Origin of the sequence: Acidovorax radicis N35 (assembly GCF_000204195.1) — a bacterium.
GTDB lineage: Bacteria > Pseudomonadota > Gammaproteobacteria > Burkholderiales > Burkholderiaceae_C > Acidovorax > Acidovorax radicis.
In genome coordinates, this window is record NZ_AFBG01000020.1 from 1 (window position 1) to 55618 (window position 55618).

51 protein-coding genes and 2 pseudogenes (1 of these 53 cut by a window edge) are annotated in these 55618 nt (G+C 65.2%); 29 read left to right on the forward strand and 24 right to left on the reverse strand.

Annotated elements, in window-relative coordinates:
• The 3 genes from ARADN35_RS0113820 to ARADN35_RS28800 all read left to right on the forward strand — a co-directional run.
• Nucleotides 1-362, forward strand: a 362-nt coding sequence (locus ARADN35_RS0113820; RefSeq protein ID WP_010463103.1) for an ATP-binding protein, incomplete at its 5' end; no start/stop codon positions are given.
• 660 nt (nt 363-1022) lie between these two features.
• Nucleotides 1023-1316: a hypothetical protein gene (locus tag ARADN35_RS0113825; protein WP_139019197.1), complete on the forward strand. Its 294-nt coding sequence runs from the start codon at nt 1023-1025 to the stop codon at nt 1314-1316.
• A gap of 567 nt (nt 1317-1883) precedes the next feature.
• On the forward strand, nt 1884-2063 hold the full coding sequence (locus ARADN35_RS28800; RefSeq protein ID WP_482746710.1) for a ubiquitination-like system serine protease family protein: 180 nt from the start codon (nt 1884-1886) through the stop codon (nt 2061-2063).
• On the opposite strand, the gene ARADN35_RS0113830 is transcribed toward ARADN35_RS28800, so the two are convergent.
• Nucleotides 2047-3414 carry a ThiF family adenylyltransferase gene (locus ARADN35_RS0113830; RefSeq protein ID WP_010463108.1) on the reverse strand — a complete coding sequence of 456 codons (1368 nt, stop codon included), beginning with the start codon at nt 3412-3414 and terminating at the stop codon, nt 2047-2049. The two genes, ARADN35_RS28800 and ARADN35_RS0113830, sit on opposite strands and share 17 nt — an antisense overlap.
• A complete protein-coding gene (locus ARADN35_RS28805) occupies nt 3411-3800 on the reverse strand; it encodes an E2/UBC family protein (protein ID WP_081474636.1) in 390 nt (129 codons plus the stop codon). The genes ARADN35_RS0113830 and ARADN35_RS28805 overlap by 4 nt, the downstream gene beginning before the upstream one ends.
• A gap of 294 nt (nt 3801-4094) precedes the next feature.
• Between ARADN35_RS28805 and ARADN35_RS0113835 the strand changes: the two genes are divergently transcribed.
• From ARADN35_RS0113835 to cutA, 5 genes are all read left to right on the forward strand, one after another.
• Nucleotides 4095-4403: a hypothetical protein gene (locus ARADN35_RS0113835; RefSeq protein ID WP_010463109.1), complete on the forward strand. Its 309-nt coding sequence runs from the start codon at nt 4095-4097 to the stop codon at nt 4401-4403.
• Nucleotides 4400-5020 carry a GNAT family N-acetyltransferase gene (locus ARADN35_RS0113840; protein WP_010463111.1) on the forward strand — a complete coding sequence of 207 codons (621 nt, stop codon included), beginning with the start codon at nt 4400-4402 and terminating at the stop codon, nt 5018-5020. Before ARADN35_RS0113835 ends, ARADN35_RS0113840 begins: the two co-directional genes overlap by 4 nt.
• Entirely contained in the window at nt 5017-5511 is a 495-nt protein-coding gene (locus ARADN35_RS27355; RefSeq protein WP_035197867.1) for a helix-turn-helix domain-containing protein, read from the forward strand. The genes ARADN35_RS0113840 and ARADN35_RS27355 overlap by 4 nt, the downstream gene beginning before the upstream one ends.
• Nucleotides 5508-6458 (forward strand): ImmA/IrrE family metallo-endopeptidase, encoded by a 951-nt coding sequence (locus ARADN35_RS0113850; RefSeq protein WP_010463114.1) that lies wholly within the window; start codon nt 5508-5510, stop codon nt 6456-6458. The genes ARADN35_RS27355 and ARADN35_RS0113850 overlap by 4 nt, the downstream gene beginning before the upstream one ends.
• A gap of 1324 nt (nt 6459-7782) precedes the next feature.
• Entirely contained in the window at nt 7783-8130 is a 348-nt protein-coding gene (gene cutA, locus ARADN35_RS0113855) for a divalent-cation tolerance protein CutA (protein WP_010463116.1), read from the forward strand.
• A gap of 73 nt (nt 8131-8203) precedes the next feature.
• Here the strand turns inward: cutA and ARADN35_RS0113860 are convergent, their stop codons facing one another.
• From ARADN35_RS0113860 to ftsY, 3 genes are all read right to left on the reverse strand, one after another.
• Nucleotides 8204-9268, reverse strand: a complete 1065-nt coding sequence (locus tag ARADN35_RS0113860; protein ID WP_010463118.1) for a hypothetical protein — start codon at nt 9266-9268, stop codon at nt 8204-8206.
• 112 nt (nt 9269-9380) lie between these two features.
• Complete coding sequence (locus ARADN35_RS0113865; protein WP_010463120.1) at nt 9381-12053, reverse strand: EAL domain-containing protein; 2673 nt, start codon at nt 12051-12053, stop codon at nt 9381-9383.
• A 127-nt stretch (nt 12054-12180) separates the two neighbouring features.
• A complete protein-coding gene (ftsY, locus tag ARADN35_RS0113870) occupies nt 12181-13620 on the reverse strand; it encodes a signal recognition particle-docking protein FtsY (protein ID WP_373404746.1) in 1440 nt (479 codons plus the stop codon).
• 27 nt (nt 13621-13647) lie between these two features.
• On the opposite strand from ftsY, the gene ARADN35_RS0113875 reads away from it, so the two are divergent.
• Genes ARADN35_RS0113875 through rsmD form a run of 3 tightly spaced genes read left to right on the forward strand, consistent with a single transcriptional unit; the run spans nt 13648 to nt 17160 of the window.
• A complete protein-coding gene (locus tag ARADN35_RS0113875; RefSeq protein ID WP_010463123.1) occupies nt 13648-15093 on the forward strand; it encodes a M16 family metallopeptidase in 1446 nt (481 codons plus the stop codon).
• Nucleotides 15094-15115: 22 nt separating this feature from the next.
• The gene (locus ARADN35_RS0113880; protein WP_029414016.1) at nt 15116-16462 is read left to right on the forward strand and encodes a M16 family metallopeptidase; all 1347 of its coding nucleotides are present in this window, start codon (nt 15116-15118) and stop codon (nt 16460-16462) included.
• Entirely contained in the window at nt 16459-17160 is a 702-nt protein-coding gene (rsmD, locus tag ARADN35_RS0113885; protein ID WP_010463128.1) for a 16S rRNA (guanine(966)-N(2))-methyltransferase RsmD, read from the forward strand. Before ARADN35_RS0113880 ends, rsmD begins: the two co-directional genes overlap by 4 nt.
• A gap of 33 nt (nt 17161-17193) precedes the next feature.
• Here the strand turns inward: rsmD and ARADN35_RS0113890 are convergent, their stop codons facing one another.
• The 8 genes from ARADN35_RS0113890 to ARADN35_RS0113925 form a co-directional block, all read right to left on the reverse strand.
• A complete protein-coding gene (locus ARADN35_RS0113890; RefSeq protein WP_139019199.1) occupies nt 17194-18915 on the reverse strand; it encodes a DUF4832 domain-containing protein in 1722 nt (573 codons plus the stop codon).
• 57 nt (nt 18916-18972) lie between these two features.
• Nucleotides 18973-19386, reverse strand: a complete 414-nt coding sequence (locus ARADN35_RS0113895) for a hypothetical protein (protein WP_010463131.1) — start codon at nt 19384-19386, stop codon at nt 18973-18975.
• Complete coding sequence (locus ARADN35_RS26985; RefSeq protein ID WP_010463134.1) at nt 19386-19856, reverse strand: lysozyme inhibitor LprI family protein; 471 nt, start codon at nt 19854-19856, stop codon at nt 19386-19388. Before ARADN35_RS26985 ends, ARADN35_RS0113895 begins: the two co-directional genes overlap by 1 nt.
• Nucleotides 19857-19909: 53 nt before the next feature.
• A complete protein-coding gene (locus ARADN35_RS0113905) occupies nt 19910-20230 on the reverse strand; it encodes a hypothetical protein (RefSeq protein ID WP_010463137.1) in 321 nt (106 codons plus the stop codon).
• A gap of 16 nt (nt 20231-20246) precedes the next feature.
• A complete protein-coding gene (locus ARADN35_RS26990) occupies nt 20247-21953 on the reverse strand; it encodes a TPM domain-containing protein (RefSeq protein ID WP_010463138.1) in 1707 nt (568 codons plus the stop codon).
• A gap of 202 nt (nt 21954-22155) precedes the next feature.
• Complete coding sequence (locus tag ARADN35_RS0113915; RefSeq protein ID WP_010463140.1) at nt 22156-23337, reverse strand: helix-turn-helix transcriptional regulator; 1182 nt, start codon at nt 23335-23337, stop codon at nt 22156-22158.
• A gap of 125 nt (nt 23338-23462) precedes the next feature.
• The gene (locus tag ARADN35_RS0113920) at nt 23463-24263 is read right to left on the reverse strand and encodes a DUF3667 domain-containing protein (RefSeq protein WP_010463141.1); all 801 of its coding nucleotides are present in this window, start codon (nt 24261-24263) and stop codon (nt 23463-23465) included.
• A gap of 220 nt (nt 24264-24483) precedes the next feature.
• Nucleotides 24484-25284, reverse strand: coding sequence for an IPTL-CTERM sorting domain-containing protein (locus ARADN35_RS0113925; RefSeq protein ID WP_081474638.1), 801 nt, complete (start codon nt 25282-25284; stop codon nt 24484-24486).
• A gap of 384 nt (nt 25285-25668) precedes the next feature.
• Between ARADN35_RS0113925 and ARADN35_RS0113930 the strand changes: the two genes are divergently transcribed.
• Together ARADN35_RS0113930 and coaD are read left to right on the forward strand one after the other, a co-directional pair.
• Nucleotides 25669-26898 (forward strand): helix-turn-helix transcriptional regulator, encoded by a 1230-nt coding sequence (locus ARADN35_RS0113930; RefSeq protein WP_244265905.1) that lies wholly within the window; start codon nt 25669-25671, stop codon nt 26896-26898.
• Nucleotides 26899-27044: 146 nt separating this feature from the next.
• Nucleotides 27045-27545, forward strand: coding sequence for a pantetheine-phosphate adenylyltransferase (coaD, locus tag ARADN35_RS0113935; RefSeq protein ID WP_010463145.1), 501 nt, complete (start codon nt 27045-27047; stop codon nt 27543-27545).
• Between the two features lie 87 nt (nt 27546-27632).
• On the opposite strand, the gene ARADN35_RS0113940 is transcribed toward coaD, so the two are convergent.
• Nucleotides 27633-28571, reverse strand: coding sequence for a LysR family transcriptional regulator (locus ARADN35_RS0113940; protein ID WP_010463148.1), 939 nt, complete (start codon nt 28569-28571; stop codon nt 27633-27635).
• Between the two features lie 111 nt (nt 28572-28682).
• Between ARADN35_RS0113940 and lysA the strand changes: the two genes are divergently transcribed.
• Together lysA and ARADN35_RS0113955 are read left to right on the forward strand one after the other, a co-directional pair.
• On the forward strand, nt 28683-29927 hold the full coding sequence (gene lysA / locus ARADN35_RS0113945) for a diaminopimelate decarboxylase (RefSeq protein WP_010463150.1): 1245 nt from the start codon (nt 28683-28685) through the stop codon (nt 29925-29927).
• Between the two features lie 490 nt (nt 29928-30417).
• The gene (locus tag ARADN35_RS0113955) at nt 30418-31104 is read left to right on the forward strand and encodes an N-acyl amino acid synthase FeeM domain-containing protein (protein WP_010463152.1); all 687 of its coding nucleotides are present in this window, start codon (nt 30418-30420) and stop codon (nt 31102-31104) included.
• 39 nt (nt 31105-31143) lie between these two features.
• On the opposite strand, the gene ARADN35_RS0113960 is transcribed toward ARADN35_RS0113955, so the two are convergent.
• The 4 genes from ARADN35_RS0113960 to ARADN35_RS0113975 form a co-directional block, all read right to left on the reverse strand.
• The gene (locus tag ARADN35_RS0113960) at nt 31144-32157 is read right to left on the reverse strand and encodes an NAD(P)H-dependent glycerol-3-phosphate dehydrogenase (protein ID WP_010463154.1); all 1014 of its coding nucleotides are present in this window, start codon (nt 32155-32157) and stop codon (nt 31144-31146) included.
• A gap of 58 nt (nt 32158-32215) precedes the next feature.
• A complete protein-coding gene (secB, locus tag ARADN35_RS0113965) occupies nt 32216-32674 on the reverse strand; it encodes a protein-export chaperone SecB (protein WP_010463156.1) in 459 nt (152 codons plus the stop codon).
• 105 nt (nt 32675-32779) lie between these two features.
• Nucleotides 32780-33040: a glutaredoxin 3 gene (gene grxC, locus ARADN35_RS0113970; protein ID WP_010463158.1), complete on the reverse strand. Its 261-nt coding sequence runs from the start codon at nt 33038-33040 to the stop codon at nt 32780-32782.
• 68 nt (nt 33041-33108) lie between these two features.
• On the reverse strand, nt 33109-33516 hold the full coding sequence (locus tag ARADN35_RS0113975; protein ID WP_010463160.1) for a rhodanese-like domain-containing protein: 408 nt from the start codon (nt 33514-33516) through the stop codon (nt 33109-33111).
• A gap of 87 nt (nt 33517-33603) precedes the next feature.
• On the opposite strand from ARADN35_RS0113975, the gene gpmA reads away from it, so the two are divergent.
• The 4 genes from gpmA (at nt 33604) to ARADN35_RS26395 (ending at nt 37278) form a co-directional block, all read left to right on the forward strand.
• Entirely contained in the window at nt 33604-34347 is a 744-nt protein-coding gene (gene gpmA / locus ARADN35_RS0113980) for a 2,3-diphosphoglycerate-dependent phosphoglycerate mutase (protein WP_010463162.1), read from the forward strand.
• Nucleotides 34348-34469: 122 nt separating this feature from the next.
• Nucleotides 34470-35906 (forward strand): S41 family peptidase, encoded by a 1437-nt coding sequence (locus ARADN35_RS0113985; protein WP_010463164.1) that lies wholly within the window; start codon nt 34470-34472, stop codon nt 35904-35906.
• 80 nt (nt 35907-35986) lie between these two features.
• Entirely contained in the window at nt 35987-36736 is a 750-nt protein-coding gene (locus tag ARADN35_RS0113990) for a HesA/MoeB/ThiF family protein (protein ID WP_010463166.1), read from the forward strand.
• Nucleotides 36737-36849: 113 nt separating this feature from the next.
• Nucleotides 36850-37278, forward strand: coding sequence for a response regulator (locus ARADN35_RS26395; protein WP_035197925.1), 429 nt, complete (start codon nt 36850-36852; stop codon nt 37276-37278).
• A gap of 105 nt (nt 37279-37383) precedes the next feature.
• On the opposite strand, the gene ARADN35_RS0114000 is transcribed toward ARADN35_RS26395, so the two are convergent.
• A complete protein-coding gene (locus ARADN35_RS0114000) occupies nt 37384-38016 on the reverse strand; it encodes a response regulator (RefSeq protein WP_010463169.1) in 633 nt (210 codons plus the stop codon).
• A 124-nt stretch (nt 38017-38140) separates the two neighbouring features.
• Between ARADN35_RS0114000 and ARADN35_RS0114005 the strand changes: the two genes are divergently transcribed.
• The 7 genes and pseudogenes from ARADN35_RS0114005 (at nt 38141) to ARADN35_RS0114030 (ending at nt 43555) form a co-directional block, all read left to right on the forward strand.
• Complete coding sequence (locus ARADN35_RS0114005) at nt 38141-39544, forward strand: sensor histidine kinase (RefSeq protein WP_010463171.1); 1404 nt, start codon at nt 38141-38143, stop codon at nt 39542-39544.
• Nucleotides 39545-39731: 187 nt separating this feature from the next.
• Nucleotides 39732-39896: a DUF1328 domain-containing protein gene (locus tag ARADN35_RS27360; RefSeq protein WP_010463174.1), complete on the forward strand. Its 165-nt coding sequence runs from the start codon at nt 39732-39734 to the stop codon at nt 39894-39896.
• 54 nt (nt 39897-39950) lie between these two features.
• Nucleotides 39951-40343 carry a hypothetical protein gene (locus tag ARADN35_RS0114015; RefSeq protein ID WP_010463177.1) on the forward strand — a complete coding sequence of 131 codons (393 nt, stop codon included), beginning with the start codon at nt 39951-39953 and terminating at the stop codon, nt 40341-40343.
• Between the two features lie 109 nt (nt 40344-40452).
• Nucleotides 40453-40770: a BON domain-containing protein gene (locus ARADN35_RS0114020; RefSeq protein WP_010463178.1), complete on the forward strand. Its 318-nt coding sequence runs from the start codon at nt 40453-40455 to the stop codon at nt 40768-40770.
• 174 nt (nt 40771-40944) lie between these two features.
• Nucleotides 40945-42126, forward strand: a complete 1182-nt coding sequence (locus tag ARADN35_RS0114025; RefSeq protein ID WP_010463180.1) for a zinc-binding metallopeptidase family protein — start codon at nt 40945-40947, stop codon at nt 42124-42126.
• Nucleotides 42127-42446: 320 nt separating this feature from the next.
• Nucleotides 42447-42506: pseudogene (locus ARADN35_RS28840) on the forward strand (alpha-E domain-containing protein); the annotation flags it as partial.
• An 89-nt stretch (nt 42507-42595) separates the two neighbouring features.
• The gene (locus tag ARADN35_RS0114030) at nt 42596-43555 is read left to right on the forward strand and encodes an alpha-E domain-containing protein (protein WP_010463183.1); all 960 of its coding nucleotides are present in this window, start codon (nt 42596-42598) and stop codon (nt 43553-43555) included.
• Here the strand turns inward: ARADN35_RS0114030 and ARADN35_RS0114035 are convergent.
• The 3 genes from ARADN35_RS0114035 to ARADN35_RS0114045 form a co-directional block, all read right to left on the reverse strand.
• Complete coding sequence (locus ARADN35_RS0114035) at nt 43521-44489, reverse strand: transglutaminase family protein (protein WP_035197853.1); 969 nt, start codon at nt 44487-44489, stop codon at nt 43521-43523. The two genes, ARADN35_RS0114030 and ARADN35_RS0114035, sit on opposite strands and share 35 nt — an antisense overlap.
• A 2-nt stretch (nt 44490-44491) precedes the next feature.
• Nucleotides 44492-47131 (reverse strand): circularly permuted type 2 ATP-grasp protein, encoded by a 2640-nt coding sequence (locus ARADN35_RS0114040; protein ID WP_010463188.1) that lies wholly within the window; start codon nt 47129-47131, stop codon nt 44492-44494.
• A 159-nt stretch (nt 47132-47290) separates the two neighbouring features.
• Nucleotides 47291-50797, reverse strand: a complete 3507-nt coding sequence (locus ARADN35_RS0114045; protein ID WP_010463190.1) for a transglutaminase family protein — start codon at nt 50795-50797, stop codon at nt 47291-47293.
• 187 nt (nt 50798-50984) lie between these two features.
• Between ARADN35_RS0114045 and ARADN35_RS0114050 the strand changes: the two genes are divergently transcribed.
• Nucleotides 50985-51707 carry an alpha/beta fold hydrolase gene (locus ARADN35_RS0114050; RefSeq protein WP_029414019.1) on the forward strand — a complete coding sequence of 241 codons (723 nt, stop codon included), beginning with the start codon at nt 50985-50987 and terminating at the stop codon, nt 51705-51707.
• A 72-nt stretch (nt 51708-51779) separates the two neighbouring features.
• Here the strand turns inward: ARADN35_RS0114050 and panC are convergent, their stop codons facing one another.
• A complete protein-coding gene (gene panC / locus ARADN35_RS0114055) occupies nt 51780-52625 on the reverse strand; it encodes a pantoate--beta-alanine ligase (protein WP_010463194.1) in 846 nt (281 codons plus the stop codon).
• A gap of 41 nt (nt 52626-52666) precedes the next feature.
• Nucleotides 52667-53548 carry a 3-methyl-2-oxobutanoate hydroxymethyltransferase gene (gene panB, locus ARADN35_RS0114060; protein ID WP_010463196.1) on the reverse strand — a complete coding sequence of 294 codons (882 nt, stop codon included), beginning with the start codon at nt 53546-53548 and terminating at the stop codon, nt 52667-52669.
• Between the two features lie 165 nt (nt 53549-53713).
• Here panB and nadC point away from each other — a divergent pair, with 165 nt between their 5' ends.
• Both nadC and nadA read left to right on the forward strand, forming a co-directional pair.
• Complete coding sequence (gene nadC, locus ARADN35_RS0114065) at nt 53714-54562, forward strand: carboxylating nicotinate-nucleotide diphosphorylase (protein WP_010463198.1); 849 nt, start codon at nt 53714-53716, stop codon at nt 54560-54562.
• A pseudogene (nadA, locus tag ARADN35_RS26400) lies at nt 54559-55618 on the forward strand (quinolinate synthase NadA); it runs 78 nt beyond the window's last position. The gene nadC and the pseudogene nadA overlap by 4 nt, the downstream one beginning before the upstream one ends.

Sequence of the window (55618 nt, forward strand, 5' to 3'; positions counted from 1 at the left end):
AGGCCGGTGGCGCCTTGTTGTTCCACCTGCTGTCCAAGCTGTACGAGCACACCAGCGTGATGATCACCACCAACCTGACGTTCGCGGAGTGGTCCACGGTGTTCGGCGATGCCAAGATGACCACTGCGTTGCTGGATCGCTTGACCCATCACTGCCACATCATCGAGACGGGCAACGAGTCCTACCGCTTCCGCCACAGCACGCACGAAGCCAAGGGGCGCATCAAGGCCCGTGAGCAGACCAAGAAGGCAGCAGCGGCCCAGGTTAGCGAGACCGCGGAGGAAAGGGCCTCGCCTGATGGCTCGGCCATACTGACCACGACTTCAAAGAAAGGAGGACCTACCGAAGCATCCACCCTATAGTTATCCACAGCTGGCTTCAAATGGAACCAGCTCTAGCCCCTGGTCAATGTTCGACTGGCACTGCTGATCACGATTGCACTGGCGCTAACAAGCGCTACGCTGGTTTTGCACTGGATACTGAGCAGACTTCCATCTGAGAGTTGAACTTCGATGTCATCGAGATTCCGGCCCGTCTCGAACTGAAGACGCTCTGCTACGGCGTCTCTTCTCTGCCCGAACCGAGTACCGATGGGTGTCCGGCTGAGCAGATGAGCAGCGAACCATACGCTAACACCGGCCTGAAAACTCATTCCAGCCTGGGTAGCGCGCCCACCAGCGACTGGCGATAAAGACGACATCTCTTAGTCCCCCCTTGACGCGGTCAGGCCACTACCTCGATGCCGCGCTTCCTCACCAAGTGCAGGAGCTTGAGCGCAGTACCCGTGGCTTCTTCTGACCAATATCCTACTTATGCCCTGTTGGGCGATGTCCCGCAGTCTGTTGAACGCGTGAGCTAAAGGTGGCTGTTCCTTTCGCCTGGATGAGCGCATCCAGGGCCTAGCAAGCAAAGAAGAGCGCCACCGAGATGAAGTCTCGCACGAAGCCCGCACTGCGGGCGCCGCCGACTGCTGAAGTGTATATCTCGTTGCCTGATGGCCTCTGCAGGGCGTGCTGCGCAACGTGCGCCATTCCTTGCTGGGCCTGTGCACCGAGGCGGGCCAGAAGGTGCTGGCCGCCTTGATGCAGGCTGACCGTGTTGCGCTGTGCGGCCTCAAGGGCGTGCCGGATGCCGGGCGGCGTGCGGTGCCCGGCGGTAGCACCGCCAGCCAGATCGTGCTGGGCGGCCGGCGCATCGCTGTGCGCCGACTGTGGGAGCGCTTGAGAGGAATGGCGAATTGGCCTTGCCCAGCTTCGAGTGGGCAGCCAGCTGCGATCCGCTGGATGCCGCCACGCTTGAACCAGCACGCCTTCTAACCCGGCGAACGACAGCTTGGAAGCCAAGCAGCCCTTTGGAGAAGCGAACTCGAATGTCCTCGACCAGCCTTAAGCGGGTGCTCTCTTCGCTGTCATCGGCAGGTCTGCAGCGGTTGCGGTCGATCATCCCGTGTCGCCTGAAGACCCCCAGACAGTCAGAAGCGGACGTTTGATTGCAACCATGATCCTACTCAAAATCGATGTAGCTATTGGCGATTTGCACCTTTCGGGGGCGGAATGCACTTCATTGCTGGAGATTGCAGAGGTGCTTCAATCTGTCATCGGATGCGGCTTGTTCCGTGGGGTTGTCGTTCCTCACTACATCATTTGATGTCAGTGTTTCAATACGCCTATCGATAACCTAATGGACGGCAAATGTTGAGACGCATACTGCAAATCGTTGCTGGATGGTTTGGGTTGGGCAGCGGATCAGAGGCTGCCAAGAGACCTGAAGAGCAAGCGTTTGTCCTTCAAACTTTTGAAGACCGCCGCTCAGCGACGGCCGCAGCTTCACGTCCAGGAGTTGCAGCTCTGGTCCAAAGCGGAGAGCGAGCGAAGTGGCTTCTGATGCTGTGTCCCTGTGGCTGTGGGCAACAGATCGCCCTAAACCTAATGTCGAGCCACTCGCCGAGGTGGGAAGTGAAGATCCTTTCTAAAACCAGCTTCTCTGTCCATCCGTCCGTCGATGCAACAAGTTGCGGTGCTCACTTCTGGCTCCGAAATGGTCGGGTCATTTGGTGTCAGTAGGCCATACCATTTCGAGAAATGGCTCAGTATCACCTCGGCCCCAGAATGAGTGGTCATCGCAAACGCAGCCATCTCGCGGTTTAATCCGATTGGTGCGCAATCGAGACTGGTCAAGTGCAAGCAATACTTCAGAAGATTGTCGTTCGCTTCCCATGAAGCCAGTCAAGCGGTGCAGAAGCTCCATCACGGCGGCGCTTGCTGTCGCGGAAGTAAAAGCGATCACGGCAGGCGCGGGTTCGTCAAGTTCAGGCGCGTAGCCATCCCGCACTTGGCGCTGCCGATCTTCGTCCGAAAGCGCTTCAATACGGATGGCTTCTGCTGTGATACGCCCTCGACAAAAGAGACAGGCCTCACCAGGCAACAATGTCGTAACGCGGCCGTGGACACCAGAAATGCACCCATCTTTAGAGTCGACAAGAACTCCAAGGTCGAAGACAGGGGTGGAGTACCGATTTGCTAGCTGCACTAGGATTGCTCTTGGCAATTCCTTATCAGTGCATCCAAACACAACGTCACACTCTCTTAAACGCCGCGCTGTTTTTTCATGGCTGATGTGCCTTGGAATCGCTTCCACAATGGTGTTGAGCCCGATCTTGTCGAGGTGCTCCTTGAGCATCTCAACCTTCAACCTCCCGTCGTCTTGCAAGGACGAACCATAGACCCGGTTGACATTGGTCTCCGCAAATCTATCTCCGTCGAAAAGCCATAGGCTCCCAACACCGAGGCGGTAGAGTTGCTCAGCAACAGGAGACCCCGTGCCGCCCACTCCGACAATACCGATTCGGAGTCGTCCTAAAAGACGCTGAATATCTGGCCCGAAGGCCCTCACCTGCCGGTCAAAGAACGGCTCTACGGCGTCCCCAGCGTTGGGCGTCCAACTTCGAATGCGGTCACCAACAACAATGACCTCGTCGACCGCCACCTGATCCGGCATGTACATACGCCCTTGAATATGGTGTTCCGTCAGGACTAGAGTGCCATGAATTCGCCCTGGGACGCGCGCCTGAAGAAAAGGCAGCAGTCGTGCTTCTTCTCGATCATCTTGCTCCGAAAAATCAGACACTCCCTCGGGGTGCGAGTGCGCGAAAACGACGCTTAGTTCTTCGTATCGGGCGAGCTTAGCAACGCGCGTTAGCGCTGGCGATGCGATAGTTAAACCATACCGCTCTCGCCGTAGGTAGTCCTCGTCGGCGACTGGAAGCACCGCATGAACGATGAGCTTCACAGTGCCTTGGGAAACGGATTGCCCACACAAGAGAAAGGCGGCACCTTCAACGCCTGGCCGGTCGAAGAGCTTTTGTCGCAACTCTTCGAGCTGAGATTCAAGCATCACGATTCGCGTTGCAGTCATGATCTTGCGGCTCCTTGCAACTCGCGTTGAATAAGCGTGAAGTAGGACCGTAGGCTATCGACTCCAGGTCGCCATCCACCATTGAGGTGTCGAGAGAAGCGTTGCCAGGACCGCGCGAGATGGGACTCCATCACTTCCGATGCAGGCGCAAACTGACCGCTTGCTACCAAGCGAATTGGTGGATCGCAGTACCACATGTCCAGCGGTGTCATGGGGTACTGAGGAGGGATCCTAATCATGAGTTCGGTAGCCGCTGGCGTGAAGCCACCTGCTGCTACGCTGAAATTCTTCACGATGAGGCATGCAGCACCCTGAGGATCGGGTAGCAGCTCCCAATCCAAGCCCCGCTCATTCAGAAACTTCACATCGCGCGCAGGCAGTTCCATGTCACTTCCCCCCTGGGTTGATAGTGCTCGGTGCTGTGTAGAAATGCGAGCCAGGCTTGACTTCGTAGGTTGCCTCTGGATGGATCAGCTCGTCATCCCTGGGGCCAGGGACCTCTAGCCAAAGGTCCCGATCTGCCGGAACAGGAACCAAGGCACGTAGTTGTGCCCCGGTGCACGGGCTTGCAGGCAAGTCGTACTTAACGTCATCAATAAAGATTGGAATGACGCGAGGACGCTTCTCCGACGAGTCATGTGTGGTGGATTCCATAGGTCTCATCCTTTCAAGAAGATGGGATGAAATATAGCTATAAATTAGCCAAAAAGCAATTGTTTTTGCATTGTCCACTAGCTAAAAAGGCGGTATCATTTCTGCAACATCTGGAGATCCCTGTGAATGCCAAGCGAACGATGACCCTCAACTTGACTGAGCCTGAGATGGCTGTACTGGAGGCACTGTGCGAAGAGAAAGATTTGAGCAAGACGGCTGTCCTTCGCCAGGCGCTACGCCTCTATCAACTGGTGAACGCTCGTTTGAAACAGGGAGAGAAACTCTTTTTCGAGGACGAGATGGCCAAGGAGAAGAAGGAAGTGGTCGTGTTGTGAGTGAGCACCATCTTGTCCCTCTGAAAGCCGCTGATGGCAGCATTGTTGATGCCGTGCTCCATGAGCGTGTTGATGCAGGATACGGACTCAAGGTAGACAGCAACTGGAAGGCACATCTGGCAGCCGAAACGGTTCGCGCCGTGGCCGAAGGGCGAGCGATTTCGCATCTTGAGCACGGACATTGGGAATGGGGCGAGAAGATCAAAGAATCTGCCCATCTGTTGTCATGCCCAACCCTCGCCATCGAATACGCGAATGAAACGCAAGGGCTGATGTTGGTTCAGACTGACGGCCATTTCGGCAAGTTGCCACAACAAGTCGACAAGCCCTTGGTGTATGTCGTCTACTTGGCCACAGCGCCTTGGAATCTCCGGGCTCTCGATGCAATGCCGCGCTTTTCGGGTGTCGGATTGGTGATGCTGCACGCGGCGATCCAAATGAGCATTGACAATGAATTCAAAGGCCGGATCGGCCTTCACTCACTGCCCCAAGCAGAAAAATTTTACGAAAGGCAAGGTTTTCAGTGCCTCGGCGTAGACCTCGAAAAGGAGGGCCTCAAATACTACGAACTCAGCTCGCAAGCTGCTAGCGAGTTCATTGGCAGGAGCACACTATGAAATTACAAATTTCACGCGAATGGCTAGAACACAAACTCCAGCAAGACGATGACGCGAACGTCGGCGCGGGAGGTACATCCTTGGAACAATTTAAGAAGGATGTACAGCAGCGGACAGTTACCCCTTCAGTTCTTGCCAGGGTGCCGACTGAGTTGGGCCAAGTCGTTAGATACGTCAGAGAGCAACGAGGTTGGTCTAGATCCGAGTTAGCTGACCTTGCCGACGTGGATGAGTCCGAAATCAATGCACTCGAAACCCAAACTCACTATGACCCGACTCCGCGAACGGTTGGGCAATTGGCGGATGCCTGTCACTTCTCGAGAGTCAAGTTTGCGGAACTAGCCAACCATCGCCTAAAAATTGCGGCAAACGATGGCGTTGTTCGCTATGTCGCAAAGTCAAAGGGGACCGATGCTGTATCTGATGATCAGTATGAGTTGATCCGCGCACTCGTTGAGGTATTGTCTCAAGGGGGAGAGCCTACGAGATGAACAACATTTTCCTGGACGCGAGGACGATCCGCGACATCGACAAGGTGGTTGACCGAGTGCATCTCGAGCTTGGCTACAAAGATGGTGCTATTGATCTGCGAGATGTGCGGGAGGCCTTGAGATTGGATCTGAAGTACTACCGTCTTGATGATCCTGGGCTGCTCGACGAGGTTGTTCATAAGTTAACCGTCGGAGCAAAACAAGTGATCGCGCGACCAGGTTTACTCGTGGAAGCCGTCAGGACGTTCAACCTAAGTGCCCTATTTTTGCCAGATCGTAAGCGGATCTTTGTCGACCAAAGTGTTCCCGAACTTAAAAAGCGCTGGTATGAAACGCATGAAATCGCGCATAGTTTGATTCCATGGCACGCTGACTATACGCTTGGCGACAATCGGAGCACGCTTTCGCAGGGATGCCACGAACGCATTGAGGCCGAGGCAAACTACGGCGGCGGGCGGCTTCTCTTTCCAAACGAAGCCTTCACGCACTGTCGGCTGTCAGGCCCCATGAGCGTGGGGCGGGTGCGAGAAATCGCAAAACACTTCGGCAACACTATCACGAGTACTCTTTGGCGCTGTGTAGAGCAGAGCGACGAGCTCATGTTCGCTGCAATTGGGGAGCATCCCCGACGCCCGCGAGATGGCAAACCGGTCGTCGAGTATTTCATCCGATCAAAGACGTTTGAGACGCAGTTCCCAGGGGTCACTGACATGGATGTTTGGAACTGGATGTCCGGCTACTGCGTCGGTAAAACGACCGGCCCTCTTGGTACAACAGAGATTCCTGTCCAGGACAGGAATGGGCAGTCGCACATCTTTCTTATCGAATCGTTCGGCAATGGCTATAACGCATTGACCATGGCAAGGTGGCTACGAAAGGCTCCCGCAATAGTCTCCGTGGGGGGACTGACAGCACCGTTGCTTATTGCACCTCTAGCGGGGCAATAGCGTAAGTAGAGTGTTCCCGGATCGACTTCTCGTGCTGTCTTAAGCGGTATACGCCGCAAGCCTCCATCATCCGGCTGTCATTTCACATCGAAAGTGACGCGGGGGTGTACGCCAAAGGACCTAAGGATACGAGCGGTCTGAGCCACATGGACGGCGATTACTTCAGCGGTGTATGTTGGAGTGCCCGGCAAGTGATGGCTATAATTTTCATATCAGTCGGGTCGTTGCTACCGTTCTTGACTGAAAAGCGAAAGCGAATAACTGGAAAATGGCAACGTAGTCTGGGCGCACCTGCCGACTCTATGAAGACCGGTGCACATTTGAAGGGAGGGCTTATGCCTAACTCGAAAAATAGCCCAGCGGCCTTTGCTGTGAAGTTGTCGGCTTTCGGTTCTTTGTTCGGAGCGCTTTGCGTGACGTTCGATCCACTGACTGCCTTCATCCTCGCGCTGGCTGCTTCGGCAGTACTAGCAAACATTTAAGGTGTCTGGGATGGCCTGTTGCGTAAGCTTCAGGCCATTTTCATCCGCAAAGTGATGCGAAATTGCGAGTACGCTTCGCGATCATCAAACTGTGCTCTACAGCAAAAACAGTCTATCTCGACCAAACGCACGAGCTAGCTGGCCCAAATTAATCGACCCAACTAATCTAGACGCCGTCGAGCCTCAAATCCGAAGCCTATTGGCAGATACATCGGCATATCGGTGGGAATCCGATCGAGGAAGCACCGTGAACTTCAAGTCGTGCTAACGACCGATTCGAGTCGGTAGCTGTCTTCCGATCGACGGAAGCCGAGTGGCTGCAACCAGCCTGAAGCCGCCGCATGGCCAAATCGCTGCCCTTCGCGTCAAGCGTTTAGGCGCGGCGCCGAGTAGAAAGATCCCGAGCTGACTGCGTACCGAACGGCCCGACTGGAAAAAATACAAGACTCAGTGAGAAACGCCCGGGAAAGTACAACACTGAAGGAATAAAAAGTACAAAGGTAGGCCCTTGGTGTTGTTCCAAGTCGTTGATTTCTCGAATTCGGCAGTACAACACTCAGCGCATATCGACAACTGCCGGGATTCAGGCGGACTATTTGCAAATTATTGAATTAACATGTTGATTTAAAAGGTGTTTTTTGCATATTTCGAAGACGCAATGCACTTGACTTCCTGTTGTCGGAGTCCTGGCGGTGTCGGTGGTTCCGGCACTTTGGTGCCCCGCTTTGCGATTGGTGCGACTTTTGGAACAGTCTGTTCATGATCCAGCAATTTTCTCCCCCGCTGGCATTGCACCCCCCGCTATGGCAGACTGCATCGCCCAACGCCTTCGGGAGACGCGCATGACCGAGCCGACTGCCCTTTGTGACATTCTTGTTGTCACCACCACGGTGGCCACCGAGGCGGAAGCGCGGCGGCTGGCACAGCTGGTCTTGCAGGCGCGGCTGGCAGCCTGTGTGCAGGTGGAGCCCATCACGGCTTACTTCCGCTGGCAGGGCGCCTTGCAGGAGGACCGCGAACTCCGGCTGGTCTGCAAGACCGTGCCCCGTGCGCTGCAGCCGCTGTTGGGCTTGCTGCGGGCACAGCATCCCTATGCGCTGCCGCAATTGGTGGTGCACGCGCAGCAGGGCTCTGCAGAATATGCCGACTGGGTGGATGCACAGGTGGCCCGCGCCACGGTGCTGGCCTGATCGCTGGGCGTCACCCGGGTTTTTCGGGCCCTCTGACCGAGGGGGGGCCGCCAGCGGCCCCTTGGCTTTCGGTCTATACGTTCAGGTCGATTTGCTGCACGGTGCCTGCGCTGCCGTTCTCTCGCAGGTAGATGCTGGTGGAGCGCACGGCGCCCAGGCTGCCGTTGTCCGCCGTGCGCAGGGCGAAGGGCGTTGCCTGGGCTCCAAGCTGTATTGCCCCCACGCCCAGTTCCTCCAGGGTTTGCAGCCTGCCCGTGCCATCCGCGTTCGGGGTCCACACGCGCAGCTGTTCGAAGACCGGGTCGGCCTCGTCGATCCAGCCATTGCCATCGCTGTCATGCCGGGCCAGCTCTGAAAAGCCGTTGCCCGTGTCGGGCCCGAAGAGTTCCAGGCCGTTGTCGATGCGTGCGTTCTGGTTGGTGTCCAGCGCCAGGTAGCCCCGGTTGCCAGCGAGCAAGGGTACCTGTTCGGTCTGCCCGTCGCCGTCCAGGTCGAAGGCAAAGCGCAGGTTTTGCAATTGGGCGGCGGTGCCGTCGAAGTTGACGACCAGCGGGTCTACCGCCACAGCGTCGCCCAGCCGCAGGCTGACCGAGGATTCCTCGCGGTAGCTGCGCTGCATGTCCAACTGCAGCGTGAACCGGATCTCCTGGCCATCGGCGGTGCGCACGGTGCCCGCCGCCGCAAACTGCGTACGCTCGGTTTCTTCCAGCACCTCGCGCTGTTCATAAATCACGCCAAAGCCCGCTCGCGGGCGGGGGGCTGCTGCCGTGCTGTTCGCTGGGGCCGGAGTGGGCGGGGTGGCCGCGGGCGCGTCGGTGGACTGCGGCCCGGCATAAATGCGGACGAGCACCCCGGTCATGCGTTCGATCAGGTCGCGGATCATGGCGAGCTGGGGCGTCAGGCCTTCGTCGGGGTCGCGCTCCGGCAGCGGTTCGACCGAGGCTGCAGCGGCATGGGTAGCATGGGCGGCATGGGCCAGGCGGGCTGCATGGGATATCTGCAACGGTGGGGCCGGGCGGGCGGGGGATGTGCCGGTGGGGCGGTCACCCACCCACATTTCCAGGCGGCTCGTCTGGCTGTGCATGCGCGTGGCGGCATGCTGGGCCTGCATCTGCAGGGTGGACGACTCGATTTTCATGGGGCACCTCCATGGTTTCCACGGAGGCTCGGCCCGGGGCTGGCTGGCGTGGCCCTTGGTTATCGGCACTTCTGGGCGGCAACTTGAAAGCAATCCCGACACCGGCGCGAGGTCATCCGCCAGGGGCACCCGCTGGACCCAATGCCTCCAGTGCCACCCCTTCAAAATCTTCCAGCACCATCGGCCTGCCAAACAGATAGCCCTGAAATGCCTTGCAGCCATGCGCCAGCAGAAACTGGTGGTGTGCTGCTGTTTCGACCCCCTCGGCGATCACGTCCAGGCCCAGGCTGCCAGCCAGCGCGATGATCGAGCGCGCGATGGCCGCGTCATTCGGGTCCAGCAGCACATCGCGGACAAAGCCCTGGTCGATCTTGATCTGGTCCAGCGGCAGGCGCTTGAGGTAGCTCAAGGACGAATAGCCGGTGCCAAAGTCGTCCAGCGAAAAGCCCAGACCCTGGGCCTTGAGTGCGCGCATGGTGGCGATCACGCTGTCCACGTTGTCCAGCAGCAGGCTTTCCGTCAGTTCCAGCTTGATGTGCGCCGGGTCGGCTCCGGTGCGTTGCAGCAGGGCGAGCACCTGCACCACGAAGTCTTCCTGCAGGAACTGGCGCGCACTCACGTTGATGGCCAGGCTCAGGTGGGCCAACGGTGGGTTCTGGCGCCATCGGGCCTGTTGGCGCATGGCAGTTTCCATCACCCAGTGGCCCAGAGGCAGAATCAGGCCGGATTCTTCAGCCAGGGGGATGAACTCAGACGGCGGGACCATGCCTTGCACGGGATGTTGCCAGCGCACCAGCGCCTCGGCGCCGGTCACCCGCCCCCGGTGGTCTACCTGGGGTTGGTACAGCAGCAGAAACTGCGACTGCCGCAGGCCGTTGTGCAGTTCGGTTTCCAGCAGTGCGCGGCGGTTCACGGCCTGCTGCATGTCGGGGTCAAAAAAGCGCAGGGTGTTGCGGCCCGCGTCCTTGGCGCGGTACATGGCCATGTCGGCTTGTTTGAGCACCTCGTCCACCGAATCGCGGGGGTCGCGCAGCAGCGTCACCCCGATGCTGGCGGTGAAGTGGTGTTCGTGCCCGGCCAGTTCATAGGGTTGGCGCAGCTGGGCCAGGATCAACTCGCCCAGCGTGCGCGCCTGGGCTGCGGCTTCCGGAGGGTCATTGCTGAGGTTCTGCAGCACCACCACAAACTCGTCACCGCCCAGGCGCGCCACGGTGTCCTGCTCGCGCACGCAGCCGCGCAGGCGCAGCGCCACCTCCTTCAGCAGCAAGTCGCCCACCTCATGGCCTCGGGTGTCGTTCAGGGTCTTGAAATTGTCCAGGTCCACAAACAGCACGGCGGTGGTCAGCCCCGATCGGGCACTGTTGGCCAGCACCTGCTGCAGCCGGTCTACCAGCAGGCGGCGGTTGGGCAGCTGCGTGAGGGCATCGTAGAAGGCCAGGTACCGTGCTTCGTCCTCGGCGGCCTTGCGGCCTGAGATGTCGATGTCGATGCAGAACATTTCTGGTGGGTGGCCGGGCACCTGGATATAGGCGTGGCTCGAGAAGACATGCACGGGCGTGCCGTCCTTGCGCCGCAGCTGCAGCTCGCCCGCCGGAATCACCTCGCCCGTGGCGAACATGTGGCGCACGTGCTCACGCACAGCGTCCCACATGGGTGGCGGGATGATGAGGTCGAGCAGGTTGCTGCCCAGCGCTTCCTCGGCCGTGTAGCCATACAGCTGTTCGGACGCCTGGTTCCAGTAGCTGGTGGTGCCGTCTGCAAGATAGCCCTGCACCGAGATGGACGGGATGTTGCGCAGCAGCGAGCGAAAGCGAAGCTCCGACTCGCGCAGCGCACTCTCTGCACGTTTGCGCTTGGTGATGTCCCGCGCCAGGAAGACCACGGCCGCCTGGCCCCCCACCCTCACGCCCAGGGGCTGGGCGCGCCCTTCAAATTGCCGCGTGCCCGACAGCGTCTGCATCTCGTATTCCACGCTCTGCGTCTGGCCCGACAGCAAGGTATTGCGGATCAGCTCCAGAAACATGTCGGCCTGCTCTGCCGGCAGCACGTCGTGCATCCGCTTGCCCACCAGATGGGGCGGGCTGGCTGCCAGCGGGGCGTCGTCGGGCGAGAGCACTTCCACATAGCGCCCCTGGGCATCCAGCACGAGCAGCACGTCGGGAATGGCCTGGGCAATGGCCCGCAGCCGTGCCGCCGTGCCGTGCAGTGCGCGTTCGGTGGCCAGGCGTTCTTCCACATCCTGCAGCAGCAGGCCCAGCACCACCGTGGCGGGCGTGAAGGTCAGCAGAAAGGGCAGGGCCAGCGTCTGGTTGACGCGCTGGACGACCTCGGCGGGAAGCAGCTGGAACACCGCCAGGACGGCGGTGTGCACCAGCAGGCCGAACAGTGCCAGCGTCACAGGCTCCACCCCCAGGCGTCCGCGTGCGCGGCCCTCGCGGTAGACCAGGCCCAGCGCAGTGCACAGCGCAATCACCATCAGGCCCACCTCCGCCCCCGCGCCGCCCAGCCACAGGCGACCCGTGGCGGCCATGGCGGCAGCGATGCAGGCCACCAGCGGGCCACCGAACAGGCCCGCCATGCTGAGCACCACCGAGCGCGCGTCAAAGATCACACCCGGCATCAGCACCACCGGTGTGAGCATGCCCACCACGCAGATGGTGCCAAAGAGGATGCCGGAGAACACCTGCCCGGTGCGGGGATGCTGGCGCCACAGGCGGATGTTGAACCCATGCAAAAAGCACAGCGCCAACAGCAAGGCAACACCTTTGACCAGCTCAATGAACATGGGCGTCCGTGCCTTTCCTGGGGAAAGCCCATCATGGGGGAATTGCTGCCGTTCGTAAACGTGAAAATGGCCCCGAGGGGGCCATGGATTACTGTCGGAAGCGGGCGGGCGCTCTTTGAACAGGTTCTCAGGTCAGCAGCGCCTGCGCAAACTCTCGCGCGTTGAAGGTTTCCAGGTCTTCGAGCTTTTCGCCCACGCCGATGAAATACACCGGGATCGGACGCTCCTGCGCGATGGCAGCCAGCACGCCGCCCTTGGCGGTGCCATCGAGCTTGGTCACGATGAGGCCGGTGAGCTGCAGCGCATCATCAAACGCCCGCACCTGGGCCAGCGCGTTCTGGCCGGTGTTGCCGTCGATCACCAGCAGCACCTCGTGCGGGGCCGTGGCGTCGGCCTTGGTCACCACGCGGCGAATCTTTCGCAGCTCTTCCATCAGGTGCAGCTGCGTGGGCAGGCGCCCGGCGGTGTCCACCAGCACCACGTCCTTGCCGCGCGCCTTGCCGGCGGTCACCGCGTCAAAGCTCACGGCGGCCGGGTCGCCGCCTTCCTGGCTCACGATTTCGACCGTGTTGCGGTCGGCCCAGACACCGAGCTGCTCGCGCGCTGCCGCGCGGAAGGTGTCGGCCGCCGCCAGCAGCACGGCCGCGCCTTCGCCAGCGAGGTGTTTGGTGAGTTTTCCGATGGAGGTGGTCTTGCCCGCGCCGTTGACGCCCGCCACCATGATCACCGTAGGGGTGTGCTCGCCGATGACCAGGGCTTTTTCGAGGGGGCGCAGCAGGTCGGTCAGCGCATCGGCCAGCAGGCCCTTGACGGCGGCGGGGTCGGTGGCCTTGGCCTCCTTCACGCGGCGCTTGAGGTCGGCCAGCAGGTGGGTGGTGGCCTTGACGCCCGTGTCGGCCATGAGCAGCGCTTCTTCCAGCTCTTCATACAGCGCATCGTCGATCTGCGTGCCGGTGAATACCGTGGTGATGCTGCTGCCCGTCTTGCGCAGGCCGGCCTTCAGGCGATCCAGCCAGCCCTTGCGTTCGGCCACGGGTTCGGGAATCGCGGGCGTCGGGACTTGAACAGCGAGGGGCGCCGGGGCTGCCGGGACAGGCGAAGACGCTACGGGCGCAGGTGGCGGGGTGAAGCTGGCAGGCGACGGGCGCACCACGGGCTGGGGCGTGGGGGCTAACTGCGTGGGCGCAGGCGTCAGCGGAGCAGGAGCGGCAACAGAAATCGGCGTTGCCACGGGCGCAGGCACCGCTGGCTCGGGCGGCTTGCTGCCAAACGGGTTGCGCAGCCAGCCAAACGCAGAGGGAGCTGGCGCGGGGGCGGGCACAACGGGTGCAGCAGGCAGGGCGGGGGGGACCACCGATGGCATGGGCGCTGGAGCGGGAGCCCATGGGGCGGGCGAGGGCGTGGCGACGGTGGGCGGGACCGGCGCGAACCCGGGCAATGGGGCCGGCGGTGTACCAGGAGGCGTGGCAGGCGTTGCAGCAGGTGCCAGCGGGGCCACTACAGGTGCGGCGGCCTCCGGTGTGGGGGCGGACTCGGGGGTGGGCTTTTTCTTGAAAAAACTGAACATTGGAGGGTTCTTAGAATCAGCCATTCTATGAAACGCGCTTTCACCCTACTGGGCCTGCTGGCCTGCCTCTCGTCCGGGGCTGCCTTTGCGGCAACGCCTCCCGCCCCTCAACCCCCCGCTGCGCCTTCCACCACGCCGTCCGTCACGGCCTCTGGCGCGCAGCAGTTCACGCTCAAGAACGGCATGCAGCTCATCGTGCAGCCCGACCGCCGCGCCCCCACGGCCGTGCACATGGTCTGGGTGCGGGTGGGCTCCATGGACGAAGTGGACGGCACCACGGGCGTGGCCCATGTGCTCGAACACATGCTGTTCAAGGGCACCAAGACGTTGCCGCCGGGCGAGTTCTCGCGCCGCGTGGCCGCCCTGGGCGGGCGGGAGAACGCGTTCACCAGCCGGGACTACACAGGCTACTACCAGCAGATCCCTTCCAACCGGCTCGAAGACGTGATGAAGCTCGAATCCGACCGGTTCGCCCACAACCACTGGCCGGATGAGGAATTCAAGAAAGAGCTGGAGGTGGTGAAGGAAGAGCGCCGCCTGCGCACCGAAGACCAGCCCCGCGCCATGCTGGCCGAGCAGCTGTTTGCCGCCACCTTCACCGCGTCGCCCTACCGCCGCCCCATCGTGGGCTGGATGAGCGACCTCGATGCCATGACGCCCAACGACGCGCGCGCCTTCTACCGCCAGTGGTACACCCCCACCAACGCCGTGGTGGTGGTGGCCGGCGATGTGGATGTGGCCCAGGTGCGGGCGTTGGCCGAAAAGTACTACGGCAGCATTCCCGCCCATGCGCTGCCCGAGCGCAAGCCGCGCACCGAGCCCACGCAGCAGGGCCTGCGCCGCATTGCCGTCAAGGCCCCGGCCGAACAGGCCTATGTGGCGCTGGCCTTTCGCACCCCCAGCCTGGACCGCGTGGAAAACCTTACCGACACCGACCGCGACGCCCTCGCGCTGATGGTGCTGTCGGCGGTGTTCAGCGGCTACGACGGCGCCCGCCTCGACCGTGCGCTCACCCAGGGCGAGAACCGCGTGGCCGACAGCGCCAACAGCAGCGCCATGGTCACGGGGCGTGGCCCCAGCCTGTTCATGCTCAACGGCGTGCCCGCTGCAGGCAAGACGGCCCAGCAGGTGGAAGACGCCCTGCGCGCCGAGGTGGCCCGCGTGGCCCGCGATGGCGTGAGTGAGGCCGAACTCGCCCGCGTCAAGACGCAATGGATCGCCTCCACCGTGTACGAGCGAGATTCGGTGATGAACCAGGCGCAGGAACTGGGCGGCAACTGGGTGCAGGGCTTTCCGCTCGACGCCAACGAACGCCTGCTGGAGCTGCTGCGCACCGTCACGCCCGCCCAGGTGCAGGCCGTGGCTGCCAAGTATTTTGGCGACGACCAGCTCACGGTGGCCACTTTGCTGCCACAGCCCCTGGATGCCCCCCGCGCCCGCCCCACACTGCCGCCCGGCGCTGTGATCCGTTGAACCCGCACTGGGGCCTTTGTACATGATTACTCTCAAAAACATAGCTGCTCGCGCTTTACTGATAAGCGCTGGAGCCGTTTTTTATTCAAACTCTGCCTGGGCGTTGCTGCCGATCCAGCACTGGACGGAGCCCAGCGGCGCCAAGGTCTACCTGGTCGAAAGCCCGGTCATCCCCATGGTGGATGTGCAGATCGACTTTGACGCCGGCAGCCGCCGCGACCCTGCGGCCCAGGCGGGCCTGGCCAGTGCCATGGCCGCCATGGCCAGCAAGGGCGTGAAGGCCCTGGGCAATGAGCCCGCGCTCGACGAGAACGGCCTGGGCGAGGCCTGGGCCGACCTGGGCGCCAATTTCGAGGCGGCCGCCGACAATGACAGGCTGCAGTATTCGCTGCGCTCGCTCACCGACCCACCACTGCTCGACAAGGCCGCCCGCCTGGCCGCGCGCCAGATCGGCGAGCCCAGCTTTCCAGCCGACGTCTGGCCACGCGACCGCGCCCGCTGGAGCGCCAGCATCAAGGAGTCGCTGACACGCCCGGCCACTGTGGCCAACCACGCGTTTGAAGCTGCCGTGTACGGCAGCCACCCCTACGGCGTGCAGACCACCGCAGAGACGCTGGCGCGCATCAACGTGGCCGACATGCAGGCGTTCCACACCCAGCACATCGCCGCCTGCCGCGCCAAGGTCAGCATCGTGGGCGCCGTGTCGCGCGCGCAGGCCCAGGCGCTGGTGGCCACGCTGCTGTCGCGCCTGCCCGCCAGCACCGGCTGCGCGCCGCTGCCGCCCGTGGGCGAGATCAGCGCGCTGGCCGCGCCGGTGGAGCAGACCCTCCCCTTCACCTCGGCCCAGGCCCATGTGCTCATCGGCCAGCCGGGCTTCCAGCGCCGCGACCCGGACTTTGTGGCGCTGCTGGTGGGCAACCACATCCTGGGCGGAGGCGGTTTTGTCTCGCGCCTGACCAACGAGGTGCGTGAAAAGCGCGGCCTCAGCTACAGCGTCTATAGCTACTTCGCCGCCGGCATGCATGCCGGTGCCTTCACTGTGGGCCTGCAGACCCGCCCCGACCAGGCGGCCCAGGCCGTGAAGGTCTCGCGCGACGTGATCGCGCGCTTCGTGGCCGAAGGCCCCACCGAAGCCGAGCTGCGCGCCGCCAAGGACAACCTCATCGGCGGCTTTGCGCTGCGCATCGACAGCAACAAGAAACTCCTGGGCAACGTCGCCAACATCGCCTGGAACGAGCTGCCGCTCGACTACCTGGACCAGTGGACGAAGAAGGTCGAAGCCCTCACCGTGGCCGACGTGCGCACGGCCATGGCCAAGAAGCTGCAACCCGAACGCATGGTGACCGTGGTGGTGGGGGGCAAGCCATGAGCCGCTCGACCCTGAAAACCACCGCCATCAACGCTGAGATCCGCAAGGCCCAGACCGCGGCGGCCACCCCCCCGGCTGCCGCCACCGGCAAAAAGGGCGCGCCCAAAAACAAGGACAAGGCGGCCGCAGCCGCTGCGCCCAAGGGCGCGGGCGAAATCCGCATCATCGGCGGGCTGTGGAAGCGCACCCGCCTGCCCGTGGCGCAGCGACCCGGCCTGCGCCCCACACCCGATCGCGTGCGCGAGACCCTGTTCAACTGGCTGGGGCAGGACCTGGCGGGCTGGCGCTGCCTGGACGCCTTCGCGGGCACCGGCGCCCTGGGGCTGGAGGCTGCCTCACGCGGTGCCAGCGCCGTGCAGCTGGTGGAAAGCGATGCCGCCCTGGTGGCCCAGCTGCACACCCTGCAGCAGCGCCTGCAGGCCACCGCCGTGCGCGTGCAGCGCGGCGACGGGATTGCCGCCCTCAAGCAGGCGGCGCCTGCCAGCATCGACCTGGTGCTGCTGGACCCGCCGTTCGACAGCGACCTGTTCAGCGCCGCCCTGCAGGCCGCCGCCAAGGCGGTGGCCGCCGATGGGTTTGTGTACCTCGAAGCGCCCCGCGTTTGGGCCGATGAAGAGCTGGCCCCGTGGGGACTGGCTGTGCACCGCCACCTCAAGGCGGGTGCGGTACACGCGCACCTGCTCAAACGCAGCGCCTGAGCCGAAGCTGCGGGCCCGCAGGCCCGCGGCACCCTACCGTTTCAACGTCGCCAGCCGGGCGCTGCCGTCGGCCTCGGTGCCCGACATGTTCCAGCGCAGCGTCTGAGGCAGCCCCGCCAGCGTGGGCTGGCGCACCCAGGCCAGGTGCACCGTGTAGTTGCCAGCGGGTGGGCTCGGCAGGGTCCAGGTGGTGTTGATCTGTGCGGGCTGGCCCGGAAGAATCGCACGCGCCTGGGCGGCGCTCAGCAGCTCCCGGCTGGCCACCACCTGGCCTGCGACATTGCGCAGCTGCGCCTGCAGTTGCCAGGGGGTGTAGAGCGGTGCGTTGCCCGTGTTGTCCACGCGCGCCTGCACCTGCACCGTGCTGGGCGTGGGGGTCGTGACGGTGATGGGCCCCAGGGCAAAGCGGTAGCCCGCCTCGCGCCCCACGGCGGCCAGGTCGGCCTGTTCGGTGCCCGGGAAGCTGGACCACGGCGCGTTCAGGTTGCCGTTGCCCACGGTGGACACATGAAAATCGCGCACCTGCTGCAGCGCGGTGGCCGCGTTGGTCTTGGTGTCCCCGGGGCCGAAGGGGCAGAACTCCGCGATCCAGGGGGCGGTCTTCCAGCGGTCCGAGATCTGTGCCCAGTCGCTCGGGCGGTCGGTCCACTGCTTCATGAAGCCGTCCTGCGCCAGGCAGTCCCAGCGCAGGCCCACGGGCAGCGCGGTGGTGGTCTGCTGGAAGAACGCATATTGCAGCGTGTCCAGATTGGCATGCGGGATGAGCATCGCATGTTGCGCATTGGGAAAACTGTCGAAATGCATCTGTGCAAGGCTGCGCTTGGTGGCGTTGGAGGCCGGGGTGATGCCAGGGGGCGCCGTGGTGTAGACCACATTGGTGGTGTTCATGGCCCACTCGCCATATTGCCCATACAGGCCCACGTCGATCCAGGCCAGGTCGGAGGTATCCCCCAGCCCGGTGGCCACGGCCTGCAGCAGGGCCTGCATGCGCTCCAGCACATAGGGGTGGTTCCAGTTGGGCACCAGCGTGGGCGGCAATGCGGGCGCGGGCGGGGTGGGGGCGGGCATCGGGGCCGTCCACACGCAGGCGGGGTTGGGTGCCGAGCATTGCGGCTGTGCCGTGCCCGCACCGTGCAGGTAGGTGGGCACGTCCAGCGTGTTGGTGCCGTAGCCGCGCATGGCCTGGATGCGAAAGGCAAACTGCCGGCCCGCAGCCCGCGCGGCATCGCGCGCGGCCACCAGGTTGCCGAGGTTGTATTGGCCGGGTGTGTTGCCTTCCAGGTCTTTCCAGAGGTAGCGCTGGTAGGCGGCCTGGGGCGGTGCCGATTGTGCGAGCGGCACGTCACCCGGGTCCGAGCGCCACTGGTAGTAGCCCCGGCCGGGGTTGGGGGTCAGGTCGCTGGCGATGGCCAGGGGCGTGAGCAGGGAGTTCACCGAAACCACGCTCCATCCCGCGCTGGGCGGGGGTGGCGCCGGAGGCGGTGGCGGTGGCGGTACCGAGGGGGGCTGCGATGGCGGCGGCGATGGGGGTGGTGCAGACGGGGGCTGCACCGGCGGTGCCGTGGGGGCGGGCGGGGGCGGCGCTGGGGGTTCCGGCGTGGGCCCCGGTGCGGGTGCGGGGGCCGTGCCTGGGGCGGGAGTGGGAGTGGGAGCCTCGTTGGCGTCCCCGCCGCCACAGGCCGCCGCAAACAGGGCAGCCGCCAGGGCCGTGAGCCGCGCCATGCGGACAGGGTGCAAGGTGCTGAGGGTGTTCATGGACGCCATTTTTTGAATGAAATTGGGCTCTAGCGCTTATCCGATAAGCGTTAGAAGCTATTGTTTTTGATGTGATCTGTCCGGCGCAGTGGCCAGGGCTTCCGGGATCACCGTCAACCGCAATACATCGCCCTCCAGCGTGTAGGCGAAGGTGTAGTGGCCCGGCTCCAGGGTGGCGCGGCCTTGGGGGAAGGAGGTGTCGGTCACGTCGACGAGCTGGCGCTGGGCCAGCTGGATGCGCGTCTTGCGGTAGTGCGCCAGCATGGCCGGAAAGGCGTGCCACCGGCTGGTCTGGCCGGGCCGCAAGGGGCCGAGGTCCACGTCGCTGCGGGTGCCCGGCAGGCCCTGCCAGACATGCTCGAACACCTCCTGGCTGTGGTTGCGCACGCGCAGCCACACCGTGGGTTGGTCCTGCGCGTGGGCCAGTCCGGGTGCCAGCATGGGGAGCAGCCGCAGGAGTGTGCGGCGCATCATTCCGAATCCTTCAGGCTTTGCAGGTCCATGCTCAGGTCGCACACCCGCGCGCGGCGGCGTTCCAGCGCGGCGCCAGCGATGTTGAGCGCGGCCGATGTGCCCTGGTCGGCATGCAGCATGGCGTCCCAGTGGCCCTGCGCGGTGTCAAACGCCAGCCATGCGCGCTGTGCCGCACGCAGGGCGTCGCGCCGGGTCGGGCCGGCGGCCTTGAGGGCCTGGGCGTAGATGCGGTTGAGCTCCTTGTCCCATGCGGCGTAGGCGGCAGACTGGGCGTCGCGCAGGTCCACCGTCACGCCGCCGCTGCGCTCGGACGCCGCCGCCAGGGCCTTGTCGATGGGGTGGGCGGTGGGCTGCCCGCAGAAGTGTTCGGCTGCCTGGGCTGTCTGTGTCCCGGTAGCCAGCAGGGTGAGTGTGGTCAGCAGTGCGAGGGTGGTGCTGCAAAGCGGCTTGAGCAAGGGATGGTGCATGGAGGCTTGTCCTTCTTTGCGGATTTTTTCTTTCGAGGAGGGGTGCCGCCAGCTCATGCGCCCACCCACAGCAGCGCTGCCACGGTGGCCAGCAGCGCCAGCACGGTGTAGGCGACCACCGCGCCACCGGTGGCGGCAGCGACGCTGGCCACGGTGGACCAGCCGCGCGCCTGGCCCCAGTGCGCGAGGTGACGCGCCAGCCACAGCGCGCCGATCCAGCCCAGCACCAACAGCCCGGCCAGGGTGCCCAGCAGTTTTCCGCCCTGCGCGGAGTTCATGCCGTTGCTGCCCAGCAGTGCCGTGAACATGAAGAACAGCGCGGGCAGCAGGCTGGCGGCGCCAGCCAGGAGCATGGCGAAGGTCGAGGCAGACATGCCGAACGCTTGGTCCCTATTCCGTCACGCTGTAGCTCAGCACGTCCAGCGACTGCGTGTCCTTGGGGTTCCACGACAGGCCCGCCGCACGCGCGATCAGGGTGTAGGTCTTGCCCTGCTCCAGCTTGCCGCCGGGCTGCAGCGCCATGGTGCGCGGGTCGACGTAGAGCATCGTGGTCAGCCCCTCGGCGCTGCGCATCAGCACGGCCTGCTTGCCGTTTTTGACCTTCGCATCGTTGACCCAGGCGGCCTTGTTGCCGGCGGGCGGATTGAGCGCCTCGACGGTGCCCGACAGGCGCACGATCTTGCGCCAGACCTTGCTGTCCTTCGGGTTGGTGACCTTGCCGTTTTCAGCGGCATCGGCCTTTTGGATGTCGCCCAGCGACTGGTAGGCGATGGTCCAGTCGGCGTGGCTGGTATCGCGGCGCAGGTGGTCGGCTGCGAGCATCAGGTTTTCGGTCCAGTTGCCGCAGGCGCTCTTTTTCTTGCACAGCGCCCAGGCCGTGTTCATCCAGCGCTTGAGCTGCTCCGTCTTGTCGTGGCTGCCCATCTCCAGCGCGACGCCCGATCCCAGCACGGCGGCGGCCTGGTTCTGCTCAGGTGCCACCACCAGCACGGCACCGTTGCCCACATCGAGCTTGCCCACGCGCAGCTGGCGCATCATGGCGTGGGCGTATTCCTCGGCGGTCTTGCCGCCCAGGTCCTTCACCAGCAGGGTGACGATCTCCACGCCCGTCTTCTGCGCATGGTCGTACATCTGCTTTTCAAACTGCGCACGGATGGCCGGGTCCAGGATGCCGAACTCGTCGTAGATGAACTGTGTGCCCTTGGACGGGATGGCGGCAGCGTCCACCTTGGGCAGGGTTTCGGCCGCGGCGGCCAGGGCTGGGGCGGGCGTCTTGGCCGAGGGCACCGCGGGTGCTGCAGTGGGCGCCGGCGCCTTGGCCACCGTGGTAGCTGGTGCCGGGGCGGGTGTTGCGGCAGCGGGTGCCGGTGCAGCGGGGGCAGCCGCTGCGGTGCGCACCGGCAATCCGCCCGAGCACTGCGGCCCACCGCCTTGCAGCTCGCAGGCTTCCTTCCAGCCAGATTCGATGGCGGCCAGGCGTTTCTTGCGGCCGGGGTGGGTTTCGCCGTCCTTCTCGGGGATCAGCGTGGCGATGGCGCGCTGGGCGTCGGCCAGCGGCGCGCCCATCTTGTAGAGCACAAAGCCGCTGAACTTGTCGGACTCCAGCTCGATGGGCGGCTGGCTGCCGCCGGGCACGATGGTGTGGCCCGACAGGTGGTGTCCGATCTCGTGGGCCATGATGCTCACAGGCGCCCAGTTGTTGGATTTGGTGGCCTGGATCACCTCGCCCATGAAGCCGGGGTTGTAGGCGATCACGCGGCGCGGGATCTTGTCCGGCCCCGCCATGATCACCGCCGCCGCATTGGGCACCTTGCCCTCCACCACCACAAAGTTGGCGGGCAGGCCGGTGTATTTCATGATCTCGGCCACCACCTGCTTGCCGGTGGCGCCGCCCTTGGACAGGTCGGGCGGCGAGAACGCCAGCGGGCTGCCGTCGTACGAACACGCCTGCAGGGTGGCCGCCAGTTCGGCGGCCAGCTGGGCCTTGCTGGGCTTGGCGACAGCGGCGGTCTTTTGCGCCATGGCCAGGCCCCCAAAGGCCAGGCCCATCATTGCGGCGCAGGCGAAGGCGACGGGGCGAACATTGCTGTGTTTCATGGGGATGGGTTCCTTGGGTTGGGATCAGTGAATGCGGTGGCCGTTTGCGCTGCGTGTTGCGCGCAGCCGTCGAAACTGGCGCGCCCCAAGCCAGGGCGACCGAGCAACGGCCGCCCTGCAGTGAGGGCCGCGTCCCCTTGCCCGCATTGCGCAGCAATGCGAGAGCGGGGGGAAGGCGCCGAAGGCGACTCAGGGGGGTGTCTCATGCTGTCACGAGGGCCGCCACGCGCAGCACGCGCTGGGCCAGTTCGGCCTGGCCGCGTGTGCCGGTCTTGGCGTACAGGCTGGCCAGCTGGGAGCGCACGGTGGGCATCTTCACGTGCCGGTTGTCGGCCATTTCGCGCGGCGTCATGCCCTGCAGCAGCAGGGGCAGCAGGGCGGCTTCGGCGGGGGTCAGGCCATAGAGCGCGCTGCACACCGACACCGTGGCACCCGCGTGGGGCGGTGCCTCGGGCACCAGGATGAACTGGGCCAGCGGCTCGGCGGCGGGCCCCGGGCCATTGCGCAGCGGCGCGGCCAGGGCCACCAGCGTTCCCGGCGCCGGGTCCTGCTGTGTCTGCAGCCGGGCCGAGACGGGCGAGCGTGTGCTCAGGCTGGCGGTGAGCAGTGGCGTCAGCCCGGGGTGGATCTGCGCCAGCTGCAGGGGCTGGCGCGCCTGCCAGCCCGTGGCGTTGCGCAGCAGGATGCGGCATTCGTCCTCCACCCCCAGCCAGGCGCGGGCATGTTCGTTCAGGTAACGCACCTCGCCACGCTGGTTCGCATGCATCAGCCCCAGGGGCAACTGGTCCAGCGTGCGCTCCAGCGCACTGCTGTGGCGGCGGGCCCGCTGCAGGCGGCGCTGGGCACGCATGAGGCTGCGCACCCAGGGCGTCACGGCGCGCAGCCGGGCAAATTGTTCGGGGGTGAACTCGCTCTGGCCCAGGTCGTTGTACATCGCCAGCACGTGCATGCCCACCTCGGGCGAGGCCTCCACGATGCTGTTGACCATGGCGTCGATGCCCAGGGGTTTCAGGTAGTCGGCATAAAACGCGCCCCGGCGCAGCGCCTGGGTGCCCACCAGCTGCTGGCTCAGCGAGCCCCCGCGTGCCAGCGCCTGGGCCTGCTGGCGCTCCAGCGCCTCGCTCCAGGCATCGCTGCCCTGGATCAGGTTCGCGTAGCGCGCCAGAAAATCATCGGGCATGCCCCATTGGTAGGCGGCCAGCGGGTCGTCCGAGCCGGGCAGGGGGCAAAACAGCACCACCTTGTGGCTGCCCAGCGATTCGCCCACACGGTGCAGCAGGCGCTCCACCATGCCGGGCTCGCCCAGGGCCTCCAGGCTTTCGGCCATCAGGGTCTCGAAACCCGGTATTCCCACAGGCTGCGGGTCCCGCTCTTCACCGCTCAATGGGGGCTCCTCATCAGGTTGAATGATCTGCGCCGGATGGTAGGGTCGATGTCCCCGCCGCAACATCATTCAGATGAAGGATGTGGCTGCGGCCCGACAGGTTTTCATGAACTTGTTCACGGTTTTCAGGCGCCCATTTGCCACAGCACGAGTTCGACCACTGCGCGGGCATAAAGCTGGGTGGCCTGCCACTTGAGCGCCGCGAACAGCGCGCCGGCCAGCAGCAGCCGCCAGCCATCGCGCCGCAGGTCCAGCACCAAAAACTGCCGCAGCGCCACCATGAGCATCAGCGTCTGCAGCGCCGTCATGTACCAGGGCGACCAGGCCTTGTGCCACTTGAGCAGGCCGGGAGACGGCGCCAGCACCAGCGGCAGCTGGTTGACCATCTGCAGCGCAATGAACACCGCCTGGCAGTACAGCGCCAGGGCCAGCAGCTCGGCCGCGTTGTAGCCCCACCGGCGGAAGACCATCCACATGCTGGCAAACGCCGCCACCGCACCCAGCGAGAACGACCACTTGGAATACCCGGCGACCAGCGCGTACATGCGCTGCGCCGCCTCGCTGGGCAGCTCGGGCCGCAAATAGTCGGTGTGGCCCAGCACGATCAGCAGGAAGCCGATGGCCAGGCACAGCAGGGTCAGCGGGTGGGGGTGGTCCTTGCGCTGGCCCAGCACGTATTCGCGTGCGGTGGTGCCGGGCTGGGGCAGCACGCGCAGTGCGTTGCGGATGGTGCTCCATTCAAACCAGCGAAAACGCTCCCAGGCCTCCTTGCGCACGGTGCTGCTGCCCATGCGCGCGGCCTTTTTCTGCCCGCACTGCGCACAAAACGGGCCGGTGAGCGGTGCACCACAGTTCAGGCAGGCCTGGGTGTTGAACAGCGCGTCGCTGACGGCGGTGGGGGTGGGCCGGGGCGGGGTGAGGGTCACAGAAGAAGGCGCGTGCCGTGCAGGGATGGGCTGCGGATCGTAGGCCGTAACGTGGCGCCCGCCATCGTTCACATGAACGATGTGGCGCGGGGCATTGGCTGGAGGCGTGCGTTGCCAACCCTGTGCGGATCGGCTGCCAAGTCTGCGCTGCAGACGCTGAATTGCTATATTTTGTATAGCTATTGGCGCTTGATGGACAAGCGCCAGGGGCCAAAAAGGCTTAAAACTGCTTGCGGCGCAGCGCCGCCATGCCCACCGTGGCCGCCCCCAGGGCCAGCAGGATCAGCGCCCACTCGCTCAGGGTGGGAACGGGGGTGGCAGCGGGCGGGGCGCTGCAGGTGGCGTGCCAGGGCGTGCTGCCTGTGGCCGTGTCCCAGGCAGCGCTGGCCGAAGGGGTCAGCTGGTTGGGGCACAGGGCCGACGCGCTTGCCACCAGGGCTGCGGGCGGGGCGGGCACCGGGCCGGTGAGCTGGTTGTTCTCCACGCGCAGCTGCTCCAGCGTTGGGGGCAGGGCGGGCAGCGGGCCTGTGAACTGGTTGTTGTGGGCGTGGTAGCGGAAGAAGTGGGTCAGGCCCGAAGGGCTGGGCAGCGTGCCTTGCAGGTCGTTGTGGGAGACGTCGAGCGACCTCAGCTCTGGCAGCCCCGAAATGGGGGGCAGCCGCCCAGCCAGTTGGTTGTCGCTGAGGTTGATGGTGCGGATGTCTGGCAGCGCGGACCAGTCGGGCAGCAGGGCGCCCACGGGGTCCGTGAGGTTGTTGCTTTGCACGCTCAGGGCGGTCACGGTGTTTTCGCCGGCGTCGCAGGTGACACCAATCCAGGTGCATTCGGTGCCCGGTGCGCCCAGCCAGTTGTTGCTGAAGTTCCAGGCGGGGCCATTGGTGTGGTGGTAGAAATCCACCAGAAACTGCCGCTGGCCGGCCGGTATGGCGGCCTGGGCCGAGGTGGCGGTCAGCACGGCCAGGGCCATGGCCACGCTGGCGCCAGCGCGGCGAAAAAGGGGGGAGGTGCAGCAAGAATTCATGGGGAAGGGGTCGGAATAGAGGAAACGAAAATTGCTCGCCTGCCCTGCCGAGGGCCCAGGCGGCGGCGTGGCCAGAATGTAGAAATGGGGCCCTGGCCTGCCTATCCGCCACCTGGAGGAGTCGCGTGGGTCCGCACTGCTCTGGCGCTGTGAACGGGTGGGATGTCTCTTTGGGTAACAAGTGGTCGCAAGCGTCGGCGCCGTGCGACATCATTCGCTTGAACGATGTGGCGGCAGCCGGTGGGCCGTACCATCCGCCGCTCTTCGTTGTGCGAGGCCTCAGAGCCTCGCGCACCGGTCTTCGGGGCGGCCAGGAACTCCGGGTGGTCCGGTGCCCGGCGAGATCGTGAACAGGCCCTTGAGGGGCCCCTTTTGGAAAGGTTTTTGTTGCACCACGCTCTGGGTGAATTGCTGGGCTCCGTGGCCGACGATGCGCGCTGGAGCGACGCGCTGGCCCGCTACGCCGCCAGCTTTCGCGCGGACCTGCTCGGTGGCGCCTTCCTGGCCAGCGGCCTGGACCAGCTGGCGCAGTGGGGCGCTGAGTTTGCGGCGCACCCCGAGGTGGATTACTGGCTGCAGTCGCCCTCGAGCGACGGCGCGCCCGCGCTGCTGGCGATGGGCGTGACCCCCGAGGCGGCGCGGCGTTATGCCACGCACTTTCGGCTGCAAGACCCGCTGTGGGACGACGCGATGGCGCAGCGCGCGCGCCTGGGCGCAGCGGGCACTTGGGTGGCCACGGACGCGCCCGTGCACGCCACGCGTGGCTTTCGCCGCACCGAGATCTACAGCGACTTCCTGCGCGAATACGGCATCGGAACCCGCATGTTTGGCGGCAGCCAGGGCGCATCGCACCCGGTGGGCAATCTGTTCATGTCGGTGTACCGCCAGGGGGATGACGAGGGGTTTGCGCCGGAGGAAGTCGCGCGCTTTCGCGCGGAGTTTGGCGGCGTGCAGCGCGCCGCGTTTCTGCACCGCGAGATGGTGGCCCTGCGCGCGCGCACCCAGGGCGTGGAGTCGCTCATGGAGCAGATGCCCATGGGCCTGCTGTTTTTTGACACGGCGGGCCGCCTGTTGCACGCCAATGCGCGCACCCGGCTGCTGAGCGCCCGGCCGGAAAGCGCCGCCCTGCGGGCCCTGCTGCGCGGTCCGCTGCTGGCCAGCACGGCCGATGCGGCGCTGCGCGCGCTGTTCCAGCAGTCACTGTTGGGGCGCAGTGGCTGTGTGGAACTGCCCGGCACGGAGGGCGGGCTGCTGCTGGTGACGCTGCCCCTGAGCGACCTGGCCGCGCTGGGCGTGTGCCTGCGCGCGCCGGGCGTCGCCTGGGTGGTGCTGGAGCGCAGCCTGTGCAGCGAGGCCGCCGTGGCCCTGGCCCGCCAGGCCTACCGCTTGAGCCCGTCCGAGGCCGACCTGCTGCTGGCGCTGATGCGCGGCCAGACCCCGCAGGATTTTGCGGACGCGCGCGGCTCGCGCATCTCGACCGTGCGCACGCAGATGAGCGCGCTCCTGGCCAAGACGCGCACCCAGCGCCAGCAAGACCTGGTGGCACTGGTGGCCCGGCTGATGCTGCTGGCGCCGGGCCAGGTGGCGCAGGGAGCGTTGCCGGCGGGCCCGTAGCGGCGCAGGTCTGCCACGCGCCGGTGCACTGCGACCTCATGTTGCAGTGCACTGCATAATGCGCGCACGCGGCCCGGCTGGCCTCCACAGGGCAGGCGCCCGGGGCCGGGGCCAACGTCATTCCGCCAGACAGGAGACAACCAGCCATGGCCCAGAACGTGCTCGCCGTTTACCCCGGAACCTTTGACCCCATCACGCTGGGCCATGAAGACGTGGTGCGCAGGGCCACCCAGTTGTTCGAACGCGTGATCGTGGCCGTGGCGGCGGGGCACCACAAGAAGACCCTGTTCAACCTGGAAGAGCGGATCGACATGGTCCGCGAGGCGGTCAAGGGCTACCCCCAGGTGCAGGTCGAAGCCTTCTCGGGCCTGCTGCGCGACTTTGTCGTGGAGCGTGGCGGCAAGGCCATGGTGCGTGGCCTGCGCGCCGTGACCGACTTTGACTACGAGTTCCAGCTGGCGGGCATGAACCGCAGCCTGATGCCGCAGGTGGAAACCGTGTTCCTCACCCCCAGCGACAAATACCAGTTCATCAGCAGCACCTTTGTGCGCGAGATTGCCGTGCTGGGCGGGGAGGTGCACAAGTTCGTGTCGCCCTCGGTGCAGGAGCGGCTGGCCGAGAAGGTCCGCACCCTCACGCCGCCCTGAGTTTTGCCTGAAAACAGGTACTGGCGCTTATCCGTTAAGCGCTGCTAGCTATTTAATTAATAGCGTTCGTGCCGCCAGGGGTGGTGGCTAAGCCAACGCCTGAAGGCGGCGCGCCACTTCCGCAGCTTCGGCCCGCAGGGCCTCCAGCATGGGCAACACCTCGGGCAGCGGTGGGCGGTACAGCGGCAGCACGGCCGCCACGCTGAACGGGATCGAAAACGCGAGCCGCCGCACCACCAGCCGGCCATTCGCCGCAGCCGTCAGGGCCGTCAGCGGGTTGACGATGGCCAGCCCCAGGCCGTGCTCCACCATCGCGCACACCGCTGCGGCGCTGTGGGTTTCCATGCGCAGCGTGCGCGGCACGGCGGCCTCGGCAAAGCGCGCGTCAATGATGCGGCGGTAGGGGTCGTCGGCCGACAGGCTCACAAAGGGCTGGCCGGCAAAGTCCGCCAGCTGCAGCACGGGTTGCCGGGCCAGGGCGTGGTCGGCGGGCAGCACGGCCACTTCGTCCAGGGTGAGCAGCACCTCGGCGCGGGTGCCGGGTGGGGCGGCGGTCTGCTCGCACAGGCCCAGGTCAAAACGCTGGGCACTCATCCATTCTTCGAGCAGCGGCGAATCCTGCGGCGTGACCGACAGGCGCGCGTGGGGCTGCACCTGCATCAGCCGCGCCGCCGCACCGGGCAGCAGTGCGTGCGCCAGCGCGGGCAAGCACAGCACTGCCAGCTGCACAGCGTCGGGACGGCCCAGCGCCACCGCGCGGCCCACCACGCGTTCCAGGCCCTGCCACGAGCGCTGCACCTCGTCCCAAAGCGCCAGTGCCCGCGCGTTGGCCCGCAGGCGGCCCTGGATGCGTTCGAACAGCGCATAGCCCAGCAGCGATTCCAGCCGGGCCAGCTCGCGGCTCACCGTGGGCTGCGAGCTGTGCAGCAGGTCGGCCGCGCCGGTGGCGCTGCCGGCGGTCATCACGGCGCGAAACACTTCGATGTGCCGGTGGGTGATGCGGTGGGCCAGTGGCGTGTCGGTCATGCGCGGAGCATATCCAAAATGAATGAATGTTGGAAATAAAAGCATTCGACCAAATACCTGTCAGGGGGCATCATCCGGGCTTCCATTCAGCCTTGTGTCTTCGGAGTCTCCATGTCCAACCCCTTCTCGCCCGCCCAGTTGTGGTCTTTGGCCGACCAGTTCGGTACCCCGCTGTGGGTGTACGACGCGGCCACCATCCGCCAGCGCATTGCCCAGGTGTCCAACTTCGAGACCATCCGTTTCGCGCAGAAGGCCTGCTCCAACATCCACATCCTGAAGCTCATGCGCGAGCAGGGCGTGAAGGTGGATGCGGTCTCGCGCGGCGAGATCCTGCGCGCGCTGGCGGCGGGCTACACGGCCGGCGGAGAGTCGTCAGAGATCGTCTTTACCGCCGACCTGTTCGACGCCGCCACGCTCGACTGCGTGGTCGAACACGGCGTGCCGGTCAACGCGGGTTCCATCGACATGCTGCACCAGCTGGGCGCGCGCTCGCCCGGCCACGCCGTGTGGCTGCGCATCAACCCCGGGTTTGGCCACGGCCACAGCAACAAGACCAACACCGGCGGCGAGCACAGCAAGCACGGCATCTGGCACACCGACCTGCCTGCGGCGCTGGCCGCGATCGCGCAGCATGGCTTGAAGCTGGTGGGCCTGCACATGCACATTGGCTCGGGCGTGGACTACAGCCACCTGGCCGAAGTCTGCGGCGCCATGGTGGGCCTGGTGCGCACGGCCCATGCGGCGGGGCATGACCTGCACGCCATCTCGGCCGGTGGTGGCCTGTCCATCCCCTACCGCAGTGGCGACCCGGTGGTCGACACCCAGCACTACCACGGCCTGTGGGACGCTGCACGCCAGCAGGCCGAGGCCATCGTGGGCCACAAGCTGGGCCTGGAGATCGAACCCGGCCGCTACCTGGTGGCCGAATCCGGCGTGTTGCTGGGCCAGGTGCGTGCCACCAAGAACGCAGGCAACAACCACTTCGTGCTGGTCGATACCGGCTTCAACGAACTCATGCGCCCGTCGATGTACGGCAGCTATCACGCCATGAGTGTGCTGCGCCGCGATGGCGCCACGGAGGCAGAGCACCCCACCGTGGTGGCGGGACCCCTGTGCGAATCCGGCGACGTGTTCACGCAGGGCGATGGCGGCGTGGTGCTGCCGCGCGACCTGCCAGGCGCCCAGGTGGGTGATCTGCTGGTGATCCACGACACGGGGGCCTATGGCGCATCGATGTCCTCCAACTACAACACGCGCCCCTTGATTGCCGAGGTGCTCGTCGATGGTGGCCAGGCGCGCCTCATCCGCCGCCGCCAGACGGTGGACGAGCTGCTGGCGCTGGAACAGGGGCTTTGATCGCGCTGGGGGGCGGGTACCGCTCCGACAGCCGGTAGGCATGCGCCTACGGCCATGCGCAGTGCAGGCGCACAAGGGCGGGAAAAGCGGGGCCATACAGTGAAATCACTTATCCCCTTCAACCTTTCTCAGGAGATCACTATGCCCATCATTGCTTGGCTGCTCGGCGTCCCATTGTCCGTGGTTCTGTTGCTCATGCTGTTCGGCGTGTTCTGATCGCGCCCCGCGAGGGGTCCTAAAAAAAGCCGCAGTGCGCCCGTTTCGGGGCGCCCTGCGGCTTTTTGCTGGGCGGTGCCGGGAGTGGCCCCCGCATGCCTTTTGCCAAGGCCGTCCGGCCGTTGGTCCGCTTCCCGCATTGCCCCGGGCTGCAATGGAACGAGGAAGCCGCTAAGCTGCACTTCCTCTCTCAATGGAGCGCCGAGGGTCCGGCTGCTTGGCGCCACGCACAGGGCGCGGGTAGGTGGGGCGCATCAGAAGAACTGGAGTCCCCATGCATGCCGAAGAACAGACGATTGTCGAGCTTGCCTACCCGGGCGAGTACCTGAGCCGCCTGGGATGTCCCGAGACCAAGACCTGCAAGATCCGCCTGTCGCGCAAGGGCCAGGGGCTGCTGGCCCGCATGTATGCCCGCAAGGGCTACAGCATGCAGGCCACCTTGTCGCACGACTGCGACCTGAGCAGCCTGGTGGTGCAGATCGACGGGCAGTCGCAAGGGACGATTTCGGTGCGCATGGACGACGGGCACCTGGCGGCCGAGGAGCAGTACCCCGAGTTCATCGCCGAACTGCGCCAGCGTGGCGCGCGCATCTGCGAAATGGGCAAGCTCGCGATGGACCCGGAGGTGCGCTCCAAGCATGTGCTGGGTGCCATCTTCCACATTGCGTGGATCGTGGCCTTCCGGGCACGGCGGGCCACCGACATCGTCATCGAGGTGAATCCGCGCCACGCCCCGTTCTATCGGCGCATGCTGTGTTTTGACCAGATCGGCCCCGAGCGCATGTGCGAGCGTGTGGGTGCGCCCGCCGTGCTGCTGCACATCGGCGCCGACAAGGGGCGCCGCCTCATCGACCAGTTTGGTGGCCAGCCCAAGCTGGCCAGCGAGGAGCGCAGTTTTTACCCGTATTTTTTCCACCCCGACGATGAAGAGGGGCTGCTGCGGCGCCTGTCGGTGGGGTAACCCTCACGGTGCTGTGCAAGGGGACTGCGTCACACCTTCTCAGAGCTCGCCCCGGGGGCCGCGCCCCATGAGCTGCGCCACGGCCTCGGCAGGTTGCAGGCGGCCGTCGAGCAGGGCCACGGCTGCCTCGGCGATGGGCATGTCCACGCCCAGGGTCTGTGCACGCTGCACCACGGTGCGGGCGCTGTAGACGCCTTCTGCCACATGGCCCAGGGATTCCACCGCCTGCGCCAGGGTCTGGCCCTGCGCCAGCAGCATGCCCACGCGCCGGTTGCGCGACAGGTCGCCGGTGGCGGTCAGCACCAGATCGCCCAGGCCGGACAGGCCCATGAAGGTGTCGGGGCGTGCGCCCAGCGCCAGGCCCAGCCGCGTCATCTCGGCCAGCCCGCGGGTAATGAGGGCGGCGCGGGCGTTGAGCCCCAGCGCCAGCCCGTCGCACAGGCCGGTGGCGATGGCCAGCACGTTTTTCACCGCCCCGCCCACTTCCACGCCCACGATGTCTTCGTTGGCGTACACGCGCACACTGGGGCTGTGGAAGGCGTTGACCAGTGCATCACGCACGGCGGCATGGGGGCTGGCGGCCACCAGGGCCGTGGGCTGCCCCAGCGCCACTTCCTGCGCAAAGCTTGGGCCGCTGAAAACACCTGCTATCAAATCAGGAGCTACTTGCGCTTGTACCTCATGCGCCAGCAGTCCAAAAGATGCTGAATCGGCACCGGTGGCCACGGCCTCAAAACCCTTGCACAGCCACGCCACAGGGGCGGTGCAGCCGGCAAGCGCCCGCAGCATGCCGCGCAGCGCCGCCATGGGTGTGGCCACGATGACCAGGTCGGCACCCGGCAGCAGCGTGGCAAAGTCGCCGTCTGCAATGGTGAGGGAAGCGGGGAAGGCGATGCCGGGCAGGTAGCGCGGGTTCTGGCGCTCCCCACGCATGCTGCCTGCCTGGGCGGCGTCGCGCGCCCAGAGCGTGACCGCATGGCCGGCAGGGTGCTGGGCCGCGCTCATGGCAAGCGCAGAACCCCAGGCACCGGCACCCAATACTATGATTTTCATAGCTTTTGGCGCTTATCTATCAAGCGCTAGAGGCCAAAAAGCCTCTAAACGCTGATGATTACTGCGTGATGATGGGCGAAGCCTGGCCGGCGGCCTGCGCTTGTTGCTGCTCGTACATGGCCTGGAAGTTGATCTCGGCCAGGTGCACGGGCGGGAAGCCGGCGCGGTTGATCACGTCGGCCACGTTGCCGCGCAGGTAGGGGTACACGATCTGTGGGCAGGCGATGCCCATGATGGGGCCCATCTGGTCTTCCGGCACGTTGCGGATTTCAAAGATGCCGGCTTGCTTGGCTTCGACCAGGAACACGGTCTTGTCCTTGATCTTGGTCTGCACGGTGGCGGTCACGGCCACTTCGTAGATGCCTTCGGCCACGGGAGTGGCTTCCACACCCAGCTGGATGTCCACGCTGGGCTGCTCTTGTTCGAGCAGGATGCCGGGGGAATTGGGTTGTTCCAGCGACAGGTCCTTCAGGTAGACGCGTTGGATCTGGAATACGGGGTTTTCTTGGTCGGCCATGGTGAAGTCTCTTATGCAAACGGGTTTCAGCAAAACGAAACCCGCCGGGGATCAGCTCCCGCAGCGGGCACATGGGGCTGCATTATGCAGCGCCCGGTGAGGGGGTCAGGCGGCGCCCAGCAGGGGCATCAGCTCGCCGCGACTGTCCAGCGCCACCAGATCATCGTGGCCACCCACGTGGGTGTCGCCGATGTAGATCTGCGGCACCGTGCGGCGGCCGGTGATCTCCATCATATGGACGCGCGCGGCGGGGTCGGTGTCGATGCGGATCTCTTCGATCTGCTCCACGCCTTTGGACTTGAGGATCTGCTTGGCCCGGATGCAGTAGGGGCAGACAGCAGTGGTGTACATCTTCACGGGTTGCATGGCGGTTCTTCCTGTTGGGCAACGAGACCAGGCACAAGCCTATCGTCGATGGAATAACTGGGGGCGGTTCAGGCTTTTTCCACAGGCAGGCTGGCTTCGCGCCACGCCTTGAGGCCGCCGGCCATGGCCTGGGCGTTCTCATAGCCCAGCTTCTTGGCCATGGCCACGGCACGGTTGGCGCGGGCACCGGTGGCGCACACCAGCACCAGGGGCAGGGCCTTGTTCTTGACCACGGTGGGCAGGCGCTCTTCGAGCTGGCCCAGGGGCACGTTCTTGGCACCGTTCACATGGCCTGCGGCGAATTCCTCGGTTTCGCAGACGTCGATGACCACCGCCTTTTCGCGGTTGATGAGCTGCACGGCCCGCGCGGGTGTCAGCGAGCCGCCACTGGCGTTCTTGAGGACAGGCCACAGCAACATGCCGCCCGAAGCCAGTGCAACAAAGATCAGATACCAGTTGTCGATAATGAATTTCACGAAGATTCCTTGGGTTGGCGAACAGCGTAATTCTAGAATGCTGGGTTTTGGCCCGCATTTCTTTGACCCGCCTTTCCTGGGGAAACCATGTACAAACTCGTCCTCATCCGCCACGGTGAATCCACCTGGAACCTTGAAAACCGTTTCACCGGCTGGACCGACGTGGATCTCACGCCCACTGGCGTCTCCCAGGCCATGTCGGCCGGCAAGCTGCTCAAGGCCGAGGGCTATGAGTTCGACCTGGCGTTCACCAGCGTGCTCAAGCGCGCCGTCCACACGCTGTGGTACGCGCTCGACGAAATGGACAGCACCTGGCTGCCCGTGGTCAAGGACTGGCGCCTGAACGAACGCCACTATGGCGCCCTGCAGGGGCTGAACAAGGCCGACATGGCCAAGCAGTACGGCGACGAGCAGGTGCTGGTCTGGCGCCGCAGCTACGACACCCCCCCGCCAGCCCTGGAGGCTACGGACCCCCGCAGCGAGCGCAACGACCGCCGCTACGCCGCCCTGGCCGAAGGCAGCGTGCCGTTGACGGAATGCCTGAAGGACACGGTGGCCCGCGTGCTGCCGTTCTGGAACGATGCCATGGCACCCGCCATCCGCTCAGGCAAGCGCGTGGTGGTGGCGGCGCACGGCAACTCCATTCGCGCCCTGGTGAAGTACCTGGACAACATCTCCGAGTCGGACATCGTGGGCCTGAACATTCCCAACGGAATCCCACTGGTATACGAACTCGACGCCGATCTCAAGCCCATCCGCCACTACTATCTGGGCGATGCCGAGGCGGCCGCGAAGGCTGCAGCGGCGGTCGCGTCGCAAGGCAAGGCGTAAAGCCGGGGTAAAGACAGGGAAAACCTGCCGATATTCTGTCGAAAGTGAGCGCCTGTGCGGAACCGCAGCGGGTTTGGTCCTTCCAAGGTGTATATTGGTTTTGAAGCGGTAAAAGGTGTTGTATGGGCCACAAACTCAAAATTGCAGGATGGGTGTCGGTAGGTGTCGTGGCTGGGGCTCTGACGACGGTATCGTTGCAGACGGTAGCCCGCGGCGCGATGACCCCGCTGCCGCTGGAGGAAATCCAGCAGCTGTCGGCGGTGTTTGGCCTCGTGAAAACCGACTACGTCGAGCCGGTGGATGACAAGAAGCTCATCACCGACGCCATTTCCGGCATGGTGGCCAGCCTCGATCCGCACTCCCAGTATTTCGACAAGAAGTCCTTCAAGGAATTCCGCGAAGGTACCTCGGGCCGTTTTGTGGGGGTTGGCATCGAGATCACCCAGGAAGACGGCTTGATCAAGGTGGTATCGCCCATTGAGGGTTCGCCCGCCTTCCGTGCCGGCCTCAAGACCAATGACCTGATCACCAAGATCGACGAAACGGCGGTCAAGGGCCTGTCGCTCAACGATGCGGTCAAGCGCATGCGCGGCGAGCCCAACACCAAGGTCACGCTCACCATCTTCCGCAAGGACGAAAGCCGGACTTTCCCCGTCACCATCACGCGCGAAGAGATCAAGACCCAGTCCGTCAAGGGCAAGGTGGTGGAGCCTGGCTACGGCTGGATCCGCCTGTCGCAGTTCCAGGAGCGCACGGTCGATGACTTCGTGCGCAAGGTGGAAGAGGTCTACAAGCAGGAACCCAACCTCAAGGGTCTGGTGCTGGACCTGCGCAACGATCCCGGCGGCCTGCTGGATGCCGCCGTGGCCATCTCGGCGGCATTCCTGCCGGAAAACGTAACGGTGGTCACGACCAATGGCCAGCTGGCAGACAGCAAGGCCACCTACAAGGCGTCACCCGACTACTACCAGCGCCGCGGCGGTGGTGATCCGCTGCGCCGCCTGCCTGCAGCCCTCAAGTCCGTGCCGCTTGTGGTACTGGTGAACGAGGGCTCTGCATCGGCCAGCGAGATCGTGGCTGGCGCCCTGCAGGACCACAAGCGCGCCACCATCATGGGCAGCCAGACCTTTGGCAAGGGCTCGGTGCAGACCGTGCGCCCGCTGGGGCCGGATACCGGCATCAAGCTGACCACCGCGCGTTACTACACCCCCAGTGGCAAGTCGATCCAGGCCAAGGGCATCGTGCCCGATGTGATGATCGACGAGTCGGAAGAAGGCAACGTCTTTGCGGCCCTGCGCATGCGCGAGGCCGATCTTGACAAGCACCTGGGCAGCGGCCAAGGCGAGGAAAAGAAGGACGAAGCCCGTGAAAAGGCCCGCGAGAGCGCCCTCAAGCGCATGGAGGAAGAGGCCAAGAAGCCAGCCACGGAACGCAAGGCTCCGGAGTTCGGCTCGGACAAGGACTTCCAGCTTGTGCAGGCGCTGAACCAGCTCAAGGGACGGACGGTGCTGGTCAGCAAGACGTTGACAGAACGCAAGGACGAGAAGAAAGAGAATTGAGCTTTCGCTCCCTGCGCTGAAGGCCGGATTTCCAGCGAGATCCGGCCTTTTTTCTTGCTTCTTTTCCAGAGATTTTCGCCATGACCGATGACCAGCTCCTGCGGTACTCCCGCCACATCCTGCTCGATGAGATGGGCATTGAGGGACAGGAGCAGGTGCTGGCGTCCCATGCGGTCATCGTAGGGGCGGGTGGTCTCGGTTCGCCTGCGGCGCTGTACCTGGCGTCTGCCGGTGTCGGCCATATCACCCTGGTGGACGACGATGTGGTGGACCTCACCAACCTGCAACGGCAGATTGCCCACACCACTGCCCGGGTGGGTCGGCCCAAGGTGGAGTCGGCAGCCAGCGCCATGGAGGCCATCAACCCGGGAGTGCGGGTGACGGCGTTGCAGGCGCGTGCCGATGCCACCGTGCTGGATGCGCTGGTGCAGGACGCCTCGGTGGTGCTCGATTGCAGCGACAACTACGCCACGCGCCAGGCCATCAATGCAGCTTGTGTGCGCCATCGCAAGCCCCTGGTTGCGGGGGCTGTCATCCGCTTTGATGCGCAGATCACGGTGGTGGACCCGCGCCACGCCGCGTCGCCCTGTTATGCCTGCATTTTTCCGCCCGAGGCGGAATTTGAAGAGGTGCGCTGTTCCACCATGGGGGTGTTTGCGCCGCTGGTGGGCGTAGTGGGGGCCATGCAGGCGGCTGAGGCTCTCAAGCTGCTCGCGGGCATCGGAACATCGCTGGCGGGGCGCTTGCTGATGCTCGATGGGCGAACCATGGAATGGAGCACCATGAATGTAGCGCGCGCTGCGCACTGCACGGTGTGTGTTGTTCGGTAGGATTATTCCTACAACATCCACGTGTGGTGGCTGGCAGAATCCGTTCAGCCGAACCTCTAAATTTGAGGCTCGACAAGCGCAAACGTGCGCTGACCGTGAAACTGGGCCCTTCTGTGAAACTCCGCACCTACATCGTTGAAGACAACGCCACCATTCGAGAGAACCTGATCGGGACGCTCGAAGAGTTGGCGTCCGTAGAAGCGGTAGGGGTTGCGGAGACGGAGGACGAGGGCAAGAACTGGCTTGCCACCCACGGCGAACAGTGGGACCTGGCGATCGTGGATCTTTTCCTGCGCCAGGGCAGCGGGCTGGGTGTGCTGGCGGCGTGCCGCTCACGCCGCCCCGGCCAGAAGATGGTGGTACTGAGCAACTACGCGACGCCCGATGTGCGCATGCGCTGCGCGCAACTCGGGGTGGATGCGGTTTTTGATAAATCCAACGAAATTGATGCGCTGGTGGATTACTGCATCCAGCACAGCAGCAGCCCTGCGGGAATGGATGCTGCCAACCAATCCTTCTCGGCGCCTGGCCACTCGCTGTGACGTTCGGCCCTGCCGCGCGGGATGCGCGGCGGGGCTTCTTGTTTTTACCGCTCCTGTTGTCTGGCTGAGCAAGCCGCCAGGACCCCGGACTGAGGCCACCCCATGTCAGTCAATCAGGCGGTTCTTGAGCGCGTAGTAAGTCAGATCGCTGTTGGACGACAGACTCATCTTTTCCATCAGCCGTGTGCGGTAGGTGCTCACCGTCTTCACGCTCAAAGACAAGGCCTTGGCGATATCGCCCGCCGTCTCCCCCTTGGCCAGCTTGAGGAACACCTGAAACTCGCGTTCAGACAGCTGCTCGTGGGGCGGTGCGTCATCCTTGCGATTGAGCTGCTGGGCCAGCAGTTCGGCCACGGCAGGCGTCAGGTAGCGCCGGCCCAGCGCAATGGTGCGGATCGCCTCCACGATTTCCGAGGGTTCGCATTCCTTGTTCAGGTAGCCGCTCGCACCCTGGCGGATCAGGTTGATCGCATAGTGCTCTTCGGGATATCCGCTCAGGATCAGGATGCCCATGTCGGGAGCCTTGGCGCGCAGCATGGCCAGGGCATCCAGACCGCTCTGGCCGGGCATCGAAAGGTCCATCAGCAGGACATCAATTTCCTTGTTGCGCACGAGGTCGATAGCTTCGCGCCCGTTGGAGGCTTCGCCCTCCACCCGCAGATCCACATGCTCCGACAGGAACTGCCGCAGCCCGGAACGAACAATCGCGTGGTCATCCACAATGCCAATCTTGATCATCGATCTTTCTTTCGCAGGGCGGTGATGCCGCTCCTGATGTTTGTTGGTTGCAAATTGTTCCGGCACTTCACCCCTGGTGGCAGGGTGGTGCCCGGGTCTACACACATTATCCAGAATACCGCGTATGAGTCTTAAAGAAAACACCCGCATCTGGCTGCCCAAAGTCCGCAGGATGGCACTGAGCCTGCCCATGGCGTTGCTGGCGGCCATGGTGCTGGTGGGTATCAATGAAACGGGCCACATGCGGTCTCAGGATGCGGTGGAGCAAATGACCCACGGCCAGAACACGCGCAAGGCCGTCAATCTGCTGCTGCAGAGCATGCTGGACGCAGAAACAGGGCAGCGTGGTTACCTGCTCACCGGCAACGAGACTTACCTGGAGCCGTACGACAAGGCCGTGGCCACCGTGCAGACCAACCTGGACGGCTTGCGTGGGCTGTTCATGGACGCCCCGGATGACATGCAGGAGTTTGCGCTGCTGTCGCGGCAGATATCCCGCAAGCTCGCGGAGATGGAGCTGAGCCTGCGCTTGCGCCGGCAGGGCAACGAAGATGCCTGGAAGTTCATCCTGCACACCGATGTGGGCAAGGAACACATGGAGGCGATCCGCAAACACGCGCTGGAATTGATTGCCCGCAGCGACCAGCACGTGAAACAAGGTCAGGAGCAGATCGAGCAGTCGCTCATGCTGTCGCGCATCGGCATTGCCACCGTCACCGTGATTGGCTTGTTGGCGTTTTACATGTACCTGCGCCAGGCGCAGGCGCTGCAGGTGGTCAACCTGCGCGAGCAGGCCCTGCTGGAGCGCGAACGAGACCGCCTAGAAGGCCTTGTGAAGGTCCGCACGGCAACACTTTCCGAGCTGGCGAACCACCTTCAACAAGTGCGCGAAGACGAGCGCGGGCACCTCGCGCGGGAGCTGCACGATGAACTGGGCGCGTTGCTCACAGCGGCAAAGCTCGATGTGGCGCGGCTCAAATCCAAGATCGACGCCAATGCCCCTGAAGTGGCAGAACGGCTCAAGCACCTGACCGAAACGCTCAACAGCGGCATTGCGCTCAAGCGCCGCATCATCGAGGACCTGCGCCCTTCGTCGCTTTCCAATCTCGGCTTGACGGCCGCGATCGAGATTCTCACGCGCGAATACGCCGAGCGCGCGGGCATCGAGGTCGAGACCAGCCTGGAGGCGGTCCAGCTGCCCGATGCGTCGCAACTCACGGTGTACCGCATGGTGCAGGAGGCGTTGACCAACATTGGCAAATATGCCAAGGCCAGCAAGGTGCTGGTGTCGGTGCATGGCTACCCCACCCATGTGGCCGTCCAGGTGCGCGACGATGGCGAGGGGTTTGACCCGGCCACGGTGCGGCCTACGTCGCACGGGCTTTCTGGAATGCGCCACCGGGTGGAGTCTGCGGGCGGCAGGCTCTCCATTACCTCCCGCCCTGGCAACGGCACCCTGGTTTCCGCCGTGCTGCCGCTGCAGCGCCGCAGCGCCGAGTCGCCGCAGGTCCCCGCACTGGATGCTTGACGAGGATCGAGCCGGGGTGCAGCAGGTCCCGTCCTACAGGCGGCTCGCTGTGCCGCCGACAGGCCCGCGCGCCGGGCACCGGCATCTTTGGCCCCGAAGGTTCCCTACAGTGAATCCCAGGCGCTGAAGTTCTTGTGCCAACCCAACCGCCGGCAACCGGCCACCTCAAGAGGAGAAGGAGAAAGAAATGTTGCACTACGCAGTTGTTTTTCTGGTGATCGCGTTGATCGCTGCCCTGTTCGGCTTTGGCGGTATTGCTGCCGGTGCCGTGGGCATCGCCAAGATTCTGTTCTTCGTGTTCGTCATCATGGCGGTCGTGACCTTTGTACTGGGTCTGCTCAAAAAGGGCTGACGCCCCGGACCGCGCAATCAAGCACCCGCATCCACCCTTTCAAGGAGTTTCCGCATGAGTATCCAGACCGCTACCGATAAAGTTGCCAACAGCGCCCGCCATCTTGCCGACGACGTGCTGCAGAGCGCACAGGACGCCGTGCAATCCACCCGCACGGCCGCCAACAACTCGTTGGAAAAAGCAGAGGAAGGTGTGCGTGCGCTGCGCAGCCAGACCGACCCGGTCATTGACGATCTTGCTGCACGTGCGCAGGATCTTGCAGCACGCAGCATTGGCTACTGCGCAGAGACAAGCGCCCGGGCCCGCCGCCAGATGCTGCAAGCCGCAGACGCCACGAACAAATATGTTGCCGAGCAACCCGGCAAGTCGCTGGTGATTGCCGCCGCCTCGGGCGCGGCACTGGCCACGCTGGTGCTGTGGATGTCGCGCCGTCGGCACGCCTACTGAGCCGCACCCATCTCCCTACAGTCCGCCGGTCGCGGAGGGTGCAACAGACCGGCAGATTGCAATCTTCCAGCACCCGCGTTCCCAACCATTCTCAAAGAAGGACAACACCATGAAATACGCACGTGCACTCGCTTTTGCCGCTGTCGCTGGCATCACCATCATCACGGCCACTGGCTGCTCGGTAGCCCGTGAACAACAAACCGTTGGCTCCTATGTGGACGACGCCGGCATCACCACCGCCGTGAAAGCCAAGATGGCGGAAGACAAAAACGTATCGGCCACTTCCATCAGCGTAGAGACGCTCAACGGCACGGTACAGCTTTCGGGCTTCGCCAAGTCGCAGGCTGAAAAGAACCAGGCGGAAGCCATTGCACGCAACACCAAGAATGTGCGTGAAGTGCGCAACAGCATCGTGGTTCGTCCCTGACCGGATTGCCTGACACCATGCGCCTGCGGTCTTCCAAAGCCGAAGGCGCATAGGCACTGACCGCCAAGCAGGCTCCGGGCATGTCCTGGAGCCTGCTTTTTGCATGGGTGCATCTATTGGTGCCTCCCAAGCCTTGTGCGTTGGCCACACTCCACGGGGTATAAGCTTCACACCATGCGGGTATTCAATTGCGACCATTGCGGTCATCTGGTTTTTTTCGATAGCGTGCAGTGCCTGCACTGTGGCAGCGCGCTGGCATTTTTGCCCGATGTGCTGACCATCGCGGCCCTCGCGCCTGCGCCGCAGGACGGTGCCGACCTGTGGAGGCGCAGGGGCGGGCGCGGCAGCACCGACTACAGTGGCCGCCTGTACCGCATGTGCCGTAACCATACCGAGCACCAAGCCTGCAACTTTGCGGTGCCGGCCAACGACTACGCCGAACTGTGTGTGTCCTGCCGCCAGACCCGGGTGCTGCCCGATCTTTCGGAGGCGGCCAACATGGGCCGCTGGATGCAGATCGAGGCTGCCAAGCGGCGCCTGTTTTACAGCCTGGCCCGTCTGGGCCTGGAGCCGGCACCGGGGCGCACCGGGCCGGTTTTTGAATTTCTGGCGGAATTGCCCGGTGGGCCCCCTGTCATGACGGGCCACCACGGCGGGACGATCACTCTCAATGTGGCCGAAGCGGACGATGACGAGCGCGCACGCCGCCGCATCGCGCTGGGCGAACCTTACCGAACGCTGATTGGCCACCTGCGCCATGAGTCTGGCCATTTTTACTGGGACCAGCTAGTGCGTGACGGTGGGCGCCTGGAAGACTTCCGCCAGATGTTTGGCGACGAGCGCCAGGACTATGCCGCCGCGCTGGAGGCCCACTACGCCAAGGGCAACGACCTGGGCGACTGGGCTGATCACCACGTCAGCGCCTATGCCGCCGCCCACCCCTGGGAGGATTGGGCGGAGACCTGGGCCCATTACCTGCACATGATTGATCTGCTGGAGACATCGGCCAGCTATGCCACCGAGGTCACGATCCCTGGCATCTATGGCGCGCAGCGCAGCAGCGCCATCGACCCGTTTGCCAGCCCGGCACCTGATTTCCAGTCCATGGTGCAGCACCTGGTGCCGCTGACACTGCTGCTCAACAGCCTCACGCGCAGCCTGGGACAGCCCGATGCCTATCCGTTTGCGCTGGCCGGCGAGGTGCTCGCCAAGCTGAGGTTTGTGCATGACGTGGTGCGCGAAGCCGCCCAGCGACCGACCCCGGTCGCGGCTCCTGCCCCATCGGTGCCCCCTGTACCTGCCGCCAAACCCATCAATAAAAAGAATAGCAAGATAACCAGCAAGGACATGCGCTAGCGCCTGATTTTTCTCAAATTCTGCCGTTATCCAAGGGTTGGGGCGACCACGGCCTGGAACTTGCTAAATGTCTGCGAGGAGATTGGCTCTCATGCAGAAGTTCAACGCGATGGTTATTCCGCTGCCCCCGCAGCGTTGGAGCGGTGTGGCGGGTTGGTCTGGTTCGCCAGGCGTGATGCCGGTGCGCCCTGCCGGGGCAGGGTTTGCGCACGGCGCGTGCGCAAACCCTTGGCGTGGTAGGCCGCCAAGACAACCGGGGTGCCGGGCGAGCCACCCCCACCGAGGCGAATGCACACACATCACCAAGGGAGGTCACGACCATGCTGAGCCGCACTGCTGATCACCTGTTCTGGATGGCCCGCTACACCGAGCGGGCAGAAAAGCCCTGCGCAGCCGGGCTTTCGACACAACACCGCCAGCGTGCGCAGCACGCCCGGGGTTCTCTGCCCCCGTTGAACAAGGAGGCCGTATGCTGAGCCGCACTGCCGACCACCTGTTCTGGATGGCCCGCTACACCGAGCGGGCAGAGAACACCGCCCGCATGCTGGACGTCAACTACCAAAGCGCGCTGCTGCCGCAATCCACCGAAGTGGCCATGCAGGGCTGGCAGGGGCTGTTGTCCATCAGCGAGCTGCTGCCCGCCTACACCGCCCAGCATGGAGAGGTGACCCCGGCGAAGGTGCTGCATTTCATGGTCAAGGACCCGGCCAACCCGTCGTCCATCGTGGCCTGCCTGCAGGCCGCGCGAGAGAATGCCCGGGCCGTGCGCGGTGCGCTGAATACCGAGGCGTGGGAGATCCTGAACCAGACCTGGCTCGAGGTGAACCGGCTTATTGACGGCGGTGCACTGGAGAGGGACCCGGCGCGGTTCTTCGAATGGGTGAAGTTCCGTTCGCACCTGTCGCGTGGCGTCACGGTGGGCACCATGCTGCAAGACGAAGCTCTGCACTTCATGCGGCTGGGCACCTTCCTGGAGCGGGCCGACAACACGGCGCGCCTGCTGGACGTGAAGTTCCACGCCGTGCAGAGCGACTTCATGGGCACGGCCACGGAGCAAGACCAGGATTACGACTTCTACCACTGGAGCGCGATCTTGCTGAGCGTGTCCGGCTTTGAGACCTACCGCAAGGTCTACCGCGACGTGATCACCCCCGAGCGGGTGGCCGAACTGCTGATCTTGCGTGCCGACATGCCACGCTCACTGCATGCCTGCATGAAGGAGGTGCTGGGTAACCTCGACATGCTGGGCAGCGGCCAATCTGCAGAGACGCAGCGGCATGCGGGGAGGCTTCTGGCCCACCTGAAGTTCGCGCGCATCGACGAAATTCTGACCCACGGATTGCATGCTTATCTCACGCAGTTTCTGGAGCGCGTGAACGACCTGGGCGCGCGTATCAGTCAGGATTTCCTGGTGCCTTCGACGGCATGACGGGGGCCACTTCGGGTGCCGCTGCGGGTTCGCTGACCGGCACGGGCTCCACGGTCACCCCCACCTGCAGCACATGGTGGTCGCCACCATGGATCACGCCGCGCAGCGGCGACACATCCGAGTAGTCGCGCCCAACAGCCAGGGTCACATAGTCTTCGCCAGCAGCACGGTCGTTCGTCGGGTCCAGGTCAAACCACTCCGTGTCCTCTGCCGTGCCCTCGCTGTCCTTGGCTGCGGGAGACCACACCGAAACCCAGGCGTGCGAGGCGTCGGCCCCCACCAGCCGTGGCTGGCCCGGCGGGGGCTCGGTCAGCAAGTAGCCGCTCACATACCGCGCCGCCAGGCCCATGCTGCGCAGGCAGCCGATCATCACGTGGGCAAAGTCCTGGCATACGCCCCGGCGCAGCCGCAGGGATTCGAGCGCGGGCGTGCCGGCATCCGTGGCGTGGGCCGTGTAGACGAAGTCGGCATGGATGCGCGACATCAGGTGGCTGGCCACCGCCATCAGCGGGCGCCCTGGCGCAAAACTCTCGCGGGCATAGGCCACAAAGTCGGTGTGCCGGGGGATGTAGGGCGAGGCAAAGCCAAATTCGGCGGCAGGGTGGAAGGGCATGCCACGCCGGTAGGCCAGGCGTTCACGCACCGCCTCCCAAGGTTCGCCGGGTGGTGCTGGCGGCGGCGGTGCGGTCTCCAGCAGGCTTTCGGCGCGCACGTGCAGCCGCTCGTGGGTGAAAGGCAGGTTGAAGAATGCGCGGGTGTTGCCAAACACATCCTGGGCGGTTTGGCACTGTGTTGGGGCGGGTTCCACGTGCAGCGTGTGGGTCAGCACGCGCTGCACCAACCCAGTGCGCGGCCGCAGGTGGGCCATGTGCTGGGCGTTCTGCACCGCCGGCGTGTACTGGTACACCGTTTCGTGGATGACGCGCAATCGCATGGTCAAGCTCCGATGCTGTACCGCAAGGCATCCACTGAATGGGTGAAATAGCGCGTGGCCAGCACCTCCGACAGGCCCATCACACCCCGCACACAGCTGCCCAGGTACTGCTCCAGCGCGGCATGCCGGCCCTCGGCATCCTGCGCGCACAAGGCGACCAGCGACAGGTCGGACGCTTCGGGGATGCCCGTGGCCGCGGACTCTCCGGGTGTCCCTGCGGCCGCCTCGATCTTGGCAATGCGCCCGCGCAGCGTCTGGGCCACCCAGGCCAGGGACCGGGGGTTGTCGCGGTCGATCACCAGCAGGTCGAGCAGCGCGGGCATGTCGCGCCGCTGCTGGTACTGGGCGTGGAAGGTGATGGTGCTGTCAAACAGCGCGATCATGGCCTCGAAGCCACTTTCGTCGAACACCGCTTCCGTCTGCAGGCCACTTTCGAGCGCAGCGGCCAGAAAGCCCAGGCGCTCCAGGTGCCTCCCGATCGACAGCAGCCGCCAGCCATCGTCGCGGGTCATGCGGTCGGTCTGCTGGCCGGTCATGGCGGCGGTGCGGCCGCTCAGGGCTTCGAGCTGGCGCAGCGCGTCCAGCGGTGAATAGTCGCCGTCTTCCGCAACGCCCGGGCCTTGCGCAAAAAACTCGGCCTCGGCATTCACGATGAGGTTCCAGTGCTCCTGCGACAAGCGGTCACGCACGGCCGAGGCCGCCCCGAGGATGCCGCGCAGGTTGTAGCCCACGCTGGTGATCTGGGCGGCATTCGTCAGCCCCGCGATGAGCGAGCGCTCGAACACGCGACGCGCCTGCGTGGCCGGCGGCACGGTGGACAGCACCAGGCCCTGGCCCACGGCCATCGCCCCCAGCCAGGCCAGCAGTGGCTGGGACGACTGGTCTTCGCCGTTCAGGCATTGCAGCGCAATGCGTGCCAGGCGGGTCACGTTCTCGGTGCGTTCGGTGTAGCGGCCCAGCCAGAAGAGGTTTTCGGCCGCGCGGCTGGTCACCTGGCGGCTGCGGTGCACCACGGCCGGGGCGCTCTGGTTGTGGGCGAGCAGCGTGGTGGTGTCCACCTGACCGTCGGTCAGCACCCAGACATCGGCGCTGCTGCCACCACGCTGCATGGACGTGATCTCGCTGTCACCGGTGGCAATGCGCGCCAGCCCGCCCGGCAGCACCCGCCAGGAGCCCGGACCATCACACACGGCAAACACGCGCAGCATCACCGAACGGGGCGCAATGCTGCTGCGCGGTGGCTGCCCCGGCGGGCCGGGGTGCCACGTCGGCATCTGCGACAACGGCAGGTGGGCCTGCACGGTGTATTCGTCCCCCTGGCCCTGGATGCGCTGGGACCACTGCGTCAGGTCTTGGGGCGACTGTGCACCGCCGAGCACCGGCACCCGCTGCCCCATGGGCCAGGTGGGCCGGATCACGCTGTGGGCCAGTTGCGGCAGCACCGCCTGCATGGCAGAGCGCTCGCCACACCACCAGGTGGGCAGCGACGGCAGCGCGAGCTCTTCGCCCAGCAGGTGGCGCGAGAGCGCGGGCATGAAGCCCAGCAATGCCGACGATTCCAGGAACGCCGACCCCGGCGCATTGGCCACCAGCACGTTGCCCGCGCGGATGGCCTGCAGCAGGCCGGGCACGCCCAGGCGCGAGTCGCTGCGCAGCTCCAGTGGGTCGAGAAACTCGTCGTCCAGGCGCTTCAGGATGCCGTGCACCGGCTGCAGGCCGTGCAGCGTCTTGAGGTACAGGCGCGCATCGCGCACGGTGAGGTCGTTGCCTTCGACCAGCGTGAGGCCCAGGTAGCGCGCCAGGTAGGCGTGCTCAAAGTAGGTTTCGTTGTACGGGCCGGGCGTGAGCAGCACGATGCGCGCATCCTGCCCGGCTGGGCTCATCTGCCGCAGCCCGTCGAGCAACGCGCGGTAGGTGGCGGCCAGGCGCTGCACATGCATCTGGCGGAAGGCCTCGGGGAACAGGCGCGAGATGAGCAGCCGGTTCTCCAGCAGGTAGCCCAGGCCCGACGGCGCCTGCGTGCGCTGCGTGACGACCCACCAGTCGCCCTGCGCATCGCGCGCCATATCGAACGCAGCGATGTGCAGGTGCGTGCCGCCCACGGGCTGGACCCCATGCATGGCGCGCAGGTAGCCCGGGTGGCCCTGCACCAGCGCGCTGGGGAGCAAGCCTTTGTGCAGCAACTCTTGCGGGCCATACACGTCGGCCATCACGCGGTCGAGCAGGCGCACGCGCTGCAACACGCCACGCTCGATGTGTGCCCAGTCGCCTTGCGAGAGGATCAGCGGAAACAGATCGACCGACCAGGGCCGCTGTGGGCCGTCGGCATCGGCGTACACGTTGTAGGTGATGCCGTTGTCGCGCACCTGGCGCTGCAGGCTCTGCATGCGCCGGTCCAGGTCCTGGAAGCCCTCGGGCCCCAATTGATCGAAGAATTGGGCCCAGGCGCTAGTGATATCTGGCTTGTTTGCTATTGATTTTGGAGTGCCTGATGCAGTGGCAGCACCGGGGGCGTCCGCCACGCTGGCACCCCGCAGCTCGTCAAAATGCCCGGCCGCCGCAGCAGGCGCCAGTGCAGCCGCCAACTGGGCTGCGCTGTCAGAAGGGTCGGGGGTGGGGAGGCTGTCGTTGAGGTGGTTCACTGCGCTCGATTTTCGGGCATTTGTTCGACAACACTCTGCGGGTAACCCGCACCGTCGAAACTGGCGGGGCCGATGCCAGAGACGCCAAGCAAGGGCCGCCCCGCAGCAAGGGCGTCGTCCCCCTGGGGGGAAGGCGCGCAGCGACTCAGGGGGGCTTCTCTACCTCCGCATCGTGCGCCGCAGATCCAGTGTGAACGGAAACTCCCGGCTGCCCGGCAGCTCAATCGTCGCAGGCGGCACCGCCAGCCTGCCCGGTGTGTGGCCCATGCGCGAGAACCGCGCGAGGCGGCGGCTTTCGGCCTCGTAGGCGTTGACTGGGAAGGTGTCGTAGTTGCGCCCGCCCGGGTGCGCCACGTGGTACTGGCAGCCGCCCAAAGAGCGGTTCATCCAGGTGTCCACGATGTCGAACGTGAGCGGCGCATGGGCGCCAATGGTCGGGTGCAGGGCCGAGGGCGGGTTCCAGGCCTTGTAGCGCACGCCCGCCACAAATTCGCCGGTGGTGCCGGTGCTTTGCAGCGGCAGAGGCTGGCCGTTGACGGTGACCACATGGCGGCTTTCGTTCATGCCCGTCACGCGCACCTCGATGCGCTCCAGCGACGAGTCCACATAGCGCACGGTGCCCCCGGCTGAGCCTTCCTCGCCCATCACATGCCAGGGCTCCAGCGCGTTGCGCAGGGTCAGCTCCACACCCATCGACTTGACGGTGCCGACCATGGGGAAGCGGAACTCGAACTGCGGTGCAAACCAGGCCGCGTCAAACGCGTAGCCTGCGGCGTTCATCTCGGCCACCACATCGTGCATGTCCTGCTGGATGAAGGTGGGCAGCATCCAGCGGTCGTGCAGCTCGGTGCCCCAGCGGGCGGCGGGGGCACGGTAGGGCGTCTTCCAGAAGCGTGCAATCAGGGCGCGCAGCAGCAACTGCTGCACCACGCTCATGTGGGCGTGGGGCGGCATCTCGAAAGCGCGCAGCTCCAAGAGGCCCAGGCGGCCGGTGCTGCTGTCGGGCGAGAACATCTTGTCGATGGAAAACTCGCTGCGGTGGGTGTTGCCCGTCACGTCCACGAGGATGTTGCGCAGCGTGCGGTCCACCAGCCAGGGCGGCATGTCCTGGCCGTACAGGGCGCGGTTGGACTCAATCTCGCGCAGCGCGATCTCCAGCTCGTACAACTGGTCGTTGCGCGCCTCGTCCACACGCGGCGATTGGCTGGTGGGGCCGATGAACAGGCCGCTGAACAGATAGCTCAGGCTGGGGTGGTTGTGCCAGTAGAGCAGCAGGCTGGCCAGCAGCTCGGGCTTGCGCAAGAACGGCGAGTCGGCCGGTGTGGCGCCACCCATCACGAAGTGGTTGCCGCCCCCGGTGCCGGTGTGGCGGCCATCGGTCATGAACTTCTCGGCCGACAGGCGCGTCTCCCACGCGGCCTGGTACAGAAACTCGGTGTGCTGCACCAGCTCCTTCCAATGGCTGGCGGGGTGGATGTTCACCTCGATCACGCCCGGGTCGGGCGTGACTGCCAGCACCTTCAGGCGTGCGTCGCGCGGGGGCGGGTAGCCTTCCAGCACGATCTTCATGCCCAGCTCTTCGGCCGTGGCTTCGATGGCGGCCAGCAGGTCCAGGTAGTCGTCCAGGCGCGCCAGCGGCGGCATGAAGACATACAACACGCCATACTTTTCACCCACCGCTTCCGCCTTGGGGCCGCTGGACCGGCGCGGGTCGCGCACCTCGACGCACATCGCAGTGCGCGACAGCCCGGCGGCCGACTGGAACTTGCCTGGGGGCTGCATGCCCGCATGGGGATCGGGCTGGCCCGCCTGGCGTGCGTGGTCGCCGCCTGCGGTGCCTGCAACGCCTTGGGCCACCCGGCGTGCCTCGCTGGGGGCGGTGGCACCTGCCAGGTAGGGCAGGTCACGGTCGCCGGTGACGGGGCCCGGTGGAACGGAATACCGTGCGCGCAGCGTGGTGGCGGCGGCCAGCGGGCCCTGGGGGGCGGTCGGGTCTGGCGGGATCAGGTGGTCGGTGTCGGCGGCCTTCACCCAGGGCAGGGCGTCCAGGGGCAGCCGGTAGCCCATGGGCGAATCGCCGGGGATGAGCAACATGCGGTCGTCGCGGAAGAACCAGGGGCCGGTGCTCCACACGCTGCCCACCAGCTTGCCCGACCCTTCACCCGCCTGCAGCGGCAGCACATAGCCGATCACGCTGTCGAGCTTTTGCTCGAACACGCGGCGCAGGCGAGCGCGCTCCAGCTCGTCGTCCAGGCGCGCGTCAAACGGGTCCACGTTGACCGGCAGGCGCCGCTCGCGCCACAGGTAGTAGAAGGTGTCCTCGTAGCCGGGCTGGATATAGCGATCGGTGATGCCCAGCTTGCGCGTGAGGTGGTGCACAAAACGTTCTGCGTCCGCGCTGGTGTAGTGCGATGGGTTGCGTTCGTCGGCAAACAGCGCGGGGTTTTTCCAGGCCGGCTGGCCGTCGGCGCGCCAGCAGATCGACAACGCCCAGCGGGGCAACTGTTCGCCGGGGTACCACTTGCCCTGGCCAAAATGCAGAAAACCACCCTGGCCATATTCGGCGCGCAGCTTGTGCACCAGCTCGGTGGCAAAGCCGCGTTTGGTGGGCCCCAGGGCGTCGGTGTTCCACTCGGCAGCGTCGCGGTCGCCCACGGCCACAAAGGTGGGCTCGCCGCCCATGGTCAGGCGCACATCGTTCGCGGTCAGGTCGGCATCCACCTGGTCGCCCAGCGCCTGCACGGCCTGCCACTGGTCTTCGGTGTAGGGCTTGGTCACGCGCGGCGATTCGAAGATGCGCGTCACGCGCATCTCGTGGTTGAACTCCACCTCGGCCTCGTCCACCCCGCCTTCAATCGGCGCGGCGCCGGAGGGCTGGGGCGTGCAGGCCAGGGGGATATGGCCCTCGCCCGCCATCAGGCCGCTGGTGGCGTCCAGGCCGATCCAGCCCGCGCCGGGCAGGTAGACCTCGCACCAGGCGTGAAGGTCGGTGAAGTCCACTTCGGTGCCACTCGGGCCATCGAGCGCCTTCACGTCGGGCGTGAGCTGGATCAGGTAGCCCGACACGAACCGCGCCGCCAGCCCCAGGTGGCGCAGCAGCTGCACCAGCAGCCAGCCAGAGTCGCGGCACGATCCACTGGCTTTTTGCAGTGTCTCCTCGGGGCCCTGCACGCCGGGCTCCATGCGGATGAGGTAGCGGATGTCCTGCGACACCTGCTGGTTGAGCTTGACCAGGAAATCGATGGTGCGCTGCTCGGTGCGGTCGATCTTGTCGAGGTAGGCCTGGACCAGCGGGGTGACCGGGTCGGCCGCCAGGTACGGCGCCAGCTCTTGCTGGATCTCTGCGCTGTAGTGGAACGGAATCTGCTCGGCCTCGGGCTCCAGGAAGAAGTCGAAGGGGTTGTACACCGCCATCTCGACCACCAGGTCCACCGTGATCTTGAAGCTGCGCGTCTTCTCGGGGAACACCAGCCGTGCCTGGTAGTTGGCAAACGGGTCTTGCTGCCAGTTGATGAAATGCTGCGCGGGCTCGACCTTGAGCGAATACGAAATGACGTTGCTGCGGCAATGGGGGGCGGGACGCAGGCGAACGGTTTGAGGCCCCAGGCCAACCAGCCGGTCGTATTGATAATGCGTGACGTGGTGGAGCGCGGCGTGGATGGGCATATGCAGGGCATGCTAGCAAGTCCCGAGCCATCGTGGTAAACAATCCCCGCGCCGGTGCCTTGTGTTCACGGCCTGTTCACAATCTGCGGTGCCGGTCTTTCCTTTCCAGTGGGCGACGCCGAACCCTCCACCGTCCGCCCCCATTCCTTCACAGCACCATCTTGGTGATTCACCCTGCCGCATAGCCATGTCCCAGCCACCCCAACTCCTGCTTTTGCCCGGCCTGGCGGCCGATGAACGTATGTGGCGGGGTGTCTTGCCCCATATGCCCGAGGCCCTGCGCCCGGTGGTGGCCACCGCCCACCAGGACGCCATGCTGCACACCATCGAGGATTTCGCCGCCCGGTTGCTGGCGCAGCACGCGGGGCCGCTGGTGCTGGCCGGTGCCTCCATGGGCGGGATGGTCGCGATGGAGGCCGCGCGCCAGGCGCCCGAGCGCATTGCGGGCCTGGCGTTGCTGGGCACCACGGCGCGGCCTGAAACGCCGGACATGCGGGCGCTGCGCGAGGCTGCCATCGAACTCTTTGAACAAGGCCGCCTGCGCGAAGTGATCGAGCCCAACGTGGCCTTTGCCTTCCACCCGGACAACGCCACGCGGCCTGAGCTGGTGCAGGCCTACCTCGACTTTGTGCTGGGCGCTGGCGCCGCGCACCTAGTGCGCCAGAACCGCGCCGTCATCCACCGGCCCGATGCCCGCCTGCACCTGCCCGGCATGGCATGGCCGGTGCTGGTCGTGTGTGGTGAGGCCGACCAGCTCACGCCGCCCGAATGTTCTGCCGAGATCGCGGCGCTGGTTCCCCATGCCGATCACACCCTGCTGGCCCACAGCGGCCACATGCTGACCATGGAACAGCCCGAGGCCGTCAACCACCTGCTGGTGCAGTGGCTGGCCCGCAATGGGTGGATTTGAACCGGGTTTTGAATGTTTTTGGCCGCTGGCGCTTATCCAATAAGCGCTAGAAGCTATCAAATTGGTAGCAAATCAGAATTCGAAGTTGTCGATCAACCGCGTGCTGCCCAACCGCGCAGCCCCCAGCGCCACCAGCGTGCCTGCCGCATCGGCCGCCGTGGCGGGCAGCAGGTCCGCACGGCGGCGCACGGTGAGGTAGTCGGGCAACCATCCCCGGGCGCGCAGGGCTTCCAGGGCCTGCGGCTCCAGCGCGTTGCGGTCGCCGGGGGGCGTGTTCAGCCACTGCTGGGCCAGTTGCTTCAATGCCGAAGGCAGCGCCACAGCCTCTTGCCGTTCTTCCCGGCTCAGGTAGCCGTTGCGCGAACTCAGCGCCAGGCCATCGGCCGCGCGGCAGGTTGCGCCCGCCACCACCTCAATGGGCAGCGCAAACTGCTGCACCATGTGGCGGATCACCATGAGCTGCTGGTAGTCCTTCTTGCCGAACACGGCGGTGCCGCCGGTCTGGCCCAGCACGCAGGCAAACAGCTTCATCACCACCGTGCTCACGCCCACAAAAAAGCCGGGGCGAAAGTGCCCTTCCAGCATGTCGGCCAGCGCCGGGTCGGGGTGCACCTTGAACGTCTGGGGCTGCGGGTACAGGTCTGCTTCGCGCGGGGCAAACAGCACATCGCAGCCCGCAGCCTGCAGCTGCGCGCAGTCGGCCTCCCAGGTGCGGGGGTAGCTGTCGAAGTCCTCGTGCGGCAGAAACTGCAGGCGGTTCACAAAGATGCTGGCCACCGTCACGTCGCCCAGGGGCTTGGCCTGGCGCACGAGGGCGATGTGTCCCTCGTGCAGGTTGCCCATGGTGGGCACGAAGGCGGGGCGGCGGTGGGGCGCAAGGGCCTGGCGCAGGTCGGCGATGGAGTGGGCAATCAGCATGGGGCGAAAGGGAGTCAGTGGGCGAAAGTGAGGGGTGGCGGTTACCAGGCGTGTTGGGCGTTGTCGGGAAAGCTCCCCTGCTTGACGGCCTGCACGTACGCCTCCATGGCGCCGCGCACACTGCCAGCGTCGTGCATGAAGTTGTGGACGAACTTCGGCATTTTTCCGAGGTTCATGCCCAGCATGTCGTGCAACACCAGCACCTGGCCCGCGGTGCCGTTGCCCGCGCCGATGCCGATGGTGTGGCAGTGCAGCAGCTCGGCCGTGAGGTCGGCCGCCAGCACGGCAGGCACCATCTCCAGCACCAGCATGGTGGCGCCTGCATCCTGCAGCTCATGCGCCTCTTTGCGCAGGGTGCGGGCGTCATCGTCGGTCTTGCCCTGCACGCGGTAGCCGCCCAGGGCGTGCACTGTTTGCGGCGTGAGGCCCAGGTGGGCGCACACCGGCACGCCGCGCTGCACCAGGAACTCCACCGTGGGCGCTGTCCAGCCCCCACCTTCCAGCTTGACCATGTGCGCTCCCGCCTGCATCAGCACGCAGGCACTGCGCAGGGCCTGCTCGCGGCTCTCGGCATAGGTGCCATAAGGCAGGTCGGCCACAAGCCACGCCGTGCCTTGCACGCGGTGCAGGCCGCGTGCCACGCTGGCCGTGTGGTAGGCCATGGTGTCCAGGCCCACGCCCACCGTGCTGGGCAGCCCCTGGCACACCATGCCCAGCGAATCGCCCACCAGAATGCACTCCACCCCCGCCGCATCGGCCACGGCCGCAAACGTGGCGTCGTAGGCCGTGAGCATGGTGATCTTCTCGCCTGCGGCGCGCATCTGCTGCAGGCGCGGCAGGCTGACCGGGCGGCGCTGGGGCAGGGGCGATGCGGGCGGCAGGGTGCCGTAGGGCGTGGCGGAAACGGTGTTCGTGGCAGTCATGGGGCCTCCGTATGCAAAAATTTGCCGCGAGTCTATGCGACCAATAATGGGTGTACTTATTGGTTTCCTGCCCGGTAGAAAGCGGCCCGTGTTGGCGCAGTGGCCTTTGCGTTCCCGGTATGCTCGCGGCCCATGACAGCAGCGTTACACCCCGCGAACACCACGATGAGAGACACCGATGTAGCCGCCCTGGCCCAGGCCGACGTGGCCCGTGCCCTGGCTGAAGATGTGGGCCCTGGCGACCTCACGGCCGGCCTGATCGACCCCACCCGCCGCGCCCGCGCCCGCATCCTGGCGCGCGAGTCCGCCGTCATCTGCGGCGCCCCCTGGGCCGAAGCTGCCTTGCGCGCGTTGGATCCCACTGTGTTGATCACCTGGCATGTGGCCGAGGGCCAGCGCTGCGCCCCGGACCAGGTGGTGCTGGAGCTCACGGGCAATGCCCGCGCGCTGCTCTCCGCCGAGCGCACGGCGCTCAATTTTTTGCAACTGCTGTCGGCCGTGGCCACCAAAACCCGCACCTATGTGGATGTGGTGGCTGGCACCCGTGCCCACATCGTGGACACGCGCAAGACGCTGCCCGGCCTGCGCCTGGCGCAAAAGTACGCCGTGCGCGTGGGTGGCGGCACCAACCACCGCATCGGCCTGCACGATGCCGTGCTCATCAAAGAGAACCACATCGCAGCCGCAGGCGGCGTGACGGCAGTGCTGCGTGCCGCCGACCCCGTGGCGGCGCAAGCGAAGTTCATCGAAATTGAGGTGGAAACGCTGGAGCAGTTGACCGAGGCGCTGAACGCGGGCGCGAAGATGGTGCTGCTCGACAACATGCCCCTGCCCACGCTGCGCGAGGCCGTGCGCATCAATGCTGGCCGGGCGATTCTGGAAATCTCGGGTGGCGTCACGCTCGAAGGCCTGCGCGAACTGGCTGAGACGGGGGTGGACCGCATCTCCATCGGCACGCTGACCAAAGACGTGAAAGCCACCGATTTCTCCATGCGCCTGCAGGAGCTGTCATGACCACCACTGCCGTGCTGAACCGCATCGACGTGGAATACGACCAGCCACTGGATGCCCTGGCTGGCGGTGGGGCGTGTTCCACCCAACACGCCTGGGCCCGCGTGCCGCCCGAGCCCACGCAGGCTGAGCGCGCCGCGCTCAAGGACAGGATCCGCCGCCTGCTCAAAGAGAAGAACGCGGTGATGGTCTCGCACTACTATGTGCACCCCGACCTGCAGGACCTGGCCGAAGAAACCGGCGGCCTCGTCAGCGATTCGCTGGAGATGGCGCGGTTTGGCCGCGACCACGCCGCGCAGACGCTGGTGGTGAGCGGCGTACGCTTCATGGGTGAGACGGCCAAAATTCTGAGCCCCGAAAAGACGGTGCTCATGCCCGACCTCGATGCGACCTGCTCGCTCGACCTGGGCTGTCCCATCGAAGAATTCAGTGCGTTCTGCGATGCCCATCCCGACCGTACGGTGGTGGTCTATGCCAACACCAGCGCCGCTGTGAAGGCGCGGGCCGACTGGCTGGTCACATCGAGCTGCGCGCTCGACATCGTCGGCGCCTTGAAGGCCGCAGGACAAAAAAATCCTGTGGGCACCCGACCGTCACTTGGGCGCCTACATCCAGCGTGAGACCGGCTCCGACATGGTGTTCTGGAACGGCGCCTGCATCGTGCACGACGAGTTCAAGGCCTTCGAGCTGGAGGCGCTCAAAAAGGAGCACCCCGGCGCCAAAGTGCTGGTGCATCCCGAGAGCCCTGCCGACGTGGTGGCACTGGCCGACGCCGTGGGCTCCACCAGCGCCATCCTCAAGGCCGCGCGAGAGATGGACGCCACCGAATTCATCGTGGCCACCGACAACGGCATGATGCACAAGCTGCGCACGCTGAATCCCGGCAAGACCTTCTACGAAGCGCCCACGGCCGGCAACAGCGCCACCTGCAAGAGCTGCGCGCACTGCCCCTGGATGGCGATGAACGGCCTGGCCGATGTGGCGCGGGTGCTGGAAACCGGCGCCAATGCGATCCATGTGGACCCGGCACTGATCCCGCGCGCGCGCCAGCCCATCGAC

Excerpts from the sequence above, each read along its gene's own strand:
- ARADN35_RS28800 (WP_482746710.1), top strand. The coding sequence starts at position 1,884 with ATGCTGTGTCCCTGTGGCTGTGGGCAACAGATCGCCCTAAACCTAATG.
- ARADN35_RS0113830 (WP_010463108.1), bottom strand. The coding sequence starts at position 3,414 with ATGACTGCAACGCGAATCGTGATGCTTGAATCTCAGCTCGAAGAGTTG.
- ARADN35_RS28805 (WP_081474636.1), bottom strand. The coding sequence starts at position 3,800 with ATGGAACTGCCTGCGCGCGATGTGAAGTTTCTGAATGAGCGGGGCTTG.
- ARADN35_RS0113835 (WP_010463109.1), top strand. The coding sequence starts at position 4,095 with ATGAAATATAGCTATAAATTAGCCAAAAAGCAATTGTTTTTGCATTGT.
- ARADN35_RS27355 (WP_035197867.1), top strand. The coding sequence starts at position 5,017 with ATGAAATTACAAATTTCACGCGAATGGCTAGAACACAAACTCCAGCAA.
- ARADN35_RS0113850 (WP_010463114.1), top strand. The coding sequence starts at position 5,508 with ATGAACAACATTTTCCTGGACGCGAGGACGATCCGCGACATCGACAAG.
- cutA (WP_010463116.1), top strand. The coding sequence starts at position 7,783 with ATGACCGAGCCGACTGCCCTTTGTGACATTCTTGTTGTCACCACCACG.
- ARADN35_RS0113860 (WP_010463118.1), bottom strand. The coding sequence starts at position 9,268 with ATGAAAATCGAGTCGTCCACCCTGCAGATGCAGGCCCAGCATGCCGCC.
- ARADN35_RS0113865 (WP_010463120.1), bottom strand. The coding sequence starts at position 12,053 with ATGTTCATTGAGCTGGTCAAAGGTGTTGCCTTGCTGTTGGCGCTGTGC.
- ftsY (WP_373404746.1), bottom strand. The coding sequence starts at position 13,620 with ATGTTCAGTTTTTTCAAGAAAAAGCCCACCCCCGAGTCCGCCCCCACA.
- ARADN35_RS0113875 (WP_010463123.1), top strand. The coding sequence starts at position 13,648 with ATGAAACGCGCTTTCACCCTACTGGGCCTGCTGGCCTGCCTCTCGTCC.
- ARADN35_RS0113880 (WP_029414016.1), top strand. The coding sequence starts at position 15,116 with ATGATTACTCTCAAAAACATAGCTGCTCGCGCTTTACTGATAAGCGCT.
- rsmD (WP_010463128.1), top strand. The coding sequence starts at position 16,459 with ATGAGCCGCTCGACCCTGAAAACCACCGCCATCAACGCTGAGATCCGC.
- ARADN35_RS0113890 (WP_139019199.1), bottom strand. The coding sequence starts at position 18,915 with ATGAACACCCTCAGCACCTTGCACCCTGTCCGCATGGCGCGGCTCACG.
- ARADN35_RS0113895 (WP_010463131.1), bottom strand. The coding sequence starts at position 19,386 with ATGCGCCGCACACTCCTGCGGCTGCTCCCCATGCTGGCACCCGGACTG.
- ARADN35_RS26985 (WP_010463134.1), bottom strand. The coding sequence starts at position 19,856 with ATGCACCATCCCTTGCTCAAGCCGCTTTGCAGCACCACCCTCGCACTG.
- ARADN35_RS0113905 (WP_010463137.1), bottom strand. The coding sequence starts at position 20,230 with ATGTCTGCCTCGACCTTCGCCATGCTCCTGGCTGGCGCCGCCAGCCTG.
- ARADN35_RS26990 (WP_010463138.1), bottom strand. The coding sequence starts at position 21,953 with ATGAAACACAGCAATGTTCGCCCCGTCGCCTTCGCCTGCGCCGCAATG.
- ARADN35_RS0113925 (WP_081474638.1), bottom strand. The coding sequence starts at position 25,284 with ATGAATTCTTGCTGCACCTCCCCCCTTTTTCGCCGCGCTGGCGCCAGC.
- coaD (WP_010463145.1), top strand. The coding sequence starts at position 27,045 with ATGGCCCAGAACGTGCTCGCCGTTTACCCCGGAACCTTTGACCCCATC.
- ARADN35_RS0113940 (WP_010463148.1), bottom strand. The coding sequence starts at position 28,571 with ATGACCGACACGCCACTGGCCCACCGCATCACCCACCGGCACATCGAA.
- lysA (WP_010463150.1), top strand. The coding sequence starts at position 28,683 with ATGTCCAACCCCTTCTCGCCCGCCCAGTTGTGGTCTTTGGCCGACCAG.
- ARADN35_RS0113955 (WP_010463152.1), top strand. The coding sequence starts at position 30,418 with ATGCATGCCGAAGAACAGACGATTGTCGAGCTTGCCTACCCGGGCGAG.
- ARADN35_RS0113960 (WP_010463154.1), bottom strand. The coding sequence starts at position 32,157 with ATGAAAATCATAGTATTGGGTGCCGGTGCCTGGGGTTCTGCGCTTGCC.
- secB (WP_010463156.1), bottom strand. The coding sequence starts at position 32,674 with ATGGCCGACCAAGAAAACCCCGTATTCCAGATCCAACGCGTCTACCTG.
- grxC (WP_010463158.1), bottom strand. The coding sequence starts at position 33,040 with ATGCAACCCGTGAAGATGTACACCACTGCTGTCTGCCCCTACTGCATC.
- gpmA (WP_010463162.1), top strand. The coding sequence starts at position 33,604 with ATGTACAAACTCGTCCTCATCCGCCACGGTGAATCCACCTGGAACCTT.
- ARADN35_RS0113985 (WP_010463164.1), top strand. The coding sequence starts at position 34,470 with ATGGGCCACAAACTCAAAATTGCAGGATGGGTGTCGGTAGGTGTCGTG.
- ARADN35_RS0113990 (WP_010463166.1), top strand. The coding sequence starts at position 35,987 with ATGACCGATGACCAGCTCCTGCGGTACTCCCGCCACATCCTGCTCGAT.
- ARADN35_RS0114000 (WP_010463169.1), bottom strand. The coding sequence starts at position 38,016 with ATGATCAAGATTGGCATTGTGGATGACCACGCGATTGTTCGTTCCGGG.
- ARADN35_RS0114005 (WP_010463171.1), top strand. The coding sequence starts at position 38,141 with ATGAGTCTTAAAGAAAACACCCGCATCTGGCTGCCCAAAGTCCGCAGG.
- ARADN35_RS27360 (WP_010463174.1), top strand. The coding sequence starts at position 39,732 with ATGTTGCACTACGCAGTTGTTTTTCTGGTGATCGCGTTGATCGCTGCC.
- ARADN35_RS0114015 (WP_010463177.1), top strand. The coding sequence starts at position 39,951 with ATGAGTATCCAGACCGCTACCGATAAAGTTGCCAACAGCGCCCGCCAT.
- ARADN35_RS0114020 (WP_010463178.1), top strand. The coding sequence starts at position 40,453 with ATGAAATACGCACGTGCACTCGCTTTTGCCGCTGTCGCTGGCATCACC.
- ARADN35_RS0114025 (WP_010463180.1), top strand. The coding sequence starts at position 40,945 with ATGCGGGTATTCAATTGCGACCATTGCGGTCATCTGGTTTTTTTCGAT.
- ARADN35_RS0114030 (WP_010463183.1), top strand. The coding sequence starts at position 42,596 with ATGCTGAGCCGCACTGCCGACCACCTGTTCTGGATGGCCCGCTACACC.
- ARADN35_RS0114035 (WP_035197853.1), bottom strand. The coding sequence starts at position 44,489 with ATGCGATTGCGCGTCATCCACGAAACGGTGTACCAGTACACGCCGGCG.
- ARADN35_RS0114045 (WP_010463190.1), bottom strand. The coding sequence starts at position 50,797 with ATGCCCATCCACGCCGCGCTCCACCACGTCACGCATTATCAATACGAC.
- ARADN35_RS0114050 (WP_029414019.1), top strand. The coding sequence starts at position 50,985 with ATGTCCCAGCCACCCCAACTCCTGCTTTTGCCCGGCCTGGCGGCCGAT.
- panC (WP_010463194.1), bottom strand. The coding sequence starts at position 52,625 with ATGCTGATTGCCCACTCCATCGCCGACCTGCGCCAGGCCCTTGCGCCC.
- panB (WP_010463196.1), bottom strand. The coding sequence starts at position 53,548 with ATGACTGCCACGAACACCGTTTCCGCCACGCCCTACGGCACCCTGCCG.
- nadC (WP_010463198.1), top strand. The coding sequence starts at position 53,714 with ATGAGAGACACCGATGTAGCCGCCCTGGCCCAGGCCGACGTGGCCCGT.